The organism is Paenibacillus contaminans (assembly GCF_003285015.1).
Lineage (GTDB): Bacteria > Bacillota > Bacilli > Paenibacillales > NBRC-103111 > Paenibacillus_V > Paenibacillus_V contaminans.
Genome location: NZ_QMFB01000015.1, coordinates 57,672 through 115,342, shown reverse-complemented (window position 1 = coordinate 115,342; position 57,671 = coordinate 57,672). Strand labels below are relative to the sequence as shown.

47 protein-coding genes and 1 pseudogene (1 of these 48 only partly in view) are annotated in these 57,671 nt (G+C 48.7%); 5 read left to right on the top strand and 43 right to left on the bottom strand.

Going from position 1 to position 57,671, the window contains the following annotated elements:
- On the bottom strand, window positions 1-1,600 hold the 5' portion of the coding sequence (locus DQG23_RS23825) for a thioredoxin domain-containing protein (RefSeq protein ID WP_113033389.1). The gene continues 482 nt to the left of window position 1, outside the view; the window shows 1,600 of its 2,082 coding nt (coding positions 1-1,600); it begins with the start codon at window positions 1,598-1,600; its stop codon lies off the left edge, out of view.
- 190 nt (window positions 1,601-1,790) lie between these two features.
- Here DQG23_RS23825 and DQG23_RS43810 point away from each other — a divergent pair.
- Window positions 1,791-2,162: pseudogene (locus DQG23_RS43810) on the top strand (IS4 family transposase); the annotation flags it as partial.
- A gap of 172 nt (window positions 2,163-2,334) precedes the next feature.
- Here the strand turns inward: DQG23_RS43810 and DQG23_RS23815 are convergent.
- The 5 genes from DQG23_RS23815 to DQG23_RS23795 all read right to left on the bottom strand — a co-directional run bounded on the left by DQG23_RS23815 (window position 2,335) and on the right by DQG23_RS23795 (window position 6,249).
- Entirely contained in the window at window positions 2,335-2,520 is a 186-nt protein-coding gene (locus DQG23_RS23815) for a hypothetical protein (RefSeq protein ID WP_113033388.1), read from the bottom strand.
- 617 nt (window positions 2,521-3,137) lie between these two features.
- A complete protein-coding gene (locus tag DQG23_RS23810; RefSeq protein ID WP_113033387.1) occupies window positions 3,138-3,497 on the bottom strand; it encodes a GIY-YIG nuclease family protein in 360 nt (119 codons plus the stop codon).
- Window positions 3,498-3,536: 39 nt separating this feature from the next.
- A complete protein-coding gene (locus DQG23_RS23805; RefSeq protein WP_238178004.1) occupies window positions 3,537-4,496 on the bottom strand; it encodes a vWA domain-containing protein in 960 nt (319 codons plus the stop codon).
- 128 nt (window positions 4,497-4,624) lie between these two features.
- Entirely contained in the window at window positions 4,625-5,746 is a 1,122-nt protein-coding gene (locus tag DQG23_RS23800; RefSeq protein ID WP_113033385.1) for an AAA family ATPase, read from the bottom strand.
- Window positions 5,747-5,769: 23 nt separating this feature from the next.
- The gene (locus tag DQG23_RS23795) at window positions 5,770-6,249 is read right to left on the bottom strand and encodes a DUF6530 family protein (protein WP_113033384.1); all 480 of its coding nucleotides are present in this window, start codon (window positions 6,247-6,249) and stop codon (window positions 5,770-5,772) included.
- Window positions 6,250-6,496: 247 nt separating this feature from the next.
- Here DQG23_RS23795 and DQG23_RS23790 point away from each other — a divergent pair, with 247 nt between their 5' ends.
- The gene (locus DQG23_RS23790; RefSeq protein WP_113033383.1) at window positions 6,497-6,961 is read left to right on the top strand and encodes a hypothetical protein; all 465 of its coding nucleotides are present in this window, start codon (window positions 6,497-6,499) and stop codon (window positions 6,959-6,961) included.
- 190 nt (window positions 6,962-7,151) lie between these two features.
- Here DQG23_RS23790 and DQG23_RS23785 read toward each other — a convergent pair whose 3' ends face one another.
- The 10 genes from DQG23_RS23785 to DQG23_RS23740 form a co-directional block, all read right to left on the bottom strand.
- Window positions 7,152-8,135: an SPFH domain-containing protein gene (locus DQG23_RS23785; RefSeq protein ID WP_113033382.1), complete on the bottom strand. Its 984-nt coding sequence runs from the start codon at window positions 8,133-8,135 to the stop codon at window positions 7,152-7,154.
- Window positions 8,136-8,153: 18 nt separating this feature from the next.
- On the bottom strand, window positions 8,154-8,957 hold the full coding sequence (locus tag DQG23_RS23780; RefSeq protein WP_113033381.1) for a TPM domain-containing protein: 804 nt from the start codon (window positions 8,955-8,957) through the stop codon (window positions 8,154-8,156).
- Window positions 8,954-9,985, bottom strand: a complete 1,032-nt coding sequence (locus DQG23_RS23775; RefSeq protein WP_113033380.1) for a TFIIB-type zinc ribbon-containing protein — start codon at window positions 9,983-9,985, stop codon at window positions 8,954-8,956. The genes DQG23_RS23780 and DQG23_RS23775 overlap by 4 nt, the downstream gene beginning before the upstream one ends.
- Window positions 9,986-10,012: 27 nt before the next feature.
- Window positions 10,013-10,699, bottom strand: coding sequence for a PspA/IM30 family protein (locus DQG23_RS23770; protein ID WP_113033379.1), 687 nt, complete (start codon window positions 10,697-10,699; stop codon window positions 10,013-10,015).
- Between the two features lie 140 nt (window positions 10,700-10,839).
- A complete protein-coding gene (locus DQG23_RS23765) occupies window positions 10,840-11,250 on the bottom strand; it encodes a hypothetical protein (protein WP_113033378.1) in 411 nt (136 codons plus the stop codon).
- Between the two features lie 29 nt (window positions 11,251-11,279).
- A complete protein-coding gene (locus DQG23_RS23760) occupies window positions 11,280-11,720 on the bottom strand; it encodes an AAA family ATPase (RefSeq protein WP_113033377.1) in 441 nt (146 codons plus the stop codon).
- Between the two features lie 2 nt (window positions 11,721-11,722).
- Window positions 11,723-12,460, bottom strand: a complete 738-nt coding sequence (locus DQG23_RS23755) for a tRNA(His) guanylyltransferase Thg1 family protein (RefSeq protein WP_113033561.1) — start codon at window positions 12,458-12,460, stop codon at window positions 11,723-11,725.
- Window positions 12,461-12,682: 222 nt separating this feature from the next.
- A complete protein-coding gene (locus DQG23_RS23750; protein ID WP_238178003.1) occupies window positions 12,683-13,117 on the bottom strand; it encodes a hypothetical protein in 435 nt (144 codons plus the stop codon).
- A gap of 17 nt (window positions 13,118-13,134) precedes the next feature.
- Entirely contained in the window at window positions 13,135-13,362 is a 228-nt protein-coding gene (locus DQG23_RS23745; protein ID WP_113033375.1) for a hypothetical protein, read from the bottom strand.
- 51 nt (window positions 13,363-13,413) lie between these two features.
- The gene (locus tag DQG23_RS23740; protein WP_238178014.1) at window positions 13,414-13,803 is read right to left on the bottom strand and encodes a winged helix-turn-helix transcriptional regulator; all 390 of its coding nucleotides are present in this window, start codon (window positions 13,801-13,803) and stop codon (window positions 13,414-13,416) included.
- 193 nt (window positions 13,804-13,996) lie between these two features.
- On the opposite strand from DQG23_RS23740, the gene DQG23_RS23735 reads away from it, so the two are divergent.
- Complete coding sequence (locus DQG23_RS23735) at window positions 13,997-14,671, top strand: YHYH domain-containing protein (protein WP_113033373.1); 675 nt, start codon at window positions 13,997-13,999, stop codon at window positions 14,669-14,671.
- Between the two features lie 98 nt (window positions 14,672-14,769).
- Here the strand turns inward: DQG23_RS23735 and DQG23_RS43805 are convergent, their stop codons facing one another.
- From DQG23_RS43805 to DQG23_RS23620, 22 genes are all read right to left on the bottom strand, one after another.
- The gene (locus DQG23_RS43805; RefSeq protein ID WP_202865951.1) at window positions 14,770-15,135 is read right to left on the bottom strand and encodes a pyrimidine dimer DNA glycosylase/endonuclease V; all 366 of its coding nucleotides are present in this window, start codon (window positions 15,133-15,135) and stop codon (window positions 14,770-14,772) included.
- Between the two features lie 420 nt (window positions 15,136-15,555).
- The gene (locus DQG23_RS23725) at window positions 15,556-16,359 is read right to left on the bottom strand and encodes a (2Fe-2S)-binding protein (protein ID WP_146762365.1); all 804 of its coding nucleotides are present in this window, start codon (window positions 16,357-16,359) and stop codon (window positions 15,556-15,558) included.
- Window positions 16,359-17,303, bottom strand: a complete 945-nt coding sequence (locus tag DQG23_RS23720) for an ABC transporter substrate-binding protein (protein WP_113033371.1) — start codon at window positions 17,301-17,303, stop codon at window positions 16,359-16,361. Before DQG23_RS23720 ends, DQG23_RS23725 begins: the two co-directional genes overlap by 1 nt.
- A gap of 128 nt (window positions 17,304-17,431) precedes the next feature.
- Window positions 17,432-18,553: an AraC family transcriptional regulator gene (locus DQG23_RS23715; protein WP_158560664.1), complete on the bottom strand. Its 1,122-nt coding sequence runs from the start codon at window positions 18,551-18,553 to the stop codon at window positions 17,432-17,434.
- Window positions 18,478-19,104 (bottom strand): AraC family ligand binding domain-containing protein, encoded by a 627-nt coding sequence (locus tag DQG23_RS23710; protein WP_475112555.1) that lies wholly within the window; start codon window positions 19,102-19,104, stop codon window positions 18,478-18,480. The genes DQG23_RS23715 and DQG23_RS23710 overlap by 76 nt, the downstream gene beginning before the upstream one ends.
- Before the next feature lie 260 nt (window positions 19,105-19,364).
- Complete coding sequence (locus tag DQG23_RS23705) at window positions 19,365-19,808, bottom strand: SMI1/KNR4 family protein (protein ID WP_113033368.1); 444 nt, start codon at window positions 19,806-19,808, stop codon at window positions 19,365-19,367.
- A 271-nt stretch (window positions 19,809-20,079) separates the two neighbouring features.
- A complete protein-coding gene (locus DQG23_RS23700) occupies window positions 20,080-20,811 on the bottom strand; it encodes a hypothetical protein (protein WP_113033367.1) in 732 nt (243 codons plus the stop codon).
- Window positions 20,812-20,848: 37 nt separating this feature from the next.
- The gene (locus DQG23_RS23695) at window positions 20,849-21,946 is read right to left on the bottom strand and encodes a sialidase family protein (RefSeq protein WP_113033366.1); all 1,098 of its coding nucleotides are present in this window, start codon (window positions 21,944-21,946) and stop codon (window positions 20,849-20,851) included.
- Window positions 21,947-22,002: 56 nt separating this feature from the next.
- Window positions 22,003-22,896 carry a carbohydrate ABC transporter permease gene (locus DQG23_RS23690; RefSeq protein WP_113033365.1) on the bottom strand — a complete coding sequence of 298 codons (894 nt, stop codon included), beginning with the start codon at window positions 22,894-22,896 and terminating at the stop codon, window positions 22,003-22,005.
- Window positions 22,897-22,908: 12 nt separating this feature from the next.
- The gene (locus tag DQG23_RS23685; protein WP_238178013.1) at window positions 22,909-23,871 is read right to left on the bottom strand and encodes an ABC transporter permease; all 963 of its coding nucleotides are present in this window, start codon (window positions 23,869-23,871) and stop codon (window positions 22,909-22,911) included.
- Between the two features lie 108 nt (window positions 23,872-23,979).
- A complete protein-coding gene (locus DQG23_RS23680) occupies window positions 23,980-25,557 on the bottom strand; it encodes an extracellular solute-binding protein (protein ID WP_113033364.1) in 1,578 nt (525 codons plus the stop codon).
- Window positions 25,558-25,801: 244 nt separating this feature from the next.
- Window positions 25,802-28,168: a helix-turn-helix domain-containing protein gene (locus DQG23_RS23675; protein ID WP_113033363.1), complete on the bottom strand. Its 2,367-nt coding sequence runs from the start codon at window positions 28,166-28,168 to the stop codon at window positions 25,802-25,804.
- Window positions 28,169-28,416: 248 nt separating this feature from the next.
- Window positions 28,417-29,376, bottom strand: a complete 960-nt coding sequence (locus DQG23_RS23670) for an acetylxylan esterase (RefSeq protein ID WP_113033362.1) — start codon at window positions 29,374-29,376, stop codon at window positions 28,417-28,419.
- A 125-nt stretch (window positions 29,377-29,501) separates the two neighbouring features.
- The gene (locus tag DQG23_RS23665) at window positions 29,502-33,647 is read right to left on the bottom strand and encodes an S-layer homology domain-containing protein (protein ID WP_113033361.1); all 4,146 of its coding nucleotides are present in this window, start codon (window positions 33,645-33,647) and stop codon (window positions 29,502-29,504) included.
- Window positions 33,648-34,946: 1,299 nt separating this feature from the next.
- Window positions 34,947-42,317 carry an S-layer homology domain-containing protein gene (locus DQG23_RS23655; RefSeq protein WP_146762364.1) on the bottom strand — a complete coding sequence of 2,457 codons (7,371 nt, stop codon included), beginning with the start codon at window positions 42,315-42,317 and terminating at the stop codon, window positions 34,947-34,949.
- Between the two features lie 17 nt (window positions 42,318-42,334).
- Window positions 42,335-43,585 carry a DegT/DnrJ/EryC1/StrS family aminotransferase gene (locus DQG23_RS23650; protein WP_113033358.1) on the bottom strand — a complete coding sequence of 417 codons (1,251 nt, stop codon included), beginning with the start codon at window positions 43,583-43,585 and terminating at the stop codon, window positions 42,335-42,337.
- A 4-nt stretch (window positions 43,586-43,589) separates the two neighbouring features.
- Entirely contained in the window at window positions 43,590-44,600 is a 1,011-nt protein-coding gene (locus DQG23_RS23645) for a Gfo/Idh/MocA family protein (RefSeq protein WP_113033357.1), read from the bottom strand.
- Window positions 44,601-44,735: 135 nt separating this feature from the next.
- A complete protein-coding gene (locus tag DQG23_RS23640; RefSeq protein WP_113033356.1) occupies window positions 44,736-45,593 on the bottom strand; it encodes an amidohydrolase family protein in 858 nt (285 codons plus the stop codon).
- Window positions 45,594-45,627: 34 nt separating this feature from the next.
- A complete protein-coding gene (locus DQG23_RS23635) occupies window positions 45,628-47,211 on the bottom strand; it encodes an extracellular solute-binding protein (RefSeq protein WP_113033355.1) in 1,584 nt (527 codons plus the stop codon).
- A 58-nt stretch (window positions 47,212-47,269) separates the two neighbouring features.
- The gene (locus DQG23_RS23630) at window positions 47,270-48,136 is read right to left on the bottom strand and encodes a carbohydrate ABC transporter permease (protein WP_113033354.1); all 867 of its coding nucleotides are present in this window, start codon (window positions 48,134-48,136) and stop codon (window positions 47,270-47,272) included.
- A 15-nt stretch (window positions 48,137-48,151) separates the two neighbouring features.
- Window positions 48,152-49,084: an ABC transporter permease gene (locus DQG23_RS23625; RefSeq protein ID WP_113033353.1), complete on the bottom strand. Its 933-nt coding sequence runs from the start codon at window positions 49,082-49,084 to the stop codon at window positions 48,152-48,154.
- Window positions 49,085-49,275: 191 nt separating this feature from the next.
- On the bottom strand, window positions 49,276-51,561 hold the full coding sequence (locus DQG23_RS23620; RefSeq protein WP_113033352.1) for a helix-turn-helix domain-containing protein: 2,286 nt from the start codon (window positions 51,559-51,561) through the stop codon (window positions 49,276-49,278).
- Between the two features lie 208 nt (window positions 51,562-51,769).
- On the opposite strand from DQG23_RS23620, the gene DQG23_RS23615 reads away from it, so the two are divergent.
- Window positions 51,770-52,876 (top strand): SGNH/GDSL hydrolase family protein, encoded by a 1,107-nt coding sequence (locus DQG23_RS23615; RefSeq protein ID WP_158560663.1) that lies wholly within the window; start codon window positions 51,770-51,772, stop codon window positions 52,874-52,876.
- Window positions 52,877-52,987: 111 nt separating this feature from the next.
- Here DQG23_RS23615 and DQG23_RS23610 read toward each other — a convergent pair whose 3' ends face one another.
- The 4 genes from DQG23_RS23610 to DQG23_RS23600 form a co-directional block, all read right to left on the bottom strand.
- Window positions 52,988-53,698 carry a ParB/Srx family N-terminal domain-containing protein gene (locus tag DQG23_RS23610; protein WP_113033350.1) on the bottom strand — a complete coding sequence of 237 codons (711 nt, stop codon included), beginning with the start codon at window positions 53,696-53,698 and terminating at the stop codon, window positions 52,988-52,990.
- A gap of 492 nt (window positions 53,699-54,190) precedes the next feature.
- Window positions 54,191-54,367 carry a hypothetical protein gene (locus DQG23_RS42240; protein ID WP_158560662.1) on the bottom strand — a complete coding sequence of 59 codons (177 nt, stop codon included), beginning with the start codon at window positions 54,365-54,367 and terminating at the stop codon, window positions 54,191-54,193.
- Window positions 54,368-54,842: 475 nt separating this feature from the next.
- The gene (locus tag DQG23_RS23605) at window positions 54,843-55,094 is read right to left on the bottom strand and encodes a YolD-like family protein (protein ID WP_113033349.1); all 252 of its coding nucleotides are present in this window, start codon (window positions 55,092-55,094) and stop codon (window positions 54,843-54,845) included.
- Window positions 55,095-55,428: 334 nt separating this feature from the next.
- Window positions 55,429-55,701 (bottom strand): hypothetical protein, encoded by a 273-nt coding sequence (locus DQG23_RS23600; protein ID WP_113033348.1) that lies wholly within the window; start codon window positions 55,699-55,701, stop codon window positions 55,429-55,431.
- A 162-nt stretch (window positions 55,702-55,863) separates the two neighbouring features.
- Here DQG23_RS23600 and DQG23_RS23595 point away from each other — a divergent pair, with 162 nt between their 5' ends.
- Window positions 55,864-56,529, top strand: coding sequence for a DedA family protein (locus DQG23_RS23595; RefSeq protein ID WP_475112443.1), 666 nt, complete (start codon window positions 55,864-55,866; stop codon window positions 56,527-56,529).
- 56 nt (window positions 56,530-56,585) lie between these two features.
- Here DQG23_RS23595 and DQG23_RS23590 read toward each other — a convergent pair whose 3' ends face one another.
- Complete coding sequence (locus tag DQG23_RS23590) at window positions 56,586-57,509, bottom strand: S66 peptidase family protein (protein ID WP_113033346.1); 924 nt, start codon at window positions 57,507-57,509, stop codon at window positions 56,586-56,588.
- Window positions 57,510-57,671 lie beyond the last annotated feature (162 nt).

Here is a 57,671-nt window from a genome sequence, read left to right as displayed (position 1 = left end):
ATAACCGTTCGCCGTCATGACCGTAGAAAAACAGTCCGCCGTTCTCGTCGTCCCAGAACAGATCCAGCATTTGCTCGTTCAACTCCAGCGCTTGCTCGAGAAACTCCGTCCGGAACGAAGCTTGATACAGCTCAAGCAGCCCCCAAACCATGAACGCATAATCGTCGACATATCCGGGAAACGCCGCTTCTCCGTCACGGTAACGCGCCAGCAGCCGGCCGTCGGGCCGTCTCATTTTGGACAGGATGAACCGAACCGCTTGCTCCGCCGCCTGCAAATAATCGTCCCGCTTCAGCACCGCGTATCCTTTGGCTAACGCCATAATCATGAGACCGTTCCACGAGGTCAATATTTTATCGTCTTTGCCCGGGTGGACGCGGCCTTCCCGGCGTTCGAACAGCTTTTGCCTACAGTGTTCAAGCCGGACGTTCAACTCGCCGATGCCGAGCCCTTTGCGAGATGCGGCGCTCGTCAGGTCCGTACCGATCAAGTTTGGAATGCTTTTTCCTTCAAAATTCCCTTGCGGCGTAATATCGTACAATTCGGCGTACAGCTCTGCGTCATCCGCACCGAGGACATCGACGAGTTCCTGCTTGTCCCAGACGTAAAACTTCCCTTCGTGTCCCTCGGAGTCGGCATCCTCCGCACAATAAAAGCCGCCTTCCGGATCCGTCATATCGCGCAGCACATACGTAAAAATTTCTTCGGCAATGTCGGCATATCGTTTTTTGCCCGTAGCCTGGTAAGCCTCGAGATACGTCCATGCCAGAAGCGCATTGTCGTACAGCATTTTCTCAAAATGCGGCACAAGCCATTTCTCATCGACCGAGTACCGGCAAAACCCGAAGCCGACATGATCGTACATCCCGCCGCGGCACATCGCATCGAGCGTTTTTTCGACCATGCGTAAAGCTTCTTCGTCGCCCGTACGCTTGTACAAACGCAGCAAAAACGATAAATTATGCGAAGTCGGAAACTTCGGTCCGCCGCCGAACCCGCCGTATTGCTCGTCATAACGTTCCTTGAACTGCTCGAACGCGCTTGTCAGAACCTTGTCGGAGACGGCTCCCTTCAAGTTGGCCAGCATTCGCCGCTCCACTTCATCGACGATCTGCTCGCTTGTCTCGGTCAGCTTGCCGTGGTCCTCGTTCCACTTCTCCACGATTTGCGGCAGCAGCTCCATCATCCCGTATCGGTTATACTTGCGCCGCTTCGGAAAATACATGCCGGCGAAAAACGGCTTTTTCTCCGGCGTCATCACGATCGTCAGCGGCCACCCGCCTTGACCGGTCATCACCTGACAAACCGTCATATACAAATGATCGATATCCGGCCGCTCCTCGCGGTCCACCTTAATCGATACAAAATGCTCGTTCAGCAGCGCCGCAACCTCGTCATCCTCGAACGATTCGCGTTCCATAACGTGGCACCAATGGCAAGTTGAATACCCAATCGATAAGAAGATCGGTTTGTTTTCGAGCTTCGCGATTTCGAAGGCTTCTTCAGACCAAGGAAACCAATCCACCGGATTGTAAGCATGTTGCAGCAAATACGGCGACTTTTCTTTAGCTAATCTATTGGGTTTGCTTTGAGTTGTCATGGGGCACCACCTCTTTTCATTGTAGAATTTTTTTGAATTGAACTTATAGATATATTTGAATGTTCTACATAATCTTCAAGATATCCGCTCATCAAATCATACAGCAAACTTGACAGAAAAACACCTTTCACGTTTGGTAAAATGGGAATTGTCGAGATTACCATTCCAAACAAGAAAGGTGCGTAACCTTATGGTACACCACAACTCCCTATCTGAAAAAGTGTGAAGAACGTTTTTCAAACCTGTTTGCTACTTTAAAATTGGGCAACTTACTCCGCCAAACGGGTATTCGAAAATCATTTGGCCCTTCCGGCTCTTGCTGTTTTCCAGCTCATCTTCACGTTGGTTTTTCAACAGCGAAGTTGGTCTCGTTTTCTCGAAAGCAATCACCGTTCGTCACTAACTCGGATGGTCGGATGGATTCAGCTTTGCACCCATCGATTTTGTCATGCTTAGTTCCGCCAAACTAGCGAATCGTTTCTGCGAAATGAAGGAGCGATTGTCCAAACGTACGCAAGGATACAAACGGCGAATGGAAGCTTTTTCTCGCAAGCCGGATGCCGAAAGATATGAAACAGCGCTATCAGGTAGGCGACAAGCGAATGTCGCTAAAAGAACTGTTGCCCAGTTATATCAAGCTTTTGATGGCAAAATTAAGCTGCGAAACTTGAGTTATTAATTCTTCGTCTGTTTTGATTTCAATCATTTTCCCACATCCTGATAAAAGTCAGTTTTTAATGAACGATTACCTTCAATCTTGATCGAATACTCATAACCAGTTCTTTCTGTTCATCAATAACCTTTTTGTAATTTTCTAATTGCTTCACATATAACTCATATTCTTCCTCTGCTTTTTTCAGAGCATTTTCCGCCTCTTCTAGCTTGCTTCTCAGTTCATCATTTGTCCCTTCGTTACTCATTCAATATTTCTCCTCTTCGGGAATAAAATTAGTATTCCATTTGGATTTTAAATCTTCTTGTATATATTTCCCTGTTTTGAATACCATTCTGTAATTGTTGATCACATTCTTCCAAAAAGACCAAGTATCTGTTTTTTGAAGTGAATTCAATGCCAAGTGCTTAGATTATACCTTGTTAGTTAGTCCGAAGGCTAACTAAAGCATAAACTTAGAAACACAGGTTTACCTTCCCTCTTTGCTTAACTTAATGATTCTAACTATAAACATACTTCACAAAATCACAATTCGCTTCTTGTCCCTCGCATGGTATAATGTTCCATATGGGGAGGTGATTCGCCTGAAGAAAATACTATATTCCGGTCTTGTCCTTACGCTTACAATGGCATTTTTTGCTGGATCCGCTTTTGCAGAATCTAATGTGTTGAAGACACGTCATGATACCGTAAAAAATTCTATAGGAAATATTAGATAATTGTTCAACCAGGTTGGCCTCAGCTGAGGTCAACTTTTTTAATTGCGTTTCAGCGAATGCAAAAAGAAAACCCACGTCCCTTGGACATGAGTTTTTGAATATTATTGAGCAATTGCAACTGGCATGTTACCGTCATGTTATCATTTCAATTCCTGGGCGGCTTATTATATCCTCTATCTCCGTATGGCTGCAATTTCTCCAGCCATTGTTTTTCCAGCTGCTTAAGCTCCCATTTCCTGTCTTTTACTTCGTCGGCCTCCTTCTCCTCTAACACCTCATAGGTGAAGGATTCGGCGCCGAATTCCTTCCATTCCTTTTGCAGCTGAAGATTCGCGAACCTGCCCATGTCCAGTTGGGACTGAATCATGATCCATTTGTTTTTCAGGTTGGGATACGTATCTACGAAAATTTTCCCGTTTGCCTTGTTTGTTATTTGGATTGCCCCCATGAAGGTCTTTATTTGGCTATATTCTTCCAGAAGCTCTTTGCGCCTATTTTTTTCCATGCCGTTCTCTCCCTTCGTTTTCTATATTGTTTAATTGGGTCACAAATACCGAGCGATGATCCGAACCAGCTTTGCAGGGAATTCATTGAGGTTGGTAATATCCAAAAATCGCTCGTTCCCGTAAATGTGATTAATCACATCTTTGTCCTGGCCGATAGCGGCTGCAAGAAATGTAATTCCTTTGCGCTCGTATTCGGCTATGGTCTGCTGCATGTCTTGGATGGCATAACTTCCGGTATAATCGTCCATCGCCTTCGGCTGTCCGTCACTTATGCTGATCAGCAGCTTCGTCTGTTGCTTTGTATGCACTAACCGTTCCGCAATGATTCGAAGAGCCATCCCGTCACGATTATTGCTTCTGGCTCGAATCCCCATCAGCCTGAATCGATCGCTGGGATCCGCTTTATCGCAATCGGCATAGGCATAAATCGACATTTGCTCCAATCTGGAAACATCCGCCGTATCCCCGTAGATCAAGATGGGAATTTGACAAATTTGACAAAATTCATAGACCGCCAATACCGCACGCTTAGCTGCTTCCAATCTCCCAAACGCAGCCATGGATGCCGATTCGTCAATCCTTAGACCGACGACAAGCGAAGGGGATTCCGTTGGAGGCCGTTTTTTGGCAAAATATCTGAAATCCCGATACGCCACGCTGTCCGCTTGAAATTTACTGCCATAATAATGATTCCTTGCGAATTCGGCGGAAATCTCATGCTCCAACAGCGGAAGCGTTTTTCTGGCAATCTCGCGGACGACCGGCATAAGCTCATGACTTAGCCTGACATATTCCCGTTCATTGTCCGGAACGTATTCCGGGCGATGTACGACAAGCTTCACCCTGTTATGAATAGAATCGGAAACGACTTGCCTAACGTCGCGATTCAGCTTTTTACGGAACTCCCGTGCCTTCCGTTTCGTTTCTTCCGACATGTTTTCAGGATTTGCCTGATGATAGACGGGCGTACCGTCCTCACCCTGATCGGAGCTTTCCATATCGGTAGCATCATCAGAAGCTTCGGATGTGTTCTCTTCACTATCCGCGGATTTTTTTAATGCGATTCCTTGTTCCTCTTCATTCATTTTGTGGTCAAAATCAGGATCGTCGATATTCCCCCATGTTTTTATCTCGATCTCGTCAAATTTAGTTTTTTTTTACTTTCCATCTCAACTTCATCTAAACCGGCTAACAAGCCGCGGCTTTTCAGCGCTTCTTCCAACAGGCTGATTTCTTCGGAATCGGTCGTTATTTTGTAAATGACTTTATGATAAAGGGATTCTTTGACTGAAGAGCCTCCGGCAACCGCATCCGCCCAGTAGAAAAAGGATCGCATTCCAGCTACGCCTTTAATCGCATTGATCCGGGCCGTTCGGTCCAAAACGATTATGGTATCCGCCAGAACATCCAACACCCGTTCATCCTTATAGCCGGTTTTGGCCCTCGCACGTTCAATCATGATTTCTTTGCTTGGCAAATCCATCTTTTCCGTGTGCTGAACCCTGTCGCGCAGTGCTTCGTTTAACGGTCTTGTCCCTCCGTATCCGCGGTTTGTTGTGATAACTGCAATGAAGTCCGGGTGTCTGCGTAAGATTTCTGTCGGAAGATTAATGCTGCCATCCAGCTCCAAAGCTGAATTAAGCGCCATTAACACCGCTGCATCGCGAATGACGGTCGGTTCTTGAATTTCCAGAAGATAACCCTTTTGATAAGCTCTGACGATCTCGGAAGGATAAAATCGATATTCCACCACATCGTCATCCGTGTTTTGCTCGAGCCGCTTCAGTAACTGCTTCATTTTTAACGCAGCCTGCTCCTGAGTCGCTCCCAGCACAGTCATCAATCGTTCCGTCGTACTTTGAAAACCGTCGCTTTCATACAGTGCTTTCAAAATATTTTGCTCCGAAGGCTCCATCTTCTCCAGCCGTTCATTTGCAATTACCGGCAAAATAGCGCCGATAACATCCGTTTTATCCATATCGGCAAAACAGGTCACTTTCGTATAGGGCAGCCCGAAATCCGCCGACAATGCTTTGGCAAGCTGCGTTTTGCCGGAGCCTGCATCGCCCTCTAATAAAATGTTGGCGATTTTCATTTCCCCGCGATTCCAGTTGCGCTTTACTTCTTTGCAAATACGCAGCTCTTCGTCGCTAACCTTATGTGACAATGGTTTTTGCCAAACCAGTTCTTTTTCGATATCGGTAAGCTGCCTTGATGGGGACAAAATAAATTCCTCATGGCTGTTCATAACAATTCACCTTTTCGAACATGTTAATACCCCATTTCTTTTAATAACCGGGACAATACGCGAAGCCGCTCTCCAATCATTTCGCCATCATCGCTAAGCGCCTGGGCGAACAGCTTAATATCTTGATCAATCATGGGATTATCCGCACAAACGGATACGCTCATCGCATCCCCCTGGAGCCCGATTCGGTCAATCATCGTGTTATCGGGGTCATACATTTTGGGGAACCGATAGGCATCCTGAAAATATAAGTTGCTTCTGCAAATCAGAATGGCAAGGTCAAGAACACGGTGCATAGGCAGCTCTTCGGATTGCCTCGACCATTTTTCCCCGGTGTATCTCCATACTTTCGCCGAAATATCGACCTTTCCCCTGTCATTCCATTGGGCCAAACCGAGGGATAAACCTTTGGCATCCGTGTTCCGGGCGTATCTTCCGTCAACCTGCTCATAATTTTCCGATACGACAACCGGTTTATGTTTTAAAGATGTTGGTATTTTCATTTTTGCACGCTCCATTTCGAATTCAGTGATTTACTTATTTACTAATTTACTAAATTACTAAACCTAAGAACAATCTTAGCCATCTTTTCATCATCTGTCAATCCGGTTATTTTAATCAAAAGCTGCAATCGAAGGTCGAGAGGAATTTTCAACCTGAAAACAAACCTTATTCATCCCTTGAACCATTTTAGAGTATAGTTTCTATAGGAACATGAAATATTTAATACGATGAAAGGAGATCAACCTTTTGAAAATCAAATGGCCGCTCATTTTCTTGTGTATTTGTGCGATTTTTTTCTATTTGATTAAGTTATTCACAATTAAACCGCATCGATGGTCGGGAAACGGCAATTTAGGCCTTCTGATCATCTTCCCTACAATTCCCATCATTCTAACATCGATAATTTTAATCATCATTTACGTTTACAAACTCTTTAAACGGAAACCGAAAACCATTCCGGCCGTCACGGCGATCTCAGGAATTCTCATCATCCCCTTAGCTTGGGCGGAGTACGCGTTTATTCAGCAAAAAATCGAAGCTCTAGGCGGTTCTTACGATAATCCCGAATCCAAACTTTATCGTTTTCCATTGTTAAATCAGTACACAAACGATTTATTTTTCAATGCATATACGTTTTGCGGATTCGTGGTTTTTGCCATATTAGCCGCCGGAGCGATTTCCCTGGTCCAAATGAAGCGGGCTAAAAAATGAGGGGCGCTGCGTCGCTTAAATGCCAAATTACCAAACAAAGACGCTTCCATCCACTTTACAGTGTCTTGGAAGCGTCTTTGATTCCATTATAGGAATTGCCCATTCAAATCTAACTTTCGGGGACAACCCCCGCCTGTTCGTTTTTTAAGCTGATTCCGCGCTGCAAAGCTTTTGAAACAGCTTCTTTTCACTACTCACTCAATTTCTGGCCGCAATTCGGGCAAAATTTCGACCCCTCATTTTTCGTGCCGCAGTTCGGGCAGAAGTTCGGCTTTTTCCCTTCGGACGCCGGTGCCGAAGAAGCCGGTGCAGGATCAGCCGGAGGCTTTTGGCCCGCGTTCATATTTTTCATCATTTCATTCGCGATGTTCATGCCCATCATCATGCCGGCCATGTCCGCAGCGGCTCCCCCGCCTTTTATATTGCCGGATGCCATGCCGTCCGTCATTGCAACTTGCTGATATTTTTGCAGATTGCCGATCATTTCGTACGAAGCCGTCTTCGTGATTTTATCCTGAATTTCTTGAGGATAATTAAAGCTCATCACATGGAAGCCCGTGATCGTCATCCCATTGTCCATCACTTGCATATCGAGATCCTCACGAATGCCCTTCGCAATTTCGAATGCATTCGCCTGCAGATTGAACATGTCCTTGCCTTCTCTGCTGATCCACTTCATCAACAACTGATCGAGCACGGAAGTAATCCGGATTTTGACGTCCTCGACGAGATAGCTGTCCTTAATGCCGGCAATTTTATCAATGAGCGTAACGTAGTCGTTCACTTTGAAATTGAACGTGCCGTTCGCGCGAATCGGCATACCCCCCGGCAACTGCGGCGTCGGAATCAAAACCGGATTTTGCGTTCCCCATTTGACGGTAAATTCCTTCGTATTGACGAACAGGACCTCCACCCGCATCCCGCTGTTAAAGCCGAATTTGAAGCCCTTCAGCGTCGACAAGAACGGAATGATTTCGGAAGCGATGTGATATTCCCCTTCTTGCTCGAAAATCCCCTCGATCTTGCCGTTATTGATGAAAATCGCGTCTTGACCCGGGCGAATGATGAGCTTGCTTCCTTTTTTAATCTCCCGGTTGCTCCACTTCCAGAAAATCATATCGTCTCGAAATTCTTCCCATTCCACTACGTTCGCAAATTGATTGAAAAATGACATGTTATCCATCCCTTTCAGCTAAAATGATCCTCTGCTTCCGCTATGCGAATGACCGCCGCCGGAAATTCCTCCGCCGCCTCCGCCGCCCGATCCGCCGCCATTGTTCTTCTGGATCTTCTGCCTCGTCGTGGTCGTTCGAATGTACTGGTCCCGATGCTCCAAAACCCCCGAAGTGCCTGCATCCTCGTAGGTTTTCTGATGTACTGTAACGCGGCCGCCTGAATTATAGGCCATAATCCCGACGATAATGCCGCCGATGCCGAGCGAAACGATCAATTGAAACCAAATATTATAAAAAATATTGTCCGGGTTCACTCCCGGGCGGTATCCCATATACCTATGGACGTTTTGAATATATTTTTGAAAAGCGAGTTTGTAATCGCCGTTCGTCAATTCCGGACTAAGCTTGGCTCGTATTTTATCAAGCCGTTCGTCGTCCAGGTACTGCTCCGCCTTATAAAATCCGGCCAAATACACCTCTCTATTTTTCATATCGACCGTTAAAATGACCGCATTGCCATGAGCCTTATCGTATCCCGGCGCTTTCTCGTCGTAAAAATCTTCCGTCATTTTCATTACGTCGGCATTTTGAACGTTTTTGGATGTATAGATGATGATATCCGTTTCTCTTTGCGCTCCGTATCGATTCGCCATAGCGTTCAGCTCATCATACGCTTCTTGGTTTAACAGTCCCGCTTCATCATAAATTAACTTTTTCGATTCCGTCCCGCCTGCCTCTTTGGCCTGAACTCCCCTAGGAGCGGCAAGCAAAACAGCGAAAAGAATCAATAGCGCCGCCAGTATTACACCGTTCCTTCTCACCAAAACCCTCCCCCCATCATCCACGAGATCAGCTTCAGCGAAAGGAATGAAACGCCGGAAATACTCGCAAACCATGCGGCCACTTTCGCCTTGCTAATCGGGGGCTTGCCGACCACCTTGCCCGTCTGGCCGTTCATGGCAAACGTATGCTCCAATTTATTGTAGTCATAGTGTACCACCCAAACCGGAAGAAGCGCATAATCCGCATGCTTAAATTTCGTATCGATTTGCTTATTGGTGTAATTGACGGCCGTATATCCTGACATCGTCGAGCGAATATACGACTCGATAAAATCGCTGATTTTATGTTTCGCCCGAGGAAATAACCCCTGATCGTCATAGCTGTACTTTTCCGCAACGTAGCCGGCGAGGTACGGCGTTTTAAAGCTTTTAAGCTGATCGTAGGGAAAAGGCTCCAATTTATCCATCAGCTCGTCGTTCATTTTTTCCGAAGCGTCGATCGGCACATTCATATAATTCAGGCGGATCTTCCGGTATACATCAAAATGCTGCGTTTCCGTATACTGGTAATCGCCTTGGGTATAGATTCTAACCCTCGTACCGTGGGCGTTAACCTCGATATGATTATTCAAATCATATAGCCAAAAGGGCACGTACATCCCGGTTATTCCCTTTATTCGATCCGCCGTCATAAATCCGTTCGGCGTCAGGCGGCCGTTTCGGCACCATTTGCGAAAAGCCGCCATCGCTTCTTCCTTGCTTATCGTAAACGGAATGACCAGCGCCGGAGCCAGCTTCCCTGTCAATCGATCGCCGAGCACTACGCCGGACCCGCAAAAGCTGCACACCGTCGCAGTCGTCTCCGCTTCCGTTATAATGACCGCTCCGCAGCTTTTGCAGTGATATTCCTTCGCCTCATCTTCGGAAAATACATTTTTCGAGAGGGGATCCGCCATTTTCTCAATATCGTCATTTCTTCCGCAGCTATGACAGGATAACATCCCTGTTTCCGTGTCAAACACCATGCCGCTGCCGCAGTTCGGGCATTTGTAATCGATAACCGACATCCGCTCACCTCTGTTACGAAGAACCTGTTATGGTTTCTTTTTCATCTTTTCTTTCAATGCCGCCAATTCATCTTCAGCACTTCCACCGCTTGCATTTGAACTTTTCTCAAGCTGCTCGAGCATTTCATCCAGATCGTCCTTCGGCTCGGCACGCAGCTCGGCAATGGCCATTGCTTCGTTATACGCGCTGTTTGCTTTCTCTTCCATTGCATCGAACATAGCGTCAATACCGCCGCCTGTGGGTGAACCCGCGGCATTCAACCTTTGCTGGGTTTTGGTTGCCGCCATTTTCTCCTTCAGGTTCATACGTCGTGCTTCCAGCTGTCCGATATCCGCTTCCAGCTTCTCCTGTATTTGCTTCATACTGACGACGTTCGAAGCTGCCGCATCATACGCTGCCTGCAGTCGGGCTTCTTTCTCAGCAAGAGGCGCTTTCTTCTCCAAAAATTTCACGGCACCCGTGTCATTGCCCGCTTCCACAGACTTTTCGGCATAACGCTGCAGCTTGCTGACCTCGGCCTTGCATTCGTCCAGCTCCCGCTTCGCTCTTCTTTCCTCAGCCAAAACCGATGCCGTTTCCGCCTTAACCTGACCCAAGTCGCTGTTCAGGTTGCGCATGAAGCTGTCGATCGTTTTCTCCGGAGCTTCGTTCTTATCCAATAAAGCGTTAATGTTGCTGGCCATAATATCTCTAAACCTTGACAAGATTCCCATATGGACCTCCCTTAAAATATAGGCTTATTCCTATAATACTGTTTATTCGGGTAAAAGGATTCAATTAATAAAAATAGGCCGGTCCTCAGTTTGGTTTAGGGGCAGCCTACTGTAGAATTTCTTTATATACGATAGCATTATTACTCGTTAAAGATCCATTTCTCTTCAAATGACTTTCTCGTATCCTTACTATGGATGTCCGAAAAATTGTTGACACCTCTGTACCAGGCAACATATTCTTTGCCATTCTTTTTGTAAGTTATTCTGTAAATGGTATTTGCACTTCCGCTCTCAAATAGAGAACCCTCAGACACATGATCAATGTTTGTAACCGTTCCTCCGCGTTCACTTATTACTCTTTTGATTTCATCGGTATGGATGCTTCTCATCCCCAAATAAATTGGGATAAAAAGCAAGAAGGAGATGATCAGCGTACAGGCGAGAATAACGCTTTTTTTGAATTTATCTCCTCGATATACAATTCCTAGAGCAATTCCTAATAACATAACAAAAATGAACAAGAATATACAAATTGCTGTATACCAGGGCATCTTTACCTTCTCCTATGAGATCGATCTTATTAGTATTCCACCTCTTCAACCCGAAACTCCCCTTCTTCTGTTTTCACCGTATATAGCTCGTCAAAGCCCTCGGCATAAGAAGGAATCTGCAGTTTCTTCAAAGTACTTTTAATCCCAATCTCATTCACCTTTTCTTTTCCCGATCGCCTTTCATTTCGCGCATGGGACAGTTCATAATCCGGCTGAAAGAAATAACCGATCACTTTGCATTTGTTCGCTTTGGCAATGCGAATATATTTGCTCCTGTCATCCGCAGTCGGATTCGTATTATCGACAACAAACGATTGTTTAGCCTTAATGGAAGCTGCTAAGTAAATATCTTCTCTGTTCCTTGTTTTAAGCATATCGAGATTGATCCGTATGTGCGTCTTGAAAAATTTTTCTTTATAAAACGTCGACTTCCCAGATGCTTGAATCCCGATGAAAATCACGCATTCCATAATTACTCATCCTCAGCCAGATATACATATTGATTGATGTATTCGCGATTTTGACTGAAAATCGGCGTTTCAAAATCAACGTCCCATTTGCTTCGGGTTGCTTCACCCTTCATAAAATGCTGTTTTGTAATACAAACCCCGCGTTTTTGCCATACAGGAAGATCGTTCCAATTGATTCCTTTCTCTAAGAACAATTTATCCTGAAGCTTCTTCCCATCCAGACCTTGAAGCTGCTCATGAGGAAAATTGGCTTGCGCGACCATTGAAATGCTGTTTTTAGTGGCGTCTTGCTGCCTCCAAAGGAAATAGTTCGTCACTTCGTCATGAGGCAACACCCATGCTCTGCTGTCGAAGGTTGCAAGCGGCTTATCCCTATAATGCTCTTTCATGAGCTCGTTGAACTTCGCCGTAGCCATTGAAGCAGACACGGAGACGATTTTTTGGAGATTGTTATCGAACCAGGATTGAGTAGTCAACTTATCGTAATTGGTAAGCAAAATTGAAATCTCATCGCTCTGATGATACACAAGCTTGCAGCCCATAATATTTTCGGCTAAGTATTTGCATGTCTCCCATAACGATTTCGTTAAGGCTTCATCAAACGGTTTCTCCATGCCGCGCGTAAACGTGTGAAAATGACAACCGTCAATCCGGATTATTACCGGAAGTCTTTGCGGAAGCACCTGTCTAAATGAATGCTCGTATGCTTTCATTCTATTTCCGAAATCGTCTTTTTTCATTTTCATCACTTCTCTCATTCATGCTTCCTCTTTAACCTTCTTAACGCCATTTCTTTCTTAAGAACCGTCTCAACCGATTCAGCCAATATATCGAATTTCTCTTCGACAGAAAACTCGAGGATTTCGCCGCATTGGGAGCAATGCTCTTTTTGCAGCTCCGTTTTTCTTCTACATTTTGGACAAGTAATCAATGGTTGTATACCCTCCTTAAACATGAGAAGACTAAACTAACTCTCCCATCCAGTTGACCAAAACAATTTCCTTTTTGTCTGAAAAACACCATTCGATTATAGTTTTCACAAATGATGGTGTAGCAACTGCGTCATGCCAGATCGGCGTCCGTACTCTGAAATAACCGGTTCTTTTTTCACTGTATCCTATAAACTCATTTCCCATTACAACAAGAAATGGATTTTTCTTATGTATGCTAGCCTGTCCAATTTCATAAGCTACAATAAACTTCTTGTCATTTGAAAGGATATGAACATTGATCTTACCTTCGTCATCGTAATCTGGGTTAACGTACCAGTAAAAAACGATATCCTGATATACAAATTTTCTTTTGTATTGTTTACTTACAGCCAATAGCGGATTACTCCCTTCCGTGCTTTTGATAGATAAAGCATCATCATTAATAACAGCTGCATTACCAGTCAACGAGAAATGATATTCGTTTAACTTCGTACAAGTTTATCCAAGTAAGCTTTTTTCGCTTCAAATAGTCCTTCCTGTTCAATATCCTCTTTGGAAATGGTCAGCTTACATTTCATGCCGCTCTTCAAATGCAAGATTCTTTCTTTGGATCTGCCATTATATACTTCGTATTTAACAAAATCGATTTCGGATTCATCGACTTCGAAATGATTTCTTTTATTGTGCAGCTCTACGCAAGAAAACTTCATTTCTTCAGCCTCCAGATCGTTATTCTCCAAACTCCATGTACAATGCCAGGATTATCCCGTTATGTATACCATGTACCCATATATGGCCTCTAGCTCCTGCATGGAAATATCAAGCTTTTCTGCCTGCTCGGTATAGCTCAAATGAGGCATCGCTTCGATCACGCTCAGTAAATCTTCAATTCTGCTCAATGGAGTGAAAGTAAAATCAGCAAATAATATCGAGTAACCGGTATTGTCAATTCGTTCGATTAAGCCTAATTCGGTTAATTTTCTAACTCGTTTTGAAACGGTTGTTTCCGAGAGCCCAAGATTAGAAGCGATATCTGTAGGAGCGGTTTTGCTCACTCCGTTTTCGTCTTGTTTTGAAAGAAGCCATTCATAAATATCTCTGTACTGCTTTACTAAAGAAGAAATATTGCTTTGTATAAAAAGTATATCCATGCCCAATTTGTCTGACCCCAATCAATGAAATGTTTTATTCGTTAAGCTTTGTTACATTCTACGTTCTCCAGCAATGTAATACGAACTCTCCCGCTACCTTTCAACTAAATTATTACATATATGGTATTGTAGCATCTACCATTCCATGTTACTATCTAGTAGGCAATTTGGAAATTACAGGAGGGTAATAACGGTGAAATTTAAGAAAACGATACTTACACTTGCTCTACTCAGCTTACCTTTTACTTCGATAGCAACCGCTCATCCCGGCAGAACGGATAAAAATGGCGGACATACTTGTCGGACCAATTGTGCCAAATGGGGATTAGAATACGGCGAATACCATTATCATAACGGCGGCAGCAGTTCTTCCGGGAGCTCTAGTTCTTCTTCAAGCTCTTCATCTTCAAGTTCTTCGCCAAAAGAAGTCATTCCGGAAGGATCGTTGAAAGTTAGTCTACCGACATTTCAAGTTTTTGTTAATGACCAACTAATTTCTAACTCAACATCCAAATATCCTTTATTCGTCTATAAAGATATCACGTATTTTCCAATGACATGGTACTACACGCAAGCTCTAGCATTAGAAATAAAGTGGGATACGGAAATCGGCTTCGTCATCAGAAAAACGGACAATAAAGCTGCGAAACTCGAAACGGATAGCGGCTCCCCGGACCCGAAATTGTATGCGAAAATGCCCGATTTTAATGTTTATGTCAACGATGTTTGGCTAGATAACTCTTCCGAACCATATCCCATACTCGTTCTCAACGACATCACTTATTTCCCGATGACATGGAAATTTGCTGTTGAAGAGCTCGGTTTAACAACAAAATTTGAAAACAATTCCTTTTATATATCTAAATGATCTGCTAATTACAAATGCGGGGTTGTAACAATACCCATTGATATAGCCCTTATTTTAGTTATTTTGATTATTCATAGTAACGATAATGCCTTTATTCCTCAAATTATCCAAACACTCCTGCAAATACTTGCCGTCATGTTCCGGGTATATAATCTTGCCTTCGACAGCCCGGTTAAAAGTTCCCAAGCGTAAGGATCGTTTTTGTATTCCTGTTCGATACTTTCGCTCGTTTGAAATCCTCGTTTCTTCATTTCATCAATAATAAGCAGTCCGTATCCCCGCAAGTAGCTTAATGGATAATCGTTAACGTAGTTCACCACGGAATGATTGACTTTCCCATGGCGGTTAATCGAACCGAAGATCATCCGAATTTCCGTATGCTGCCCTCCGAGCTGATTCGAACAACCCTTATAATCCTTCACGCTAGGTAAATAGGGAATGAGTTCTTGATGCCATAAACGCATGTTTGCGCATACTCCTTATTCCGAAAGCTCAAATTGAACCTTCCGTTTTCAATTTACTCTTTTATCTCTACGGGCTATCTCCGTTTACGTTTTATTTCCGGACCGTTGATAACAAAAGAAAATATACTCACCATCGCAATATTGCCCCAAACAAAACGAATACTGCACACCCCAAATCAATCTCTATGGTTCCTGCCGGATTCAAGTATTTTCCTTAAATTTCTATCTCAAGCATACACCAAAAACGTTAAACTAAAAAACACTAATCTGTATTCCACTTGCCGAACCTATAATAATTTTCGAAAACGGGTTTATTTGAGGAGTACGCCCCCTATATAAGATACATCCTATCGACATTCTACACAAAAAAAAGCAACCCTTGTCAGGTTGCATGTTGAGTCCGGCTTTTCCAAACATAGCTCAACAATTGTCATTCGCTCTCATCAACGCCCGATCCCCTTCTTTTACTCGCGGGCAAACATAGCAGTAACCGAAATTCGCTTCCAAACGATAAGCAAGGCAGCAGACGGTTTTTACCGGTATTTTTCGATCTGGGTTAGCGGGGTGCTCGATGAACTTTATTTCACGATCAAAAGGATTTCTGCGAAGCCCGAACACCCCGGCATCGACACCTCGGGAAAGCAGTTTATAATGATAATCGATGTTTTTCCTGCTTTTCTCATCTTGCGCTTTAGCCATCTCTGCATCCATTTGAGCATGCAACAAATTGACAATCTGTCCCCACAAAGGCAGGACGCTCATTTGTCCCAGACTGGATAACATCTCTATCAATGGTGTTACGTTGTTCCTGTAAAATGTTTCGATCGAACGCTTGCACCATGTCTCGCGATCCACTGTCGGAATTTCGATAACCCTCAGTTCATTAATCTTAAATGAAAACAAAGGATAGCGTTCATCAGCATATAGCCGAACGGATAAATTCGATAACGATAAATCCAGCATCGCCTCATCGCCCCGGTACAACGTATCCTGTATTGCCCCGCATACTCCCGCAAACCAACTGGCGAAAAAGGCGGCAGCAACCTGCCGCTCCTTTGTTTGGATAAGCGGACCGTACGTATCGATTAAATGCATCATATTTTCTGCTTGTAAAAGGTCGGTTGCCGGCATGGGAAGCACGATGTTTTCGGGCTCATCCAAAGTCAGGAAAAACTCCTCTTCCAATCGTCGAAAGTTAATCGTGCCCACTTCAAGCCCTCCCATTACTTTTGCTTTTTCTCAAAAGCTTGAACGACTTCATCTATGGCGTTGCTGTCCGCTAACGGGGACATCCCCAGACTAAACCATTCCTTACCTCCCATGATATAAACCTGATTTTTCTTTACTGCCGTCATATTTTTCCATAGCGTGCTATTCAGCAGTTCCTTATACCGCTTTTGTATTTCTTCACTGGACTCGTCATCAAGCTGCAGGATGATATGGTCGGGATTATATTCAGGTATTTTTTCTAATGAGATCGAAAGGCTGAGCTCACTCTGCGGAAAATTTTTAACAGGCTTCAAGCCTAACTGCTTATGGATGAAGCTGCCACGATCGATATTTTCTCCGTAAATCACAAGTTCCTTCGCCATAATCATCATATACATAACCGTCTCGTCTCCAACTAGGGTGCGGAGTTTCTCTTTAGCTTCGGATTCTTTGGTTTTCAAGTTTTGAATGATTGTTTCAACCTGATCTTTCTTGCCGAGAACCTCGCCGATATCCCGCAATTCATCATGCCAATTATCTCTCTGAGGCAAAAGCACGGTGGGAGCGATTTTAGCAAGCCGGTCATAGTCCTTTTCGGACCACCATACGGGAGCAATGATTAAATCCGGCTCTGCTGCCAGTATGGCTTCAAAATTAGGCGTTTCTCCGATTCCCAATTTCTGCGTATTTTTAAAAGGCTCCTTTAAATACGATGGGAACTCCTGATGATAGTTTTGTACGGCAATCGGCGTTACACCAAGCGCATATAAAAACTCGGGATACACGACAGAAAGTCCAATGACCCGCTTCGGTTCGGCCGGAATCGTGATGTCTCCTTTTACGCTCTTGATTACACGTTGTTGATCGGGGTTGTCCGATTTTTTGTTCACGGTCGAACAGGCAGTGCTTAACACTAAAACCAACATGAATACGAAGCCCGAAATCAAATATCGCTTCATTCTCCGATACTCCTCCTGGAATTCTAATTAATAATGACACCCTCTTCAATAATACTGATAATCATTATCACATAAAGGAGTATAGACGAATTTTTGATTGCGGTATATTGACGATAAGGACATTTTTCTTATGTACGATTCCGCCAAAGCTTCAACGCTTCATCCAATAAGAGCTCATTCGTAAAGGCGGTATAATCAACCCACGGATACGAGGGAAGAAATGCTACCATGCCGTTCCGGACCGCTTTCAGATTATTCCATAACTTAGAATCTGCGAGTGATTTCCAGCTCGATTTCGACTGAGCATCCTCGTCCACGATTAGCAATAGCCGATCCGCATCAAATTCCGTAAGCTGAGCAGGCGATATCCGCTTCTCGGCCGACATGTCATTGACGCCGCGCGCGGGCACCACTTGCAAATCATCGTAAAAAACCGTTCCGATACTTCTGCTGTCCAAGATGTTGATCCGGCCTTCGCTGATTCTCAAAATAAGCAGACTATCGTCCTTGATTGCATATTTGATTTGTTCGCTTACGAAGCGGGCTTTTCGTTTGTAATGATCAAGCCAAGCTTCGGCAACTGCCGTTCTGCCCAGAAACCGGGCAATTGCGCTCAAATGTTTGCGCCAATCGCTCTCCATCCAAGGCACAAAAAAGGCGGGTGCAATTTTACCAAGGCTTTCCTTTTCCTCGGCTGATACGAAGAGATCGATACCGATAATGAAATCGGGAGCGGCAAGCCGCAGCTCCTCCCTCTTTATCTCTTCATCCGAACTTAACGGCAGCACGAAATCCGTTTTATATTTTCTTTGATAGTAATCGGTCCAGGGATGGTCGGCCGGCGCAGCGCATGGGGTAACTTGAAGCGCAAGCAGTTGTCCGATATTGGAGGAATGGTACGCGACGATTTTTTGCCTGCTGTTCTTAATAAACGCCGCTGGCGGAATGCCCGATATCTGTTTGAATTTTCGCCTGAAATACATATCGTCATGGTATCCTACATGCCGGGCTATATCCCGGAGACGATAATGTCCTCCCGTTCTCATAAGCTGCTGTGCCCGCTCAATCCGGTAAACGGCCAAATAGTCGATCGCGCTGTAGCCGTACCTTTTTTTGAATAGCCTCATGAAATGGCGGGGACTGATCCCCGCTACCTTGGCCAACTGTTCGATCGTCAAATCTTCCTGATAATGCTGTTCGATATATGCTTTCGCATAGCCAAGCACCTCTTCCGAATCGTTTTCGTGCACAAGGCGAGCATCCTGCATGACGNATAATGCTGTTCGATATATGCTTTCGCATAGCCAAGCACCTCTTCCGAATCGTTTTCGTGCACAAGGCGAGCATCCTGCATGACGGTATACAGCATTTCTTGAAAATCAATTTGACTGCGGAATCGCTGAAGCGGGTTCTCGTCCTCCACATTTCGGCAGATCGTTTCGCACAATATGCTAATGGAAACCGGAGAGGATAAGATGACTTCTCCGGTGACCGGGAATCGGCTGTCTTGCTTAACGAGCTGCATATGCCTGACTGACGATTCGTCATCCTCAATAGCATCGAATCGTATATGATAAAATCCGCGTTCGTCAAACGAGTGCACGGCGGCTTCGATCAGTTGACCTGGCGAACAAAAATAAACGCCGCCTTGCCTCAGTTCGACAAATCGCCCGTCAAGCGTAAGCCAGCCTTGGCCGCTTGCCGCGACAATGATCATATGCGACTCGATAAACTGAAGCGATAATTTCCATTCTTTCGTATTGTTCTTGATATGTTCAATTTCCCGAAGCTTGAAGCACATGCCTTCGAGTGAAGCAAATTCGATTTTATTGACAATCTTATTTATCATTTTATAGCCATCCGATCGATTAATTACTCGCCTTACACCAATCTGCCAATTCTATATATTTCAAAACCTCGTTCACTGCTACGTATGGCGAATCATTGCCATAAAGGACGTCATCATTCGTAGCCGCACTCGACTAACGCCCCAAAACCTTCTTCAAAGGAGAAATTTGCTCCCCATATCGTCACGATATGTTTCATCATGTCACCCTTCCACTACCATTCAAAGAAGTTTTCTTCGATAAGTTCGGCGAACGAGCCTGCTATAACTTTGGACTCGCCCAAATCATGGTAGCAAATGAGAACCTCCCCTTCTGCACTGATGATGATAGGATCGCCGGATCCGTCCATAGAAATAACGTAGCCGTTTTGGAGCAGTTCCCCCGCTTCGGATTGCTCGAAGTCTTTTCGGAACGCTTGCGTCAATTCAACAACCGTTTCATTACCTATAACGGAGCCGTTCGTAAACGCGTGCACAGGCACTCCTGCGTAAGCCCCGCCGAATGCTTGAATGAATTGGATATAATCTTTATCGAATTTCACATTAAGGCGAAGCTCCGCTTCGGCAATTTGTTCGTCGCTGGCGGGCACGCCGACAAGGCTTGCATTTGCTTCTTTACCCAAAAAAATTCGAAGCCTATTCATTAACTCTTCCTTCATCCGAACACCGCCTTTTCTGTACATTTCATGTCCCTAGCATTCTAAGCCCATTGAATAAGTAGGAACGATAGTTTCGGAATAATATTTCTATCATGACATACAATCAAATCTCATTCAATTCAATGAAAAGTAACGCCGATCGGCATACGATCGATCTCGCTTACCTCTCCCTTCTCCCCGAGTAAAAAACCGTACACTCACCGGGTACTATTCCGGTCAGCGTACGGTTTTACAATGCTTATTATGCGAGCTGCGATCATTTTTTCGATCTTTAAATCACGGCGAAAAGCCTGTTCGTTGCGGAAAGACTGATCGGGCCCGAGTAATGATGAATCCGGCACCGTTCTTGTTCATCGATAACGATCGGGGTCGGCTGCTCGACGACAAAATCGGCGAAATGCGAAACATTGAATGCCACATAAGCTAAGCTAATCGCGTCAACGACGCGTTCTTGCCTGGCCGTCAAATCCGGAAGCAGGATCGGCCCCGTGTCAACCTGATATAAGTTACGTTCGTCATGAATGTTCATCGTTTTCACGGGATACTCGATGATTGCTCGCAATCCTAGTTCCGCATTTACCAACTCGGTTTGCGCGACCAGAGGGATATTGTCATGAGTCGCCCGCCGTATCGCTTCGGTCGTCTCCAGCAAAACGCATGAATCCGGCGTCTTCAGTTTATAAAGCTGCCCGCCCCACATGTCTTCCGACTTCGGACACGACTTGTAATTTTCGTTCAAAGCGGCCGTGCGGCGGTAAATAATGCCATTCTCCGGACCGAAGATCGGCGTGAAATCGTAGTTATCCTCGTTGAACAAATCCTTCTCGGCAAACGTGCTTTCGCTTTTGCAAGATCCGCACTGGTAATAATCTTCAACCGTATTCGCATGTTCATCGATAAATCTCAAACGCGATTCGACCCAGAAGCGCACCGAATTTCCTGACCATTTGCCTGCGATAAACGATAATCCGTAGTGTATGGGCTGTAAAGCGTATTTTGTCATTTCCATAATCCTCCATTTGTTTGCAAAATTTCTCCGCTTATCCTTGTCCGTTCTGTACAATTTCGCTCCAATTCACTTTGCGTATGAGCAGCCGATCCCGATGTTCGCCGTCCCCTATCTCGTGACCGTAGTAGCCGAGCAGCACGCTGTCGGCCGTAAAATGAATCGCCGCATAACAAAATCCGGTCATATCGTCCAGGGGCTCCGCAGCAAAATCATGCCCCCATGTCTTGCCTTCGTCATTGCTTATCGCGCAGATCAGCGGCGTACGCCCAGCATAGCGCGGAAGAAACGGGCGTGTCCGGTAATTCGGAACCGGATTCCATACCGCAAGCAGACGATCGTCATACGGATTCCGTTTCATTGATAGCGGAGAAGCCGGCGAGGTAAATTCAGAAGCCGAGGGCTTCGTCCATGTCTCTCCTCCATCCAGAGAAAACGACTCATACTGAAGTCCCAAATCCGTCCGGCTCCATAACCAGAGCGTACCGTCCTTCCGTTCGATAACGCCAGGCTCCTGAAGGCCGGTTGTGGATCTCGGTTCAGGCATGGTCAACGGCGTTCTCGCCTCCCGCCATGTATCCCCGTCGTCATCGGACAGAAAACAACAGACGACTCCCCTGCCGTTGTACGTTACTTTATGCCCCCACATTTTGTGGAAAGACGCCGCAAATATCAATCGCCCGTTAGAAAGCCTGATTACCCGATCGTTATTCGTGACGTAATAGCCGGGAGCAGGCACGCAGCACAGCGCTTCGCCCCACGTCTCCCCCTCGTCGGACGAACGCCTCACATGCAGCCTCATATCATGCCAGCCTTTGCGGACCAAATAAAACAGCCCGATATCGCCGTTACCCAGACGTAGCAGCGAAACGCTCATCACGTTCAACGCCTCATGGTCTTGGGGCGACACGATAACCCGCTCCCCGGACCAAGTATTCCCGCTATCATGCGAATGCCGAACTACGATCCGGGCGTATGCGGTGTCGCGGTTCGTTTCTCCGACGAAGCTGCTGTAAGCGAACATAATGCGGCCATCCGAAAGTCCGAGAAATGATCCTTCGCCGTTTCGGGGATTTTCCCGTGAGGGCCCCAAATCAAACACAATTTCTCCTTTTTGCTGAACAGTGGACACAGCTGCTCTCTCCTTTTTTTCAACCCTGATCTTTTGATTCCCGCTCCAGTCGCGGCCTACCCCTTGATCGAACCGATCAACACGCCTTTTGCGAAATGCTTTTGCAGGAACGGATATACGAACAAAATCGGTACGGTCGTGACGATGATCGCCGCCGCTTTTACGCTCTGCGCAGGCGGGCGTTGATCGCGCAAGACCGCCAGCATCGAAACGTTGATCTCTTCCATGGACAGCGAGATAATGATCCTTCGCAAAATAACCTGGAGCGGCTGCATGTTCAGATCGTTGATATAAATAACGGCGTCAAACCATGCGTTCCAGTGGCCTACGGCATAAAACAAGCCGATTGTCGCAAAGGTGGGCAAGCTGAGCGGAAACACAATCCGGACTAAAATCTTGAACGGCGACGCCCCGTCGATCATGGCCGATTCCTCCAGCCCTTCCGGCAGCTGCGAGAAAAAGTTCCGCATGATGAGCATATTCCATGTGCTGATCAGGCCCGGCACAATCATCACCCAGAACGAATCGGTCAGATGCAGTCCTTTTATCAGCAGGTAAGACGGGATCAAGCCGCCTTCGAAAAACATCGTAATGAGCACCATAAGCGCGAATATGCTGCGTCCGGGAAGATTTTTGCGGGACAAGCCGTACGCCGTCATCGCCGTAAAAACAAGGTTGAGAAAAGTGCCGATCGTCACTCGGAGGAACGTTACCCCAAAGGCGTTATAAATAAGCGAATCTTTGCTTAACAGCAGCTTATACGCGGAAAAATCGAACTGCTCCGGAATCAGAATGAAGTTTCCCCGGCGAATCAGCTCCGTTTCGCCGACTAGCGAAGTGACCAGGACAACCAGGAACGGCAAGACGAACGTCAAGGAGAGTGCCGCCAAAAGCAGGTTGTTCACCGTCTGAAACACGGTATCGCTGGAAAAAAAGCGATTTTTTCTCATGCGCCTCCCCCTTTACCAAATGCCTTCTTGCTTGAGCCTTTTCGCCAAATAGTTGGTCCCGAGTATAAGCACCAATGCGATGACGGACTTGAACAACCCTACTGCAGTGGCAAACGAATACTGCATTTCCATCAACCCTCTTCGGTATACGTAGGTGTCGATAATATCCGCGACTTCGTATACGGGAGGCGAATACAGCAGAAAAATTTGTTCAAACCCTGCATTCAGCAAGCCGCCTATCGAAAAAATGAACATAAACACGATGATGAACGTCATACCCGGCAATGTAATATGCCAGATTTGCCTGAACCGGCCGGCGCCATCCGCGCGGGCAGCTTCGTAGAGCTGAGGATCGATGCCGGCAATGGCCGCCAAATAAAGAATCGAGCCCCACCCTACTTCCTTCCATATACTAGAAACCACCAGAACGGATCGAAAATATTGTTTGTCTCCGAGAAAAAAAATCGGCTCCAGTCCCAGTTTGCCAAGGAGAACATTGACGAGTCCGCCGTCGGTCGTCAAGAGGATCGTGACTAGACCCGCAACGATGACCATCGACAAAAAATGCGGCAAGTAAGAAATCGTCTGAACCGTCTTTTTAAATAACTTCCCTCGCACTTCATTCAACAGCAAGGCCATAATAATCGGCGCCGGAAATCCGAACAGAAGCTTGTAAAAGCTGATCAAAACGGTGTTGCGCATAATGTTCCAGAAATAATAAGAATTTGTAAAATCTTTAAAATGCCGCAGCCCGACCCATTCGCTGTTGAATATTCCTTCAATCCCGTCGAAAGGGGTAACATCTTTGAACGCTACGATAATTCCGTATAACGGAATGTAATGAAAAATCAGATAATAGACGACACCGGGCAGAAGAAGCAGGTAGTACAGCTTGTTTTTTTTAATCAAAACCCGCCAGCCTCCGAGCTTCGCACCGAATCCGAATGACGGCATGCCCGCTCTTCCCGTCCGCATCTTCAAGTCCTGTTCCTCCCTTCAAGAAGTCTGTCCGACGAATGGAAGCGCCGGACAGACGCATAACCGTGACGCCGTCAGCTGATGTCTGTTTTGACTTTGGATATGTCAGGATGCGGCTTTCGCCTTGTTATACTGATCCGTATAGACATCGATCCACTTGCTAAGACCGGCGTCATTCAGTCCCTGCAAAAACTTGTCGTATTCGGACATCGGTCTTGCGCCAATGATGAATTTGACAACTTCCTCATCCATCATCCGCTGCAAATCCGCCCGGTTCGGCAAACTGGAGGCGATTTCGGCCTGATCGAACTTAAAGGAAACGTCGCTGATGCCGCTTTTTTTCACTCTGCTCGTATCTCCGCTGTACTCCATCAGATAGTCCATCTCCGGTTTGCCGATCGGATCGTTCAGCATATACTTCAAGGTATACGCAAACGTATCGCCGAGGAGCAGTTCGCCGACGTAGTCTTTGTTGATCGCTTCCAATACGTGATTTTTCTCGTCGACATATTTCCAGTTTCGGTCTTTGATTCCATAAAACAGAAGCAAATAGTTCTCCAGATCGGAATGCACCCAATTGAGCAGCTTCATCGCACCTTCCGGGTTTTTCGCGTTTTTGCTTATCATATATCCGCCGGTGGAAATATCCGACATCGTCGTAGCGTTGCCGGCAGGCCCCTTCATCTCGCCGGCCGTTTCATATTTGGCTTCGGGCACATTTTTCTGAAGGTCGTACTCGACGCCGGTGATGTTCGAAGCATGAATGGCAGCGGAACCGATCCGGTTTTGCTTGATGAGCTCGCGCGTGCGCTCGTAATTCATCACGAAAGTTTCTTTGTATATATAACCTTTCTTGTACCAGTCCGCCATTCGCGCCACAAATTCCTTATATCCCGGGTGCAGTACGGAAGGCTTGACTTTGCCGTCCTTGTCAAGAAAGCTTCCGTATCCGACATCCATATACCCTGCTGCCAGCGCCAGGTTCAACCCGACAAGATTGGTGATCATCGGGATCGTTTGGCCGGAACCGGCCGGATCGCTTTCTTTAAGCGCTTTCAAAACATTCTCGTATTCGTCGATCGTCTTCGGCATCGGCAGGTTCAACTTTTTCAGCCAATCGGAACGCACAAACACGGCCTTCGTAGCCAGCGCCGGAACAGACGGTACTCCCCAAATTTTCCCGTCGCTGCTTGTCAACGCTTTCCATGAGTCGCCCCATTCTTTCGGCCACAGCTTTCTGACATCTGAACCGTACTTGTCAAGCAGTTCGTTTAGCGGCTGAATGGCCCCTCTGCGCTGGAACGGCAAAATGTCGCCGGCAAAAATATCGACAGGTTCGTTGGAAGCCAGCAGCAGGTTCAGCTTCTCGCCCTCCTGTCCTTTCGGCGGAATAACCGGAACGATTTCGATCCCGATTTCATCGATAACTTTCTGCTTGACCATCTCCAGGTCTTCCGGCTTGCTCAAGTTCGCAGCCAGCGTCAAATTACCGGAATTTGCATAAATATATACTTTTTCCGGTTTCTTTGCATTCGCAGGCTTCTCGCTCCCTCCATTCGTCGCAGCCGGAGAAGGACTGTCCTTCCCTCCGGATTCACCGGTGTTTCCGGACGAACACCCGGACATCAGCGTCGCTGTCAAAAACGCGGTACCCGTAAATAAAATCCAGTTCTTTCTACTCATCGCTCGCCCTCCCTTTAATCGCAATTTCAAGTTGGCCAACCTGACGCCCTAATCGTATGACGGCATTCCGTCACTCGAAAATGCCCGGATATTTACTTTGTGCGCAAAGTCAAAACAGGGGCATTGGCGGATAGGCTTCCCCTCCTGCAGCCAGGCTTTTCTATGCGTTGCTTGCCTGATTCTCCACTTCTGCAGCCGGCTTTTCCTGGCGATGCTTGCCAGCTTTCGAATTCGCACAATCGGCTCACACGCTCTCATTCCCTGTATACGATTTCCTGTATTCGCCCGGCGTCATCCCCGTCGCTTGTTTAAAAATCCGGATAAAATAATTGACCTTCTGGTAGCCGAGCATGCCGCAAATGTCGTTCAATCGCAGCTCCGTTTCCAGCAGCAGCCGCTTGCTTTTTTCGATGCGCACCGATGTGACGTACTCCATAAAGCCGATCCCCGTTTTCTCTTTGAACATGCGGCTCAAATAGGACGGATTCAAATGAACTTCTTCGGCCACCCACGTGAGCGTAATCGGAGACCCGTAGTTGTTTTCGACAAGCTTCATCACTTCGTCGATGTAAAAATCGTTCTTCGTTTTGTAAACGGTTTCAACATAACTGCCGAATACGTGGATCAACTCCTCAAACCAACCGACGATTTCCGGCACATTCCTTTTTTGCAGCAATTGGTGGTATAAATTGTTTTTGGCTTGCAGCATCGTCTCCAGGTCCAAACGAAGACGATTGGCCGTTTCCATTAATCCGGTCAGCAAACGAAAGAAAACCCTCTGCACTTGATGGAATTGGATTCGGCGCTCATGTTCGATTATTTCGTCCGCCATCTCCGCGAAAACCCGCTTAGCATTTTCCGTCTCGCCGTTTTTAATAAAATCGTTCAGCATCGTCTCTTTTTCAATCGGGTATAGAAAAACATTGATTCGTTCCAGCAGCACGTCGCCGATAAAAACAACCGCTCCTGTTCCCGCCAAGTTCCGGCATCTCACCGCTTCGCGGGCTTCCTCGAACGCTTGTCCCAATTCATGAATGTCCGCGCAGTGCCGGCCGATTCCGACAAGGCACGAAATGCCCAATTGCCGGTTGGCGTCTTCCCTCGCGCACTCCGCCAAGGTGAATATTTCCTGAAGCCGATCCGCTTGGCAATTGACGATTACGGTCAGCAAATCCTCCTCCATTTCAATGACGATCCCTGTACCCGACGAGATCAGACGATGCCGCCAAATATCGATGAGATGCAGCCGATCCAAATTTTGCGTCTCGAAATCCCGATTCTTTCCTTGAGAACGCTCGAAGTACACATTCAGCAGCAGCAAATCGTTCAGTTCCAGCTCGATACCCAAAAACTGAATGCGCTCCTCAAGCTCTTCCCGGCTGAACTTATGCGTTTTCGTCAGAGAAGCCAGAAACTTCTCCCGATAAGCGGGCAAACTTTCCTTTAACCTTAGCTGCAAACGGTGTTGGTTTTCCACAGACGCCTCGAAGCTATTTTGAATCATGGAAAATTCATTGCCGCGAACGGTCGGCCATTCCGGTTTGCCTGTCGGATCGAGCTTGCGGATATAAGCGGCCAAACGGGAAATCGGCCGGTATATATTTCGGCTGGTCAACATCGCGATGAGCGCGACGATCAACGAGGCGATGACGGATACGGTCAAAATCAAGCCTCTCAACTGAGAAATACTCCTGTACAATTGATCGATATCGACAACGCTAACGAGCGTCCATCCAAGCATGGCGGAAGATTTGGATGTAATCAGCAGCTTCTTTCCTTCGCGGGTAAGAACGACCGGTTTTCGGCTATCGGACGAGTTGCCGTTATCGGCGAAATATTCGTTTACAACTTTATACAAGTCGTTCCGATTGTCGTAAATGATCGGCTTTCGCTCTTGATCCAAAATGAATATCCGGTTCTCTCCCGAGTTATCCAGCTTTTGCACGATACTCTTATAAATTTTTTCCGCATCCAGATTCACGACTACAATATTCGTTTCGTTCGGATTAGGCGTTACATAGATGAGAGGCAATATCAATTTCGTACCCTCGCCTTGCAGATAGACCTGTTGAACCTCCCGGAAATACGGATACGTTTTTGCGTCGCCCGCCACGCTGATCGTATCCAGCATGGGAAGCAGCTCTTGCTGCGAACGAAAAGAAGACAAAATGACTTCTTTGGAACGGTCGATCAAATGCACGGAAAAGATATACTCGTTTGAGCCGTTCATAATGTCGAGATTTTTCCATACCTTTGCTTTGCTGATCAGATAACGGTCTAATGCGGGCAAATCCGATTCCTTCAACTGGCCGCTCAATCTTTCGTAATAGCCGCCGTTAGGGAACGATTCAAAAGTTTGGAGAGCGCTTTCCATAGTGAACTGCTGAAAACTGTTCGTAATTTGATTAATAACCACTTCCATCGCATTCGCCGTTTGATTCAAATAGTTGGAGTTGGCGTTATGCAGTTCGAGCTTTAGCGTGTTCATCGTATTGTGATAATAAAAAAAACTGAGCAGCATAACCGGAAGCAGTGCAATGAGCAGCGTGATCATGACGAGCCTGTAGTAATAATTCGTACCTTTACCCGCAAACGGTATTTTTTTTATCATGCAATCCCCCCTGACCGCATTCGATCTCGGCGCGGCTTTTTGTATAATCGGTTACTCCGATCATACGATGCGGCGAAGTTTTAAGGAATGCTATTTTTTTTACTTTCTCCCTTCGCGGGCAAACGGACGCAGGCGTTATTCCGATGATAACCGCCTATCATCGGAATAACGCCCTGAGACATTCCAGTCTTCTTATCGAACTACAGACATCCTAATCAATATCGTTGCATAATACCTCGCGTAGATGCTTACAAGCCGAGCATGAACTCGATCGTCTTCTCCGTGAAGCCCGGCAGCCCTTCATGGCCGAAGTCCGGGTAAATTTCGTACGATTTAGGCGCCGTCATTTTGTTGAAGGCCGCAAACTGGGTCGAAGGCGGGCATACCGCGTCCATCAGGCCTACGCCCATCAGCACTTCGCCGCGAATCCGGTTCGCCAAAAACTGCAGATCGATATAGCCGAGCCGCGTGAAAATGTCGTCCTCGCGCTTGCGCTGCGGATCAAAGAAGCGGAAGAACGTTTTCAGCTCTGCATACGCGTTCGCCGCTTGGTTCATCTCCCATACGCGCTTGTAGTCGCAGAGGAACGGGTACATGGGCGCGAGACGTTTGATCCGCGGCTCCAGCGCTGCGCATGCAATCGTCAGGGCGCCTCCTTGCGAACCGCCAAGTGCACCGACTCGGTTCTCGTCGACCTCGTGCAAATTCATCACGATGCCGGCAAGCTGCGCCGTATCCAGGAAAATATGGCGGAACAGCAAATTGTCCTCATGATCATTAAGCCCACGGATAATATGTCCGTTAAACGTCGTTCCTTTCACGCCGCCTGTATCTTCCGAGGAGCCGCCTTGTCCGCGCGCGTCCATCGATACGACCGAGAAGCCGAGCGATGCGTAAGCAAGCTTGTCCAGCCATTCACCGCAGTTGCTATAATAGCCGTGGAACTGCACAATGGCCGGATGCGGTCCCTCGACATGCTTCGGACGCACGTATTTGGCATGAATCCGCGCGCCGCGAACACCGGTGAAATGTAAGTCGAAGCACTCTGCATAAGGCGTCTGAAACGAGCTTGGCACCAGCTCGACGGCCGGATCGACCGCGCGCATTTCCGTCAGCGCACGCTCCCAATAGTCATCAAAATCGGCCGGACGCGGATTGCGTCCTTCATAAGCAAGCAATTTCTCTATCGTCATATCCAGCGAAGGCATTGTCTGTTCTCCCTCTTTTGTCTATTACGGTTTCCGGACGTCGATGCGCCGCATTTGCGATACGGCCTGCCCGCCAACTGCTCCTTGGGCAAATCCTTGAGCGTTTCCGCATCAGAATTTACGTCCTATTTCTGATCCGTCACGACGGTCAAAAGTTCAACAATGACTTTCGCGCTTTCCGCGCGCGTTGTCTTCTGTTCCGGTTGGAATTGTCCTTCCCGGCGTCCATTGACAAGACCGAGCTTGTAAGCAGCCTCTACCGCCTGCTTGGCCCATTCCGGAGAAGCTTCCATATCGGTGAACGCTTGCTCCGATTGGCCTATGCTGACCTTGGTGCCTGTCGCATATTCGTAAGACCGTACGATCATTGCCGCCATTTCCTGGCGCTTGATCTCTGCATCAGGTGCAAAATGCGCGGCATCTACGCCATTTACGATCCCCGCTTTCGCAGCGGCGGCAATTGCTTGTGCATACCACTTGCTAACGGCCACATCGGCATACGGAGTGGAGCCTCCGGCTTGCAATCCCAGCATGCCAACGAGCATGGAGGTAAATTCAGCTCTCGTTACATGGCGTTCAGGAGCGAACTCGCTGTCGCTTACACCGTCAACCAAATGCTTGGCAGCCAACTGTCTAACCGCTGCCGCCGCCCAGTGACCGGCATTCAGATCCGCGAACGACTTGTCGTATTCCAATATGCCATATTTGCTGAAATGAGCGATCTCGGCCGTGAGCTCGGTATCCTGCCATGTTCCGCCGACGTATTCAAGCTCTCCGTTTTCCGCCACATAATAAATCCCGGCAATCGTCCGGTCAGTGTCGGCCGCAGCTTTCAGCGAAATGCGAATCGGCGTGTTAAAGCTGGACAACGTCTCTGTATTTCCGTCCTTTGTCTTAATCGATAACTTAAACTCAAGCAAGTTGCCTTTCGGCGTGATCGAAGCGGATGATTGGCGTGCAGCCTTCGCGGTCAACTGATCGGCAACAGCGCCGCTCACTTGAATCGCTTCCAACTCGACCATCCCAGACTCTTGCAGTTCCGCAGGTATCAACGCGCCAAGCTGGCGAAGAACAGAAGCCGGAATTGTTAGAGACAGGTTCGCCGCATTAATTTGTACCGCCGTTTCTTGCAAAATTTCGGCTGCGTTGCCGGGAAGAGAAATGCGCTCAAACGCATCTTCCGTTTCAAAGATCACGCTGCCTTCGCTTGCCTTCTGGTTCAATTCTTTCACCGATACCTCAACCTGCCCAGGCTGCGCCGGTTTAGGGGTCGGTTGTTGCTGTGTTGGCTGGGACGTTGGCGTTGGTGTTGGCGTTGGTGTTGGTGTTGGCGTTGGTGTTGGCGTTGATGTTGGCGTTGGTGTTGGTGTTGGTGTTGGTGTTGGCTCCGGAGTCGGCGTACCACCATTATTACCGGAAGCACGCACCTCGAGCGTAAATTCTGCTATCTTTCCGCCATACGTCGCCGTAGTAACCGTCGTGCCTGCCGTCAGCGCCTTCACCGTTCCCGCCGGGTCGATCGTAGCGACCGACGGATTGCTGCTTGTGAAGGTTATGCCTCCCGCTACAAGCACTTTGCTGTTGTCGCTATAAGACGCGTATACTTCCGCTTTTAGCGTTTCGCCGACAGTTAGGGTCGAATCCAGACCGGTTAATTCAATGCGCTCTAATGTCGGCTGCTCTGGCTGTTCGACATCCGCAGCTTTAATGGTCAGCTCAAATTTCGCCGTCTTTCCGCCATACTTCGCCGTAATAACCGTTGTGCCTGCCGCCAGCGCCTTCACCGTTCCCGTCAGGTCGATCGTGGCGACTAACGGATTGCTGCTTGCGAAAGTGACGCCTTCCGTCAGCTTCACCCGGCTTCCATCCGTATAGTCGGCATACGCAACCGTATTGTCGGTTTCGCCTGCGGTCAACTGTGCTTTTCCTTCCAATTGTATCGCCGAGACAGGAAGGCATACTAATAGAGAATCCCACTTGCTTTCACCTGGACCGCATGCATTCGGAAAGGCCAACCGGAGATCCAGGATCGAAGTCGGCTCTTCAAGACTGATCGAGATCTGATTGAGACCTTTATGGAGCAACTTGGGATCAATCTCAAGCTGTAAATAAGCGCCCGGCGCAGAACGCGTAACTACGGCTCTGTCCGATACTTTTGAAGCGTCGTTCACTTTATTCGTTTTTATAAGATAGTTGGAGACTGGTTCCTGATCGACGCTGCTATTGCCGTTTATCGCGAGATTGAACCGTTTGCTGTCATCCAACTGCTGGTAAAGTCCAATTCTTACTACAGGCGGATTTTGCTGCGTCGACGGATCGGTTTGAACGTTGAGCTCAAAAGTCTGGAACTGCTGCAAACCGCCGTCCATGTAGACCGGCAGTTGTTGAACCGGCTCATGATAGCCTTCCCATGAGGTCAAGGTCGGGAGCGTGACAAAATACTCATGCACAGCGTTGGTGATCGCTTCGATCACTTGAGCTTTTGGTTGAGCAAGTTTTTTTACAAACAGATTTACCCATTCCTCATCGACCCAGCTAGGTGCCATCATGTTGTAAAGCTGAATACCCTCGGCTCCGGCCTCATAAAAATTAAGGGCTGCCCCATAGAAGGCAGGCGGGTATGGCATGGCATTATAGGACGATTTCTGATACGTGTTTTGTGGAAAAGCGGTATCCAAACGCCATCCGTAATTTGTACGCAACGGCGCGCCTCCATAAACGACAGTTCCTGACTTGGAAGCTAGCGATACGAACTCTTCAATGTTCAATTCTTGCGACAAAGACATAATATGCGAAGGAATGACGACATCGACCAAGCGCTGCGAAATCCAGGTTGGTACATCAAGTCCCGCCCATTTTGCATTGGCAAGTGTCGGGGGAACGCGAACAATCAAATACAAGGGACGCGAAATGCCCTCTTTGACTTGAAGCAGGTTCATGTATCTGCGAACCTCCGCGATCATGCCGGTCATGGCATCGAGATTCTCTTGGGCCTGGGCTCGATCTTTTGGGAACAGGTACGGCGCACGCGTAAAATCGATTTCAAAACCCGAGATGATGTCGCTGTACCGAGTCATGGCTTCTTTTATTTCCGCCACCGCCTGGTCTCGAACCTGCTTTTTTTCGAAATTCAGCATATTTTCGAGGCCATTGGCAAAAAGAGAAGCGGGAATCGGCGGTTCTCCGGACGCCCCGATCCGTAAGGTGCTTTGATTCTCCTCCCAAAATTTAGTCGTAAGCGGGTATTTATCCGGAAGAGGGGCAAAATGATCGTCGCTGATCCGGTAGGATAGAAAGAAGCGCTTCTCCTGGCCGCTCGCTTGACCGGCAGCCAAGAAAGCTTCTCCGGCAATTCTCACGGGGTCATAGCCCTCCAAAAAAACATTATGCGCCCAACAGGTGCGCACCCAACTATCATTATATCTGCAGTGATCTTCCCCGAAAGTTTCCTTACATTTCAAGTACCAAGCTGGCGGATCGTAGCAATCTATAGCCGTTTGATTGGCTTCGCTGAGCTTCCATGCATAGCGGGATCCTACTGAAGTCGGATAATAGAGAACGCCGGCCGCTACATTGTACTGCAAGCTCTGCACGCCAGTATTCGCCAAGCCCGTCATGTGCTTCTTGAGAAGATTGACCGAATCCTCGGGATCTCCCGATTGGAAGGCATTATCCCCATCATCGTTGGACATTAAGCCTAGCGAAGGGACTCGGGCACTGAAAAATAAAACCGGTAACTTCATTGGTTTTGGATCGTTTGATTCGATTTCAAAGCTCCATCTGTCATTCTCGAGAGTAACCTTCTTTTTGGTAATATAAAAACTTTTATACTGTCCATAAAATTTCAGAACAACGGTATTATTGAAACTCAGTTCATTGTCCGGTGACATGACATAGTTGCCGTAACCGGAACCGGCAGCGTTAGGACCGCTAACCCAGAATTTATAAGTCTTATCTTCGTTGAATTGAATAAACCAGACATCCGGATCCGGATTGTCATTGAGCAACCCCCGCCAAACGCCGACAATGGAAGCGGGGTCTTCTTCAAGAATCACTTCATTTTCCAAAGCTTGTACGGCTTCCTTCCGATTAACGTCGCCTTGCAGCCCCTCGTATCCCGATTGCCCTTGTGCATAGCTTTGAAATGGGGCTGTCGCAGTGAAAATCACTACTAACATTAACAGCATAGCACTCAGTCTTTTGAAAACGGGCTTTCTGTCTTTCCGAGCTAGCCGTTGAATGGCTGCCGCTACGAGTTTCCTTCGATTCATCGATTTCCCTCCAGCTTATTTTTTTATGTACAACAAGCTTTGAGAGCGCTTACCAAGTTGACAATTTCATGGTTCACCGTTTGGTACATCCAGTTGGAGCTTGCGGTATGCAAGTCGAGCAATAAAACGAGGCTATAGAGATCGTACCGTCTCTAGTAAAGCGATGTTCGTTTACTCCATACAACTCCCCCTATCGCCGTCACAACGCGGCTCTTTTCCAATTTGGTTTCACTCCGATCATAAGCGATCAAAAAATACCAAGAAATGCTGCGATTTTTACTTTTTGCTTTTTGCGGCATTTTGACAGGGAAGCAGCCGGCGTCATAACAAGTGTCCAACCTTCCCGAAAACATCCGGTACTCCGTTAACGTCGACCGTTTTCTCGCGCTCTGTAGAATGTTAGGAGGAGCAACACTGATCATTCGATTAGAAATTTCATACAGAATTCCGTATTTAGCCGTTCATCCCATCATTTAAGTTGAAATTTCATACACGATTGGGGGACTTTGATTCCATCCCGATCATTCTATTTGAATTTTCATGCACAATTTCGGGTCTTGCAGACCCCATCTACACCCGACGTATATTCCTACTCTCCAATCCCCCTACTTGCTCATCTCACTCATTACTTACATACTCTGGAGTCCGATTCTGCCCAATTGGAATCAAGTTCGGCTTCCTTTCCTCACCAGCAGTCCGAAAACACCCACTTGCAGCGACTTTTATGTACGGTATACGGGTGAATCCCTTCTCCAAGCAGGCAAATTCGGACTGCAATATTAAAGTAACCTTGATTCATCGCTCTAAGAGGGTAAAATCGGACTCCAGCTTTACGGCAAGCCTCACCTTGCCGTCTTGCTCCATATGTTAGTTCGAATCCCAACATATGCGACCAAGTATTTTATTCTCTATGCAGAAAAATTCGGAATTTACTTCACGGTTGGATCGTGACGTTGTACCTGCAGAATCTTGCCGAAAACATAAACAAACCGGCGCGCATCAACGATACACGCCGGTTCGCTTATTCTTTCTTTCTTTCTTTCTTTCGCAGAATCGCAAGCAATCCCTATTGCTCGCTTTCCTATTGCTTGCTATCCTATTGCCTGCTTTTCCAATTGCTTGCAATCCCTATTACCTGCTATCCCAGTTGTTTGCGATCCCTATTGCCTGCTATCCCTATTGCTTCCGATCCCAGTTGCTTGCTAACCTATTGCCTGCTATCCCTATTGCCTACTATCCCAATTGCTTGCTATCCCAATTACCTGCTATCCCTATTTGCTCTCCCAATTGCTTGCGATCTCACACCTCCAGTAATTTCAGCAAATTGTAAACCGCCTGAGCGCTTTCAGCCCGAAGCGTCGTTCCTTGCGGAACGAATCGATTATCGCCTCTGCCCGATAGCAATCCTACGCTGAATGCGGTACTTAAAGATTGCCGCGCCCATTCGCCCGCCTCTTCCAGATCGCTAAATCCCGGAGCTGATCCCATCGCAGGATTTCCTTGCTGCATGACGTATGCGCGAACGAGCAGGACGGCCATTTCCTCGCGGGTGATCGGCCGGTCAGGCGCGAAAGTTGCATCGTCGAAACCGTTAACCAGACCCGCTTCGAACGCAGCTGCCACATCTTTTGCATACCAGTCGCTAGACTCTACATCCGCAAAAACCCGTCCCTCCTCCTCTGCCGCCTCCAAGCCAAGCGCCCGCACGAGCAAAGCCGTAAACTCGGCGCGGGTCACTGGACGCGAAGGCTCGAAATCGTCGGCGTTCACTCCGGTAACCAGATGGCGCGCCGCCATCACCTTCAGCATATGATACGCCCAATGCTCCGCCTTGACATCCCGGAAGGACTTGTCGAACGCCAACACGATAAATTGACCAGAGCCGGTCAATTTATCCTCGATTCGATCGCCTACGACCTTGCCGCCTGCATATTCGAGCTCCCCCTTGTCTCCTATCCGGTATACGCCAAGCAGCTCCTGATCCGCTTTCGGATCGAACGCGATGCTTATCGGTATAGGTGAATCGAATGCCGCGACAGTCTGCTGCCCTAAGAATATCCGCACATCATATACTGAACTGGCCGGCGAAAGCGCGGCGTTCGCTTGCTTTCCCGCTTGAGCGACGGCTTGCTCCTCACGCTTTCCCCAATTCGGGGAAACGGCAATCGTCATTTCCGATTTGTCGCCGTGCGCATCCCATAACCGTAGCAGCTCACCAAGCGCTTTATTCGAAAGATGCAAGGTAAAATCTCCTTGAACGACTTCCAGCGAGGATGATTCCGATAATGTTTTCCTTGTTAGCGCCATACTCGTTTGACCTTTTTCAAAATGAAGGACTTGATTTCGCTTCACGGATGCGTTCGCCGGCGAATTTGCGGACGGACTCTCATTCCCCGCTTCCGGATTAGCCGGTTTCTCAGGTGAAGGATCGGCCTCGAATCGAACCGTATACGTTTTAGCCGTTATGCCGTCCTCCGCCGTCACCCTGACGGTTGACGTGCCGGGAAGCGAGCTTGCCGGCTGCACGGTTACCGCGGCGCGCGGATCATCGGCTTCGGCGGTAACCGCCGGAACCATCTGCGTTCCGGAAGCTAGTCGTACGGTATACGCTTCGTTCGCCGGCTCGAAGTCCGTCACGGTCGAACCGTTCACGCTCAGATCGCGCAGCAAAGCGTTGTTCGCTTTCGCCCGGACCTGAAGTCCGAATACGGCCGGAGTGAAATAACCGTATGTCGCCGTGATAACCGTAGTACCCGCCTCCAATGCGTCAACAAGCCCTAAAGCCGACACGGAAGCTACATCCGATTCGCTGCTGCTGTAAACAGCCGAATAGGTAACGGCGACGACCCCGTTCCCGCTTGCCGCGAGTAACCTGATTTGCGCTTGCTCTCCGACCGTCATGGGAGAGCTTAAACCTGCGATCGTCATCTCGCCGTCTTCGATTACGGTTAGCGGAACAAACGCGGACTTCCCGCCGAAGCTTGCGGAAATAACCGTTTGCCCTGCGCCTACAGCCGTCACCAAGCCGTCTTCGACTACAGCAACCCCAGTATCGCCGCTTTGCCAAATGCCGGGCTCATAAGTCACATCCGTAACGGCCAGATTGCTGTATACGGCAGCCGCTGTCAACTGCGCCGTACCGCCATTAGCCAACACAAGCTCGTTTATGTTTTCCTGCTCCACGCTCAGTTCGATCGACTCGACAAACGGAACATACTCGTGAATACCGCTGTCGACATTCGCAATATGGAACGTATGGTTTCCTTTCCACCGGGTAGACGGATAAAACTTCAGCTCGGATGCCCCGTCAGGATAAAGAACAAAGCCCGGCTCGCCCTCGATGACGATCTTTGTCCTTCCATTTTCGGTAAGGACGTCCGTTATTTTGTACCCGTCCGACGATCCGTCCGGATGTTCCACGATCATATATTGACCTATCGCATCCGCAGATACGGCAGTTGAGGTTCCGAAAGCGTCGAAGGCTTGACCGTCCGCTTTCCGGTATACCTCGTCGATAACGCCGGATGACGAACCCGCTCCGGTTACTTCCCGATCGTCATAGACAAGCCTTGTTCCGTCCATCAGCATCATTTTCGTGACGACACCGTTCTCCAAGCGGATAAAGCCCATCTTCCCGTCCAGCCAAATATTGCCGATAATAAGCGGCTTATCGCCTGTCTCCGGCGAGCTCAAAATGATATCCGTCGTCGTTCCGTACGACACCTTCACCGCCGCATCGCCTTCCTCCGACCGGTCGGGAACGAGCCGTTCCACCTGCTCGATTTGCGGGGAATCTCCGGCCGCGTACGGCTCCAGTGCCGTAATAAACGTGCTCTTCAGCTCGCTGCCTTCCCGCCGCAGCACCATTGTCGGCATCGTATACAGGTCGGCAACATCGTTCGAGTCGTTGTACACCGTTCTGGTCATCCGCAAGGAAGGCGATCTGCCTAGGAACAGCTCGTTCTCGCCCGGATCGGTCAGGCCGATGATCTGCATACCCGCCCGTTCCGCGCCGTTCTCGCCCGGATCTTGCGTCGACAGCGTAACCCGGTATTGGCCGCCTTCAACCTGGCCGCGGCTTACATCCCGAATATATAAATAGCCGTAATATTCGTCGCCCGCGCTGCCTTTGTCATATTGATCGACCGGCGGACTTACCGGAGTCCCTTCCGGCAGTAAATACGGCCCGTATGACTGCATCGGCAGAGAGGTTGTAAACGCAGCATCCCGGTTCGCATCGCCATGCAGCGTATATTCGTGGCGGCTCCCGCCCGCTACGCGGAACAGATCGAGCACATAGCCGTCATCCGAGCCCGGAAACGCGATTTGCCAAGGCTCCCTGTCGTATTCGCTCGTCATCGCGTAGCCGTTTTCCTCGCCGGCCTTCATCACCTGCACGGTTTCATCCGAGGAGATAAAGGCGGATATTTGCCCTTTGCCGTTCAGTCCGAGCTTATCCGCTTCCATATCCTTACTGTCCACAAGGACGGTATTATGCGACATCGTCGATCTCGTCCACATCCCGTATTTGGAATGCGTATAGCCGACATCGGGAAGCAGCTCCTGCCCTTTGGCATAGTACATGATATTGAGCGGATCCCAGTGATTATGGCCGAATTTCGGGGAATAGCTCATATAGAGCTGAGACTGCTCCGTCTCATCGCCGATAGTCGTACGCCCGACGCCCGCGGCCGAAAGCAGGAAGGATCCGGCCTCCGTATCCGGCGCGTCCGAAATGTCGTAAGCCCATGTATCGTTGATCGGCAGCAGCTTTCCGTCCGGATATGCGAGCAGGTTTTGGATAACCGCAGATTGCTTCAAGAAAGGAAACTCCGTGCCCATGTCAAGCGACTCCACCCGCCTGCCGGTTCTCGAAGAAACGTATCCCGCCGGATCTCCCCAGCCTTGCAAGGCTTTCAGACTGTCCCGCAAGCCGGCATAGCTTTGCATATGATAGGAAACCGTCACTTCGTTCCAGAATCCGTCAAACATAAATTGCTTGGAGGCGAAGCTGCCGATTCGATCGATCGCTTCGTGAACGTAATCCGGATAGTCGATGGCGTTGCCGATCGCAATCAGGCCGGACCACAGCATATAATCCATGTTGGAGTTCCATGTTGTGAACGTTCTCATGTAATCAACCGACGGTTTAAACATCTTGTTTTTCAGCTTCTCGGAAACGTCAATGCCGAGCTCGACGGAAAGCAAATCGAATGCATCCGTCTTTTTGACGGCTTCATAAGCTTTCGCCAAGCTTTTGAGCGCTTCCAAGTCCATGAAAAACCAGCTGCTCCATACGCCGCCATAATGCGGGTACGGAGGCCCCGACTGCAACGAAATCGGATAAAAGTTCCACGTAAAGTCATAAATAGGCACATATCCCTCGTACACGTCGGCAAAACGATTCAACAGCCGGGCCGCTCCAAGCGGATCCAGCTCGGCCAGCAGCGCCGTCTGCTTCAGCACATATTCTCTTTTTTTGAAATCGATGAACGCCGAGAAAAAGTACTTTTTCCCGCTGCCGTCTTCGTAATAGGGATACTCCACGAGTTCACCCTTGGCATTCCGCACTTGCAGCGTTTTGTCCTCTGGATGGTTCGCGTTCGGGTAAACAAGCGAGCCCGACTTGCTCACGATTTGATCCGGAAAGCTCGGATCCCAGTCGAACAAGCCGACCGGATGCAAATCCGGATTTTCCGGCAGGCCGAGAATCGATGTCCCGGATTTTGCCGGAATCATTTGGAGCAGTCGCTCTACGTCCGTCGACGGCTCACTTGCACTCGCTTCAGCTAACGGAACGGCAGCCGGCCGCCAGTTCGAGCTTCGCTCTCCGGCGTCGATCGTCTCGTCTCGATCGAACAGGATAACGGCCATCCGCGTTTGAGCGTTCACCGTGTCATCGACAATGAGCTCAAGCTGGTACAAGCCCGGCTTATTCAGCGGCGAATGCTGGAACGACACTGTATAGCGGCCGTTTTGTTCCGTCCAAACCGCTCCGGTTATCTCATAACGTTCGCCGGACGGCGTGCGCAGGCCGATCCTCGCATGATTGCCCGTTATTTGCAGCCCGTCCGCCGAGAACGATACGGTTTTTTCGGAATACCCGGCGTAGATCAACTCGAGCTGCTCGGGGAACCAAGGCGCAACCGGCTCTGCCGCTGCAGACCCCGCTGATCGGCTTACCGCCTCCTCGAAGTAGACGCGCCCCATCCTTCCCTGTTCGGCAGCAGTTACGAAAAGCGCGTATGCATTCGGACTTTCATTATCCGTAAACTCGGATTCGCGGATCGGCACCCAGGATGATAACGGCTGTGCCCCTATGCGGTGACGAATGACGTTGATTGCCCACTCGTCGCCTGCCGAAACGCCCTCCACATCGAGAGAATGCCAAGGTATGGATACTTCCGCGGTCCACTGCTCTACACCGTCAACGACTTGCGAGGCTGCGTTATCAATCGCCTTGGGAGGGTGGCTGTACCGGTCATAAATCGTACTCAACTGCCGATGCTGATCTTCCTTAAGCATGACGAGAAGCTGATACGTGTTCGAAAGTTCCGAATCAGGCGAAATCAGAAGCTCGAAGCCTTCGGATGGAAGGGAGTCATCGGATGCCAGTTTTTGGCCGGTAATGCCAACATACAGATTGTCCTCATCATACGTTATTTTCACTTCCGTATCCGGATCCGCCTCATTCTTATAGTAAGCCGTCTTGAAGCCGTCCCATCCGGCCGCATGATTCCAAGCGGATTCGCTCAAGCTGCCGTTCAGCTGGATCGGGGTGTTCGCGGCATGAATTACGCCCCAGCGGTCCGATATGACCGGTATCGCTTGCGGCGTATACGTAGCGTTTACGACCGTAACCGTCGCTTCCGCATCATAGGTCTCGCCGAGAAGAGCCATAGAGGCATGGATTTGCGCCGTTCCCGCCGAGATTGCCGTAACGACGCCCTTCCCGTTGACCGAAACGGCCTCCTGACCCGGAACCGATACGCTGAATAACACGGGAAGCCCTTTCAAATCGATCGGCTCATGGTTCGCCGTATAACCTTTAACGTTCGCGTACGATTTTTGTCCCGGCAGCAGCTGTTGAGAAGTTAAAGACAATTCGATCTCATCCGGCGGCCCGCTCAAAGCCAGCAGACGAATCGACGCCTCCTGCCGAATCCCGTTCAAGGTGACGGCTGCCGTAACGGTCGCCCATCCCGGCGAAATTGCGGTCACGAGTCCGGAATGATCAACCTCCAGCACGGCTTCGTCCGAGCTTTCAAATTCATATGTTGCGCCGCTTAAATCGACGGCGCTGCCGTCGCTAAGCTTCCCTTCGGGCTGCAGCTGGAGCGTGTCGTTAACCGCAATGACCGGACTGCTTGCCGTTAGCGTCACTGCCGTAAACTCCGGCGCCAGCTGCTCCAAAATCATTTTGTTCGGCGCTAAATAGTACCATCCCGAAGCCTCATTCTTATCAACGAGCGTGAGCGTCAAGGTGTGCGTCCCCGCGGCCAAATTCAGCTTGCCCATCGTCTGCGGCTCCGGATCGAGCTGTGTCGTCGCCGAGTAAAAATCGTAATTGCCGAGCACTTGCGTGTCGACTTTGACTTGCCCGATTCCATTGCCGCTGCTCAGCGCGCCGTTCAGCTTGATTCTGTAGGTGCCCGCTTCCGGAACGGTAAAAGCAAAGCTTCTGGCATCTTGATTCAAAGCCGCCGAATGAATCGTCAGCCCGTCCGAAGCCCAGACTCTGATCGAAGGCAGCTGGCCGGTCGTGCCGATGAGCTTCCAGCCGGTGGGCATGCCATCCGCACCCTCCACCCCGACCTTCGAGAAGTCGAACAGATACTTGCCGATCACTTGCAGCTGTATCGACCGCTCATACGGCATGCCGTCCAAAGTAAAAGCTGCCGTTATCGTCGCCGAGCCCCGCGAAAGCGCTGTCACTTTGCCGGATGCATCCACCTCCATCACCGAATCGTCAGAGCTCGTGTAAGTAACGCCCGCACCGTTCAAATTTACAGCGCTGCTGTCGCTCAGCACCCCATTCAGCTGCAGCTGCAGCGATTCTCCCGCAAACAGCTCGGTAGAATCGGCCGTCACATGAACGGAGGCTACGCTTTCGGAAACGTTTGTCAGAAACATTTTATTAGGCATCATATACGTATAGGTTGAGCTTGCATTCTGGCCAACCAGCTTTATCGCGAGCGAGTGCGTCCCGGCCGCCAAATAAAGCTTGCCCATCGTCTGCGGATCGGGATTCAACTGGGTCGTTTCCGAATAAAAATCGTAGTCGCCCAATTGGGCACCGTCGATGAACAGCTTCCCGATCCCGTTGCCTATGTGGAGCAGACCTTGAAAATCGACCTGATAAATGCCCGCTTCCGGCACGTCAAAAGAAAAACTCCTGCTGTCCTGGCCGATTGCGGCCGAATGGATCGTCAGTCCATCCGCGGCATACACGGTAACCAGCGGATAATCGGTCGTTTGTCCGTCCAGCTTCCAGCCGGAAGGCGTCCCGTCCGCCCCGTTCACGCCTACCTTCGAAAAATCAAATAAAAGAGGGGGATCCTCGATCGGCTCCCCATAAGACAATTGCGGCTGACTGCCGAAAAACACGCTGAACATCATAAAAAATAACAAAATTTTCGTACACCCGACATTCATTCTCCGACTTATCAAGACAATCCCTCCCGAGATTACTTCAAATAGGCCCTCTCGACTTTCTCGAATGCTGCAGCGGTGTCCTCGATTTCCTGTTGTCCCCAGCTTTCCGTTACGTATAAATTAAACTGTACGCTCGTCGCCGCCATGGCGTTCGGCAGCTCGAACTTACGGTCAGGATCGCCCTTGTAGGCCGGAGCCCGCCACGGATAACCGCTCGTGCCGAATGCGCGCTGCTTCTGAAACCAGTCCATCAGATGAGGCATCGCCCGGTATGACGGGTTAACCGGAATTCCCTCCGCTATCAAAGCACGGCAGAAGGTTTCCTTATCGCAGCTTAGCTTGTTTTCATCGACTTCCAGCCGCAGCCACCAAAAGGATGCCTCCGCACCTTCGATTTGCCGAGGGACCGCGACAGCCTCCAGCTTGCTCAAGCGTTCGGTTAATTGAGCCGCTACATCTCGGCGCTTCTGTACGATTAGCGGCAGCTTCTTCAGCTGTACCCTTCCGATCGCAGCCGCAAGATCGTTCAAATTAAAATTCAGCGACGCGATCGCATTCGTCAAACCGTCCGGCAATCCGAACGGCTTGCCCCGATCCGACGCTTGCCTAGCCCGCCAATAAAGCGTTTCATCCCTTGTGAAGACGACTCCGCCTTGGCCGCCCGTGCAGTGATGCTTGCCGAACATCGTCGAGAATGCCGCAATATCGCCGAACGATCCTACTTTCCTGCCGCGAATCGCGGCTCCGTGCGCTTGCGCGCAATCCTCGACCACCGGAATGCCGTACTTTTTCCCTACCGCTACGATCGCCTCGATATCGAGCGGCTCGCCTCCGATATGCGCAACCAGAATCGCGCTCGTCAACGGCGTAATCATTTTTTCGATTTCGTTCGCGTCGGTATTGTATTTCCCCGGAGCGGAATCCGTGACAACCGGAATGCAGTTCAGCAGCGCGATCGGCATCATGCCGCCCGGATCGGTAATCGGACTAACGACGACCTCCGTAAACGGCTCCAGGTTTAACGCCCGCAAAGCAACATAAACGGCCGTCGTGCCCGAGTTGACCGCATCCGCGTAACCTCCGCCCATAAATTCGGCAAACTCGCTGCAGTACGCTTCCTCCTCGGGACCCAAATAACCGAATGCGCTGCCGCTGGCAATCGCCTCGTCGAATAGCGCGATCGCCGCCTTTTTCTCCTCCTCCCCCAGTAATCCGCGTTCCGGAAACGGATTCTTCCTTACTTTCGGACCGCCGTTAATCGCCAAATGCCCATTCTCGCTCATGTCATCACCATTCCGTGTTTATTTTCAATCGCCGTGCGGTTTCATCCGCAGTTATGACGGCTTTGCTAGCTTCCCATAAGTCCGTGTGAGACGGACCGGAATGCTCCGCTCCTTCGATTCGCCGAATAAAGTCTTCGCACAAGCCTGACTCGGCTAATGCCAGCTCTTCCCGCTGAAACCGCTGCTCGCCGTACACCGTAAAAAGCAGCTCCTCCTCGGCAATGGCCGGATCGCCGGACAGCCGCACTTCGGCGCAGCCCTTCGTGCCCGTAACGAATAGGCGTCCGTCCGCAGCCCAGCCTTTCTCCGAGGCATGCCAATCGGCGTGAAGACTGGCGGCAATACGTCCGCCTAGAACAGCCTGAATATTAGCCGTGTCATAAAAGTCCGGATATTCCGGCAGTATGCTTTTGCCTGCAACCGCATGCAGCTCATCGATCGGTTCGCCAGTCAACCAGCGGAGCAGATCCATATCGTGAATCATAAGATCCGCTATAATGCCGCCGTTTTGCGTTTTGGAGAAAAACCATGGTTCGCGATACTCGCGATAAAGCTTAAGCGGCCTGCGGATTGCTACTTCGGTAATGTCGCCGAGCGCTCCTTCATCGATCCGCCGCTTTAAAGTAAGGACCGATCGGCGATAACGTTCGGTCAGCATCAAACCTACCTGAATGCGGCCCCTTTTCAGCACATTTTCCAGCCGTTCCAGCCCGGCGCGGTCGGTGACAAGGGGTTTATCCGCTATGACCGCTTTGCCATGCCGCTCGCATAGCTCGACGACGTCCATTTTTTCGTTGTTGATAGCTGAAGTGCCGACAATTTGTACGGACGGTTCAAGCAGCGCATCCACATCATTCATGTACGGCACGTTATAGTCTTCCGCCAGCTTCCTGGCCAAACTTCCATCGCCGGCGTCATATATGCCTGCGCATGTGTGCCCCATTCGTTGCATCTCGTCTATAAATCTCGCAATATGCCCATGCCGGCAGCCAATAACGGCGAATCGGTATGACATGCACTCACCAGCCTCCTTTTTTACTCCTCGCGCAGCTTATGCGGCAGACGAAACGCCGCGCGCCGGGTGCTTCACGGTGCGAAGAATCCGGCGCGTTAGGCAATACCTGTCGCCTGTCAGCCGCGAAGGCGGTCCTTACAAGGGAACGAGCTTCAACGAGTTGCCGGCATAGATGTTGTGCAGCGTCTCTTGCGGGAAGCCCGCTTCGTTCAAAAACTGCTGAAGCCGGTTATCCCAATCGTCCCTCCCGTAAAGAACACGATCCTGAAACTCTAACAAAAATTCCTTACCGAACGATGGGGTACGGGTTAATGCGTTATAGCCTGAACGTGCGGATAAATCGCAATACAGGTTGTCGTACGTGCGCATCATTTCTACGACCTTGCCTCCCGATACGACATCGCCGCTCGGATAACTCATCGTTTGATAAAGATCGTCGCCGGAAATATGCGCCCAGAAGCCGGGACCATGACCGAGGAAGATCGTTTCGGGACATGCTTTAACCAGCCGTTCGAACGCCTCGATGCCGCCCCCGTACCAATATCCCGGCTGCGCAAAAGGTCCGGCGCCATCTACGCCGTAATTGACTTCCACGATGACGGGCAATCCTTTTTTGCCGCAATAGCGGAACATAGCGATCGCATCCGGATGATCGTAGGTCATCCTCAGCATGATTTCCCCGCAGACACGAACGCCGTACATCTCGATCGCCGCTTCCAATCGGCCGATTGCGTAAGGCTTGCGCGGATCGGGCGCGTAACCGAGAACGAATTTGTCGGGCTCCTTTGCTACGTAATGCAAGCAATTTTCGAATGGGATGGAGGCCTGTTCCGTGCCGAACGCGCTGCTGTAATAGCCGGGCCATGTTTCATGCTCAGGCGTTTCCAGCGACAGCATCCAGGTCCGGTCGATATTGCAGGCCTGCATGTTTTGCAGCGTTTTCTCCAAATTCATCAAGCCGTAAAACGGATGATTATGCGAGTCGATGATCATATCGATTTCCTTTCCGCTTCATACCGCGAACCGATTATTTACTGCCTTTGCGTTCGTTGATTGCCGCATTCATTTCTTTAATCCAATCGGCGCCGCCGCGAGCTTTCCATTCGTCAACCATCTTGTCCCACTCGGATACGGGGCGCGCGCCGGAAATCATTTTGATTTGTTCGCCGATAATAAATTCGTTCAGCTCAAGCTCTTTTTTCGCCTGCGTTTCCGTTATGATGCCGCGGCTTGGATCGGCATACGGCGTTTTGTTGTACGTTTTCTCCATTTCCTCGATCTTGGCGATAAACTGCTGCATGTCCTTGGAATCGTACTGCGAAGTCGAATATTGATTGGCGGCGTCGTTCGGCGCCCACGGCGTATACGGCTCATGCCTTTGCAGCATGTAATGAAGCGGCGCGTCCTTCTCGTATCCCTTCTTCAGAACGGCCTTTCCGTTTTCCATCGTATAGCCGACGCCTTCGTTCCCGTACAGCCAGTCAAAATCTTTATTTTGCGGCGTTCTGTCCGAGACGGGAATCCACTTTCTGCCGAAATCCATAATCTCCAGTATTTTCTCAATCTTCTCCGGCTGATCCTTCAATTTGCCAGAAAGCACGGTGAGCCCGTTATAGCCCATGCCCAGCGCCGATCCCTGCGAGCCGTCTGGAGCCGCGAAATAAGGAACGGAAGCCACTACGGCATTCGGCTGCGCTTTGAGCAGCGCCAAGTAATCCGGCTCGCTCATGCCTCTCGGCGTTCCGAGGAAAATACCCGATTTGCCCGAATAAAACTCTTTGTAGGCATTATCGATCGTAGCGACGGCGAAATCTTTCGTAACGGCTCCTTCCGCATAAGCGTCCGCATACATTTGGATCACTTCCTTGCGGCCCGGTCCGACTATGCCCGGAATATATTGTCCCTGCGCATCTTTATGGTACCAAGCCTTCGACCAGTAAGCCCCTGCGGGAGCCTCCGGCCCGATATTCGCATACAGCGAAAAACCGATCGTATCGTTCTTTTGGTTGCCGTCCGGATCGTTCTTCGCAAAGGCGATGGCGACCTTTTTCAATTCCTCGTAGTTGGTCGGCATTTTCAAATTCAATTTATCGAGCCAATCTTGGCGGATAATCATCGTAAACACATGGCTGGAGCCGTAGCTCGGGATGGAGTAAATTTTGCCGTCCACCCGCAGCTGATCCCATACATGCTTGGGCACCGCTTTTAACGATTCGTATTTATCGATATAATCGTCGAGCGGCAAAAACGCCCCTTGCCTCGCATATTTAATGAAAGTGGACTCGATCCCGCCCCAGGACAGCACGTCGGGCACGTCGCCGGATGCAATCAGCACGGATGCTTTGTCCCCGTAATCCGCCACCGGTATGAACTGGGATTTGATATTCGCTTGGAACTTTTCTTTAATCATGTCCAAGCCCCTGCCTTGCGACGGCGGGAAAACGTCAAGCGCCATAAAGCTCATGAAGCTGATGTCGATAGCGGCTTTGCCCGTCGCTTCCGGATTGGTTCCGGCGTTTTTTCCCGTTTCGTTCCCCTTGCCATCGCTGCAGGCCGCGGCCAAAACCATTGTGCTCAATGATAAAACGATGCCGACATTTCTTGCTTTCATCTGTTTACCCTCCCTGATTATCGTTCGATATGACAAGTAGATGGACGAATGTATGACGCTAACCTTTCACGGAACCAAGCATCACCCCTTTGGCAAAATGCTTTTGCAAGAACGGATACACGAACAAGATCGGGACGGTTGCCACCAAAATAGCGGCCATCTGAATCATTTCGGCAGGCGGCCTGGACAAAACCTGATCATTAATCAAAGCCGCCTTGTCTTCCACGATAACAATTTGACGAAGCAGCACTTGGATCGGCCACAAGGATGATTTGTTCAAATAAAGAATGCCGTTAAAGTACGCATTCCAATAGCCGACGGCGTAGAACAGCCCGAAGGTGGCCAACGCCGGCTTGGAAAGCGGTATAATAATTTTGCGAAATACAGTCAGATCATGAGCGCCGTCGATCAGTGCGGCCTCTTGAAGCGCTTCCGGTATACTTCGAAAAAACTGCCTGAAGACGATCAGATTCCACGAGCTGATCAATCCCGGAATAATCAAAGCCCATATCGTATTGATCAGCATCGTCTCTCTGACGACCAAATACGTGGGAATCATCCCGGCGCTGAACAGAAAAGAGAACAAGACCAGCGCCATAACCGCTTTGTGCCCGGGAAAATGACGCGACAGCGCATATGCCATCGTGGCTGTAAAAAGCAAACTCATCAACGTCCCGAGCACCGTGACGCCGATCGTCACCCAGATCGAACGCATAAACCGGCTGTGGCTGAAAATGTAGTCATAGGCGTCCGCCACCCAAGTTTTCGGCCATAAAATGAACTCGCTTTGCAGGAAGTGGTCGTAAGACGAGAACGACACGGCAAAAATATGCCAAAACGGAAAGAACATAAGGAACGCAATAAAAATCAACATGAGGAGATTGATGCTTTCACCGACTCGCTCCGCCCATGTTCGCTGCTGCATGGATCTTCTACCCCCTCAATAAATCCCTTCCTCGCCGAATCGTTTGGCCAAACGGTTGGCCAGAACGACCAATATCAGACCGACAACCGACTTAAACAATCCGACCGCCGTCCCGAAGCTGAAGTCGGCCTGTAAAATGCCTTTGTAATACACGTAGGTATCCAAAACATTCCCTACTTCCATGACGTACGGATTTAACATCAGGAATACTTGCTCAAAGCCGCTGTCCATGACGCTCCCCAGCCTGAGAATCAGCAAAATAACGACCGTGCTGCGTATCGCTGGCAAGGTTATATGCCAAATTCTGCGCAGCCGGCCGGCGCCGTCCACGACCGCCGCTTCATACAGCTCCGCATTGACCCCCGCCAGTGCAGCCAGAAAAACGACCGTTCCCCAGCCGGTTTCCTTCCAAATGACCTCCAAGATAAGCAGCGGTTTGAAAAACATCGGCGTCTGCAAGAAATAGATCGGTTCCGTACCGAACGCTGAGTGAAGCAGCTGATTGACGAACCCCTCGCTTCTCAAAAAAACCGTCGCTATTCCCGCAATAACAACCCAAGAGAGGAAATGCGGCAAATAAACGATCGACTGAATCCATCGCTTGGCCAGCGAGCTCCGGACTTCGTTCAACATAAGCGCAAGCAGGATCGGAGCCGGAAACGCAAACGCAATTTGCAGTAACGACAGCTGCAGCGTATTGAAAAGCACGCGTATGACGTCGCGGTTATCGAATATCTTATAAAAATGCTCGAGTCCGACCCATTTGCTGCGCAAGAAGCCTTGAAACGGATTATAATCCTGGAATGCGATTACGGAGCCGAGCAGCGGGATATACCGGTAAACGATAAAATAAATCGTTCCGGGTATAACCAGCAAATATAAGTACCGATATTTCCATAACGCTTTGCGTGCGGTTTTCGCCTGTATCGTAGATGCTGCCGTGTTCATAGATGGTGTTCCCCCCTTTCCGCCAAAGTTTTAACTATCGTTTTCCCCTCCTGCTGCCAATGTACAAATTCAAGCGATTCAGGTAAAGTATCCATTGCTTTCCGCAGCGGATGACAAAAAGATACGTCCGGAAATAAAAAGATACACACCCGATCGAAAGCCGACAATCAGGTGTGTTCCGGCAATAATCCCTATTCTTTTCGATAAAACTCGTCGCGGAATTTCCCTGGCGAGACGCCGGTCATTTGTTTGAAAATGCGCGAGAAATTTTGCGGAGACGTATAGCTCAGCCGATCCGATATTTCCTTGACGGACATTTCGGAATGGATCAGCCACTCTTTCGCTTTGGCAATACGATAGTCGATCAAGTAGTTGATGAAATTCGTATTTAGCTCTTCCTTGAACAACGCTCTGACCTTAGCCGTCGTTAACTGAAAAGCATCCGCCACTTGCTGCAAAGACAGATCCTCTTCTATATGCTCATGAATGTAGCCGATAAGCTGGCGGATCATTTTCTTGCCGTCGTACTCGTCCGTTTCCGTCAAATGCTTGCGAATGGAAGGGAGTACCGTTTCAACAAGCCATTCTCTTATTTCCTGCAGCGACCTGAAATCGTAAAGCGTCCGGTAAATATTCCCTTCCAAACAGTCGCTCAGCTCATATCCCATTTCCTGAAGCAGATGTTCGATTCCGCCAAGCAAAAAATTGAATATCCCCATCGCGGACGAATGATTGTGCACATGCTCGGGGATGGCGTCGATCATTTCGTTGATTTGCAGCGCCGCCTGCTCGAAATCGCCTTTTCCCAGTTGATCGACGATCGCTTTCTGCCATTTGACGAACAAACGGCTCGACTGCTGGGATAGTGCGGCATTCGTCATTTCTTTATAGGTTATCGTTCTATGCTTGTCGATCAGGGTCCGGTTATGAAGCAGCATAAGCGCCTCCTGATAACCCTCGCATATGCTGCCATAGCGTTTATAAGCCTGACTCACGGCAACCGTCGCCGTAAATTTGAAATACTTTTTCACAAGCTCGTTAATCAGCTCGCAGCGCTCGAGCAGCTTCCTCCCGCTAAACTCCTCGTCGTCGTCCGTACCGACGATCAGCGTCACTTGACCGGGCTGGGCGGAAACAATCGCGCACGAGAACGTTTCCTCGCAAATTTCCGTAATCAGCTTGGACAAGGCGTACATCAATAAAGCCCGGTCTCTTTCCCCGTACGTTTGAATGACCTGCCCGTACTGATCGATCTCCACCACACATACATAGAACCATTGGCCTTGCAGCCGGACGCCGACCTGTTTCAGCTTGCCGTTTATTTCCTCCTCCGTTAATTCCCCGCGCAGAAGTTGAAGAAGAACGCTGTCTTTTAATTGCGGCTGCTGCTCGAACAGCTTGTTCTTCATATCCGTATTCATTTCCACAATACGGTCTATATATTGATTGAGCGCGGCAAACTCGTTCCCGCTTCCGTCGATTTCCTTCGTTACTTTCTGAGTAATGCGCTGAAGAGGGACGGTCAGTCTTCTTGACCCCAAAATGGAAATAACGAGCCATAACGCCGCAAGTCCCGCAACCATATACCACGTAATGAGCTTGATATGGTCCGCTTTCTTGCTAAGCTCTTTCACAGGGGTCAATGCGATATACGTCCATCCGTTAAAGCCCGATTTTTGCGAGGATGCCTGGTATTGAACGCGGTCAAGCGTTAACGTCGAATTCGCTTCTCCCGTTTGCGACCACAAGCTGTACAATTCCGAAGACGGCGACAACCGGCTGCCGACCTCGTTCGGGTCTGCGCTCAGCACGATTTGGCCCTGATCGTCGACGACCAGCGCCTTGCGATTCCCTCCCAGATTAACGGATGTAAACAAATCGTTCAGCTGCTTCGCATCGATATGCATAATCACAATGGCGTCGCTTGGAAGCGCATTCAAGTAAATCGTTCTAAGCAGCATCAGCTCCGGCTGATTCGGATACGTATGCGGCGGAATCAGCATCGGCCGCTGCTGCTTCATATCCAAGGTCCGGACCAGTTCGTAAAACCGGAAATCTTTGATTGGCTGCAAGCCGAATTGATTCGAATACACCTGCTCGTAGCTCGGATTGACGAGGGAGACATGGAATCCGATTTTGGAGTAGTTTCGGTATTTGCCGATCGCGCTGATCGTGCCGAGCGTCGACTCCAGATTTTGCATGGAAATGCCGTAGCGGAGCGCCTTCTCGATGGTAAGATCATTGGCCATTTGCAGCGACGTCCCTTGCAGATCCTTCAGCATGGCATCCACTTGGTTTTCGATCTGTCTAAGTATGATCTGTTGGCTGAGATTGACTTCTTCTTGAATGCTTTTGGCCGCCATGTTCGATGACAGCAGCCCGATCAGCAGCACGGGGACGATGCCGAGCAGGATCGAGTAGACTAGCAGCGTCTTTTGAAAAGTCAAATTTTTGACAATAGGTATCCGGTTCAGCACTACGATTTCGCTCCTTCCCCCGTTATGCGATACGGTTGCAGTTGATCGGCAGCAATGATTGGGCAGATTGAGTCGGTTTCAATCTATTGAATATTCTAACAAATAAACGAAAGTTAACAAGAAATTTATTTGATCGATCCTAGCAAAATATGGTTGACTCCTAAAGCGGCCTTCCGCTATTATTGGGTTTAAAACTGGGGGGATACGCTTGCCGGATAGGAAGGATTTACAGGAGCTGCTGAAGCGGGACGGGACCTCGATTGTCATAACCGGGGACAGTTTGAGCTACAACCGTTACGATTTTGATGAACAGCCCCGCAGCAATGCCTATGATTGTTTGCCGGGCATTCGTTCTTGGTCGTTCTTGCTGAGAGATGCCATTCATCGGAATGACGCTTGGTTTCGACACGGCCATGAATTGCCGTACGGTCATTTGAAAGACAGCTCCGTTTTGGGGCCGGCGGCTTTGCCGGAATATACGCTCCCTTTCGGACACGGCGCGCTGGCTATCGATGTATTCGACAAAGACGAAAAAATCAAACTAACCTATACGCATTACAACGATACGAATAAGGCGGTTTTATATTTCGGAAGCGTGCCTGGAGATACGGCGGCCCGGTTCGATATTTATGTGGACGGAGTCTACTGCAAGTCGGTGAACAATGATGGCGCGGGGCAGCCGTTTCAAGGCTACAATCCGATTTACATCGAGCTGGAAGCCGCAGCGGGAATAGAGCATGAAATCGTTTTGACGAACTGGGAGCAAGCAGCCGGGAGTCCGCAACCATCGGGGCAAAGGACAGCGTATTTGCTCGGAATCGGTTCGAAGCTGACTCCGGTGCATCTTACGGGCCAGGGCAGCCGAACGGCGGAATGGCTATTGAACAATCTTGAGGAAAGGGTTACCGGCTTTACGCCGGATCTCGTTATTCTGATTATCGGAGCCAATGACCGGGTATACCGGACCGTCCAGCAGTTCGACCAAGACCTGCGCGCCGTCATAAACGGTATCTATACTGTCAATCCGAAAGCGTATGTGCTGCTTTTATCGCCGCCTTCATCGATAAATCCTGAGGATCCCGCACATGACGACATCCATTATGTGCCGGATGCCAAGTCCGCCGAATACAACGCCGTCCTTGAGGCTGCTGCCGAACAACACGGCTGCGGATATTTCGCCACTTCTTCCGTTTTCGCCGGCGTTCCGGTCGAGAAATGGCGATACGACAACGTCCATTTTACCAAGTATGGCAACTTGCTGCTGGCCGAAGCGATCGCCGAATTTTTCGGATTAGACGCCGCTCTGCTTCGGTAGATGAGTTTGCTGAAGTGAAGCTGAACGGCATTCTGCGTCGGCGAAGCTCGATATCAAGCAACAAAAAAACTGCCTTAGTCGAAAGACTATGGCAGTTTTTGCTTTTATAAATCAAACGAACGATTTGACAGGCTTTATTTCGCCGTTTATTTCTTGAAAGAAATTGACCGGTATCCGGGTGTATTTATTAATAAGCGCCGCTTCTATCCGATGATTGCCGTCGGATAATCCATATGTGCCGTCCTCATATTTGGTTAGTTTAATCGGCGGGAACATGGCTCCTCTTTTCATATCTTCAGCATACTTGCCGCTTTTTCCTTTTTCTTGTTCCGTATCTATATCGGAGCGCATAGAAACTAGGCCGATCACTTCCGATAAAGACATTAACTCTCCTTGTAGCAGGGCGGGGTTATATTTATACGACTCTCCCCCGGCATCATCTCCGCTCGTAGAATCATATCCCGAAATATCTACTTTCACGTTGCTTGTGCAGTCGTAATAATCCCCATCCCACATTACCTTTTTGCCATCCGGTAACATATATGTATCCGATTCGCCCTCGACAGGCTCCAATACTACGCCTTTGTAATTACTGTCGGCATACTTGCCGGTTTCTTGATTTTTAACCGGAAACCGCTGCACAGGCGGATTATTCCCGGACATCTTCGTTTGTATCAGCCTTAGAGTCGCTGCATTTCCATATTGCTTTTGAAGCTGTGCTATAAAATGAGTGTTGGATGGGCCAATGGTGTGCTGAAAGTCCGACGATTTTGTTTCATCATTCCTTTTCCTTGTGTTTCTGATCTCCGTTTTTCGAAGCAAGCTCCCACCTCTTTCCAACTTGTGTTCGTTTATTATAAATTTGATGGTCATTAATTGGAAATAGGTGATTAGGATGAAGTTTTGGGGATTATTTCCTCAAATCTATCGGCCGATACGGCCGCTTACAACAAAAAGACGGCCAGGAAGCATCCTCCCTCACCGCCATATACCTTTTTCAGTATAAAAGTACTAGTCCCTGCAAACTTTTTACTTGGCTAGATTGCAGCAATGAAAGCGATACATCTGTCGCCGTTCCGAAATATGCCTGCTGTATCATCTTCGAACAGAAAGGAAGCTATATTTTTTTGATCCGGATATCTTTTTTGGGCGACGCTAAACAGCAGCTCCGCTTCAAACTCATACGAAAAATGCAAGTTTGACACCTTCTCGCCTTGGCTCCATATCTGATATCCCCAACAATGGTCCTCCAATCAGGCTTCCATATGTAAACTCGCTCATCGTATCGCTCCTATCAGTTAATGCGCTACTCCGCTACCGCTTTTGTTTATGTTTCCTTATAAAAAGCACTCCCGAAACAGCCATCATCACCGCTACAATCCAAAAACCGATGCCTGCGGTCCGATTATCCGTTAAAAAACCCGCGACTATAAATGCTATCGCAGAAAGAAAATATAGGATAGCGGCTACGAGTAAGTTATTTTTATTCATGTATTCTCCTCCACGTTCTTGCAGGCTGGACAGCTTAAACGATATTTTTGTATTTCCATATTATCACAAGCCGCCAATCGGTCAAGATTCGCATTTTTTTGTATACTTTGCTCAGAGGGCCACTGTATCTCCCTTTTATTTCAACAGTATTTGGAAACCTATATCGTTCAATACCCGTATCTAACTATGAGGTGAGAACATTGAAGAAAAAAAACAAGCGTAGTCGGCATGAGTTTTTCGACTTCATTGACGGAATCGGTTTAATCATTGAGGTTATTTTCAAAGGTGCATTCAGACTGATTAAACATATCTTTGATTAGCCCCAAGTCCGTACATGCAAAAAACTCCATTCGAGAGGAATGGAATCGATGAAAATGCCATTGAAATTACCCTGCAATTCCATCCTTCTTTGCTCGGCGGGACAGGAGATTTGATAGAGCCTATTGAAATTCTTGTGCCCCTTCTCGTTGTCGCTCTAATCCCTTGGATAATCCACGCTCATAATGTCCATAAAGGGGACTTTTGCGGTTTCATGCGAGGTTTGAACATGCACCTTCCCGGTTCTGGGATCCAACAATACGATCTGTCCGCGTACTTTCTCTTCCCGCCCCCATATGGTCAAAACGATATCGGATTTCTCATAATACGCTTCCGTGATTTGATTGCCTATTTCCTCCAAAACAAATTCGTCCCGTGTCGGGCGCTTGGGTACTTTTGCTTTAGCCACTTGTCATCCTCCAGTTGCATTCTTTCGAAGACTATTCTCCTTAGTGTCAAAGAGTATTCCTCATCGATTGCTATTAGTGAAAATTAATATTAAGACTGGTACACTATCAAGTCTTAATCGAATGATTGATGAAAACACGGTTACGAAACAAACAGCGATATCGCAATTATTATGTATGGAACGTGCGCTAATGGAGAAAACCTCATTGTTTATGAGCCTGTCCGCATTATTCCACCGGTAAAATGTCCGTTGCATCTACGATTCCAGACCAATGGAATACATTATACATCAAATCGAGTAACAATGTTTCGGCACCGCGCCAAAACTTTGTACTTTATGAACGGAAATAATGGATCACCTTCGAAAGGAGAACATATTCCAGCACGATTGCCATGGCGCAAAAAAGGATATAAAACTTCACCCTCGCAGAGTCTATCTTGTCCTTCCAATATTCGCCCCTGAAAAATGAAACGAAATTAGGTGTAAAGACATACTTTACCGATTGCTCATAATCGTCATCATCCGCAAAAAACAATCGGTAAAGGAATCGATACACCGGAATATTTAATACGACCAGCACAAGAATGATGATTAGATCGGCATTCATAGCCTCCCCCCCTTGCAGAACTAATACGATCCGAAACGCCGTTTGTTCCGTTTTTGTCTTTATATTTGATCCGCTGGAATCGAGCATCCCATCTTTTCGTTTACGCCGGAGTTACACCATGACTTCGCCGGGCGAAATTTTTATGATTAAATATTTTTAATCATGAAGAGAATGGTAATAACTGTTATATTATTTTGTATTATGGGGGAAGCGGCTTCCGTGGAAAAATATTTGGAAATACTGCTTGGCAAGTACGGATACATCGGCATATTTTTGGCATTGGCGCTAGGGGTTATCGGATTGCCGATACCGGATGAAGTTTTGCTGACGTTCATCGGCAATAGAATCGCTCAAGGCAAATTCGATTTATTGCTTGCCTTAGGCAGCGCATTCGCAGGCGCAATCTCAGGAATTTCCATCAGTTATTTCATTGGACTGAAGCTCGGCTACCCGGCGCTAATCAAGTATGGGCGGAAATTTCATATCACTGCCGATCGTATAGAAAAAACACAACGAAAATTTGACCGTTACGGAAACGCCTTATTGGTATTTAGCTACTTCATTCCCGGTCTCCGGCATTTGATCGCGATAACAGCAGGTATTTCGAATATGAATTACCGGAAGTTCGCATTGTTTTCCTATTTGGGGGCACTCGCTTGGTGTGCGTTTTTTATTATGGTCGGACGCAGTTTTGGGGAAAAGTGGCATAAGATTAAAGCCTACATTTTACTATTCCACGCCTACTTTCCGCAACTCCTGCTTATCCTGCTGATTGTTTTTTTGATATGCGTTTTGTACTTTAGTAAATTCCGGCGGAAATCGGACTAGTTTCTCTTAGGGCTGGAGCAATGACGGCAAGCGACTGCCGAATCGGTCGCTAACCGTTACAAGGTAACTGCCGGCTCGAGCACGGTCAGCGTGTTATTGTACGTATTGAGGTTGACCCGTGCGCCGATCGGAATCGCGGCTTTGTATATGCCATGGGCCGATGCCAAGTTTGTCATAAGCGGCTTGCCGAGCGGTACGATGACCTCATCGATAAGATCGTTGTACGATTTGCCGTACGCAATCTGGCAACCTGTACATTCCCCCATTACGATCCCCAGACAATTAGTAAATTTACCGGCCAGCTTCAAATGATTGATCATACGAAACACTTTATTTGTCGGTTCATGCGTTTCTTCAAGAAATAAAATTTTCCCATCCGTGTTAATTTCGAACGGAGTTCCCAGCGTATCCATGATTGAAGTAAGATTGCCTCCCACAATGGGACCGGTGACATTGCCTGGCACTTTGCTGATCTGCGGCATATTCGGCGGATTGCGGATCACTCTCGGAGCGATCGTGGTGGAGGTCGCTTCGAAAAACTGATTGAAATTATAGGCGGGCGTCGAATTTCTAAAATCGAACAACAACAGGCTCGAAAAAGTCACCAAACCGCTCAATTGATACAAGGCGATCATAAGAACGGAAATATCGCTGTACCCGCTTACTATTTTAGGATTTCTGGAAATCAAACCATAGTCCAAATAAGGAAGAATAGCGGCTACGCCCACTCCTCCTCTTGTAGGAAGGATCATTCTTACGGCGGGATTCGCAAACATCGCCATCAAGTCCTCCGCCCTCTGTTCATCCGTTCCGGCAAGATACCCGTTAGCGTTATATACGTATTTTCCCACCAATACCTGAAATCCCATATTTCGCAGTACCGCAATGCTTTCATTGATCGTGGCCGAGCTAAGAGGGCTTCCCAAGGTAACGATACCGATCGTATCGCCGGGACGCAATATAGGCGGGTAGACAGGCATGACCGAACACCTCACTCCCTTATCGAACGCGTTCATAATAATTATGTCGGGAATGGATGAAAAATGTCTTCATGGGTTTGTCCGCTCCGTTATCGTCCCTAAATCAAATGCAATAATAATTGCCGCCTTCTACGCAGGAGTCTAAGCAATCGCGAAAGCAAG

Bases quoted from the DNA above. Each gene is read 5' to 3' on its own strand.
- DQG23_RS23640 (WP_113033356.1), bottom strand. From the start codon at position 45,593: ATGATCATCGACTCGCATAATCATCCGTTTTACGGCTTGATGAATTTG.
- DQG23_RS23740 (WP_238178014.1), bottom strand. From the start codon at position 13,803: ATGGATATACTTTTTATACAAAGCAATATTTCTTCTTTAGTAAAGCAG.
- DQG23_RS23805 (WP_238178004.1), bottom strand. From the start codon at position 4,496: ATGGAAAGCTCCGATCAGGGTGAGGACGGTACGCCCGTCTATCATCAG.
- DQG23_RS23630 (WP_113033354.1), bottom strand. From the start codon at position 48,136: ATGCAGCAGCGAACATGGGCGGAGCGAGTCGGTGAAAGCATCAATCTC.
- DQG23_RS43805 (WP_202865951.1), bottom strand. From the start codon at position 15,135: ATGCGTTTATGGCATCAAGAACTCATTCCCTATTTACCTAGCGTGAAG.
- DQG23_RS23785 (WP_113033382.1), bottom strand. From the start codon at position 8,135: ATGTCATTTTTCAATCAATTTGCGAACGTAGTGGAATGGGAAGAATTT.
- DQG23_RS23595 (WP_475112443.1), top strand. From the start codon at position 55,864: ATGAAGAGAATGGTAATAACTGTTATATTATTTTGTATTATGGGGGAA.
- DQG23_RS23685 (WP_238178013.1), bottom strand. From the start codon at position 23,871: ATGCGGACGGGAAGAGCGGGCATGCCGTCATTCGGATTCGGTGCGAAG.
- DQG23_RS23635 (WP_113033355.1), bottom strand. From the start codon at position 47,211: ATGAAAGCAAGAAATGTCGGCATCGTTTTATCATTGAGCACAATGGTT.
- DQG23_RS23755 (WP_113033561.1), bottom strand. From the start codon at position 12,460: ATGAAAAAAGACGATTTCGGAAATAGAATGAAAGCATACGAGCATTCA.
- DQG23_RS23590 (WP_113033346.1), bottom strand. From the start codon at position 57,509: ATGCCTGTCTACCCGCCTATATTGCGTCCCGGCGATACGATCGGTATC.
- DQG23_RS23665 (WP_113033361.1), bottom strand. From the start codon at position 33,647: ATGAATCGAAGGAAACTCGTAGCGGCAGCCATTCAACGGCTAGCTCGG.
- DQG23_RS23765 (WP_113033378.1), bottom strand. From the start codon at position 11,250: ATGCCCTGGTATACAGCAATTTGTATATTCTTGTTCATTTTTGTTATG.
- DQG23_RS23675 (WP_113033363.1), bottom strand. From the start codon at position 28,168: ATGATAAAAAAAATACCGTTTGCGGGTAAAGGTACGAATTATTACTAC.
- DQG23_RS23600 (WP_113033348.1), bottom strand. From the start codon at position 55,701: ATGAATGCCGATCTAATCATCATTCTTGTGCTGGTCGTATTAAATATT.
- DQG23_RS23690 (WP_113033365.1), bottom strand. From the start codon at position 22,896: ATGAGAAAAAATCGCTTTTTTTCCAGCGATACCGTGTTTCAGACGGTG.
- DQG23_RS23670 (WP_113033362.1), bottom strand. From the start codon at position 29,376: ATGCCTTCGCTGGATATGACGATAGAGAAATTGCTTGCTTATGAAGGA.
- DQG23_RS23645 (WP_113033357.1), bottom strand. From the start codon at position 44,600: ATGTCATACCGATTCGCCGTTATTGGCTGCCGGCATGGGCATATTGCG.
- DQG23_RS42240 (WP_158560662.1), bottom strand. From the start codon at position 54,367: ATGAATAAAAATAACTTACTCGTAGCCGCTATCCTATATTTTCTTTCT.
- DQG23_RS23810 (WP_113033387.1), bottom strand. From the start codon at position 3,497: ATGGAAAAAAATAGGCGCAAAGAGCTTCTGGAAGAATATAGCCAAATA.
- DQG23_RS23775 (WP_113033380.1), bottom strand. From the start codon at position 9,985: ATGTCGGTTATCGATTACAAATGCCCGAACTGCGGCAGCGGCATGGTG.
- DQG23_RS23705 (WP_113033368.1), bottom strand. From the start codon at position 19,808: ATGAAGGAAGAGTTAATGAATAGGCTTCGAATTTTTTTGGGTAAAGAA.
- DQG23_RS23745 (WP_113033375.1), bottom strand. From the start codon at position 13,362: ATGAAGTTTTCTTGCGTAGAGCTGCACAATAAAAGAAATCATTTCGAA.
- DQG23_RS23700 (WP_113033367.1), bottom strand. From the start codon at position 20,811: ATGACAAAATACGCTTTACAGCCCATACACTACGGATTATCGTTTATC.
- DQG23_RS23650 (WP_113033358.1), bottom strand. From the start codon at position 43,585: ATGAGCGAGAATGGGCATTTGGCGATTAACGGCGGTCCGAAAGTAAGG.
- DQG23_RS23800 (WP_113033385.1), bottom strand. From the start codon at position 5,746: ATGAACAGCCATGAGGAATTTATTTTGTCCCCATCAAGGCAGCTTACC.
- DQG23_RS23680 (WP_113033364.1), bottom strand. From the start codon at position 25,557: ATGAGTAGAAAGAACTGGATTTTATTTACGGGTACCGCGTTTTTGACA.
- DQG23_RS23770 (WP_113033379.1), bottom strand. From the start codon at position 10,699: ATGGGAATCTTGTCAAGGTTTAGAGATATTATGGCCAGCAACATTAAC.
- DQG23_RS23625 (WP_113033353.1), bottom strand. From the start codon at position 49,084: ATGAACACGGCAGCATCTACGATACAGGCGAAAACCGCACGCAAAGCG.
- DQG23_RS23720 (WP_113033371.1), bottom strand. From the start codon at position 17,303: ATGAAGCGATATTTGATTTCGGGCTTCGTATTCATGTTGGTTTTAGTG.
- DQG23_RS23760 (WP_113033377.1), bottom strand. From the start codon at position 11,720: ATGGAATGCGTGATTTTCATCGGGATTCAAGCATCTGGGAAGTCGACG.
- DQG23_RS23795 (WP_113033384.1), bottom strand. From the start codon at position 6,249: ATGAAAATACCAACATCTTTAAAACATAAACCGGTTGTCGTATCGGAA.
- DQG23_RS23725 (WP_146762365.1), bottom strand. From the start codon at position 16,359: ATGGGAGGGCTTGAAGTGGGCACGATTAACTTTCGACGATTGGAAGAG.
- DQG23_RS23815 (WP_113033388.1), bottom strand. From the start codon at position 2,520: ATGAGTAACGAAGGGACAAATGATGAACTGAGAAGCAAGCTAGAAGAG.